43 protein-coding genes are annotated in these 49064 nt (G+C 74.6%); 17 read left to right on the top strand and 26 right to left on the bottom strand.

Annotated features, from left to right (window positions below; genetic code table 11):
• Positions 1-1581: N-acetylmuramoyl-L-alanine amidase (locus tag ACI79Y_RS16200; RefSeq protein WP_457159472.1), on the bottom strand; the 1581-nt coding region annotated here is incomplete at its 3' end.
• A 293-nt stretch (positions 1582-1874) separates the two neighbouring features.
• Here ACI79Y_RS16200 and ACI79Y_RS16195 point away from each other — a divergent pair.
• A complete protein-coding gene (locus ACI79Y_RS16195) occupies positions 1875-3392 on the top strand; it encodes an LCP family protein (protein WP_457159471.1) in 1518 nt (505 codons plus the stop codon).
• 70 nt (positions 3393-3462) lie between these two features.
• On the opposite strand, the gene ACI79Y_RS16190 is transcribed toward ACI79Y_RS16195, so the two are convergent.
• Genes ACI79Y_RS16190 through ACI79Y_RS16165 form a run of 6 tightly spaced genes read right to left on the bottom strand, consistent with a single transcriptional unit; the run spans position 3463 to position 10641 of the window.
• Positions 3463-4203: a glycosyltransferase family 2 protein gene (locus ACI79Y_RS16190; protein WP_457138922.1), complete on the bottom strand. Its 741-nt coding sequence runs from the start codon at positions 4201-4203 to the stop codon at positions 3463-3465.
• On the bottom strand, positions 4203-4970 hold the full coding sequence (locus ACI79Y_RS16185) for a glycosyltransferase family 2 protein (protein ID WP_457159470.1): 768 nt from the start codon (positions 4968-4970) through the stop codon (positions 4203-4205). Before ACI79Y_RS16185 ends, ACI79Y_RS16190 begins: the two co-directional genes overlap by 1 nt.
• Entirely contained in the window at positions 4958-7183 is a 2226-nt protein-coding gene (locus tag ACI79Y_RS16180) for a lysylphosphatidylglycerol synthase domain-containing protein (RefSeq protein WP_457159469.1), read from the bottom strand. Before ACI79Y_RS16180 ends, ACI79Y_RS16185 begins: the two co-directional genes overlap by 13 nt.
• Positions 7183-7761: an HAD family hydrolase gene (locus tag ACI79Y_RS16175; protein WP_457159468.1), complete on the bottom strand. Its 579-nt coding sequence runs from the start codon at positions 7759-7761 to the stop codon at positions 7183-7185. Before ACI79Y_RS16175 ends, ACI79Y_RS16180 begins: the two co-directional genes overlap by 1 nt.
• A 52-nt stretch (positions 7762-7813) precedes the next feature.
• Entirely contained in the window at positions 7814-8296 is a 483-nt protein-coding gene (locus ACI79Y_RS16170; RefSeq protein WP_457159467.1) for a GtrA family protein, read from the bottom strand.
• Positions 8293-10641: a hypothetical protein gene (locus tag ACI79Y_RS16165; protein WP_457159466.1), complete on the bottom strand. Its 2349-nt coding sequence runs from the start codon at positions 10639-10641 to the stop codon at positions 8293-8295. The genes ACI79Y_RS16170 and ACI79Y_RS16165 overlap by 4 nt, the downstream gene beginning before the upstream one ends.
• A 170-nt stretch (positions 10642-10811) precedes the next feature.
• Here ACI79Y_RS16165 and ACI79Y_RS16160 point away from each other — a divergent pair, with 170 nt between their 5' ends.
• The 5 genes from ACI79Y_RS16160 (at position 10812) to galE (ending at position 15033) form a co-directional block, all read left to right on the top strand.
• Complete coding sequence (locus ACI79Y_RS16160; protein ID WP_457159465.1) at positions 10812-11615, top strand: TIGR03089 family protein; 804 nt, start codon at positions 10812-10814, stop codon at positions 11613-11615.
• A gap of 42 nt (positions 11616-11657) precedes the next feature.
• On the top strand, positions 11658-12467 hold the full coding sequence (locus tag ACI79Y_RS16155) for a CoA transferase subunit A (RefSeq protein ID WP_457138929.1): 810 nt from the start codon (positions 11658-11660) through the stop codon (positions 12465-12467).
• A 2-nt stretch (positions 12468-12469) separates the two neighbouring features.
• Positions 12470-13138 (top strand): CoA transferase subunit B, encoded by a 669-nt coding sequence (locus ACI79Y_RS16150; protein WP_457159464.1) that lies wholly within the window; start codon positions 12470-12472, stop codon positions 13136-13138.
• A gap of 76 nt (positions 13139-13214) precedes the next feature.
• Positions 13215-14036, top strand: a complete 822-nt coding sequence (locus tag ACI79Y_RS16145) for a DUF1028 domain-containing protein (protein WP_457159463.1) — start codon at positions 13215-13217, stop codon at positions 14034-14036.
• Positions 14037-14076: 40 nt separating this feature from the next.
• Complete coding sequence (galE, locus tag ACI79Y_RS16140; RefSeq protein WP_457159462.1) at positions 14077-15033, top strand: UDP-glucose 4-epimerase GalE; 957 nt, start codon at positions 14077-14079, stop codon at positions 15031-15033.
• Here galE and ACI79Y_RS16135 read toward each other — a convergent pair.
• Together ACI79Y_RS16135 and ACI79Y_RS16130 are read right to left on the bottom strand one after the other, a co-directional pair.
• A complete protein-coding gene (locus ACI79Y_RS16135; RefSeq protein WP_457159461.1) occupies positions 14980-15423 on the bottom strand; it encodes a DUF2304 family protein in 444 nt (147 codons plus the stop codon). The two genes, galE and ACI79Y_RS16135, sit on opposite strands and share 54 nt — an antisense overlap.
• Positions 15424-15436: 13 nt before the next feature.
• On the bottom strand, positions 15437-16135 hold the full coding sequence (locus tag ACI79Y_RS16130) for a glycosyltransferase family 2 protein (protein WP_457159460.1): 699 nt from the start codon (positions 16133-16135) through the stop codon (positions 15437-15439).
• 46 nt (positions 16136-16181) lie between these two features.
• Here ACI79Y_RS16130 and ACI79Y_RS16125 point away from each other — a divergent pair, with 46 nt between their 5' ends.
• Complete coding sequence (locus ACI79Y_RS16125) at positions 16182-17255, top strand: hypothetical protein (protein WP_457159459.1); 1074 nt, start codon at positions 16182-16184, stop codon at positions 17253-17255.
• Between the two features lie 15 nt (positions 17256-17270).
• Here ACI79Y_RS16125 and ACI79Y_RS16120 read toward each other — a convergent pair whose 3' ends face one another.
• The 6 genes from ACI79Y_RS16120 to pseB all read right to left on the bottom strand — a co-directional run bounded on the left by ACI79Y_RS16120 (position 17271) and on the right by pseB (position 23611).
• A complete protein-coding gene (locus tag ACI79Y_RS16120; RefSeq protein ID WP_457159458.1) occupies positions 17271-18713 on the bottom strand; it encodes a lipopolysaccharide biosynthesis protein in 1443 nt (480 codons plus the stop codon).
• Between the two features lie 40 nt (positions 18714-18753).
• A complete protein-coding gene (locus tag ACI79Y_RS16115) occupies positions 18754-19515 on the bottom strand; it encodes a cytidylyltransferase domain-containing protein (protein WP_457159457.1) in 762 nt (253 codons plus the stop codon).
• Positions 19512-20534, bottom strand: a complete 1023-nt coding sequence (locus tag ACI79Y_RS16110; protein ID WP_457159456.1) for a glycosyltransferase — start codon at positions 20532-20534, stop codon at positions 19512-19514. Before ACI79Y_RS16110 ends, ACI79Y_RS16115 begins: the two co-directional genes overlap by 4 nt.
• A gap of 1 nt (position 20535) precedes the next feature.
• Complete coding sequence (locus tag ACI79Y_RS16105) at positions 20536-21600, bottom strand: N-acetylneuraminate synthase family protein (RefSeq protein WP_457159455.1); 1065 nt, start codon at positions 21598-21600, stop codon at positions 20536-20538.
• 1 nt (position 21601) lies between these two features.
• Complete coding sequence (locus tag ACI79Y_RS16100; RefSeq protein WP_457159454.1) at positions 21602-22552, bottom strand: SDR family oxidoreductase; 951 nt, start codon at positions 22550-22552, stop codon at positions 21602-21604.
• Positions 22553-22627: 75 nt separating this feature from the next.
• Positions 22628-23611, bottom strand: a complete 984-nt coding sequence (gene pseB, locus ACI79Y_RS16095; protein WP_457159453.1) for a UDP-N-acetylglucosamine 4,6-dehydratase (inverting) — start codon at positions 23609-23611, stop codon at positions 22628-22630.
• A gap of 547 nt (positions 23612-24158) precedes the next feature.
• Between pseB and ACI79Y_RS16090 the strand changes: the two genes are divergently transcribed.
• From ACI79Y_RS16090 to ACI79Y_RS16080, 3 genes are all read left to right on the top strand, one after another.
• Positions 24159-26186, top strand: coding sequence for a DUF6541 family protein (locus ACI79Y_RS16090; RefSeq protein WP_457159452.1), 2028 nt, complete (start codon positions 24159-24161; stop codon positions 26184-26186).
• A gap of 429 nt (positions 26187-26615) precedes the next feature.
• Positions 26616-28655, top strand: coding sequence for a DUF6541 family protein (locus ACI79Y_RS16085; protein WP_457159451.1), 2040 nt, complete (start codon positions 26616-26618; stop codon positions 28653-28655).
• Between the two features lie 61 nt (positions 28656-28716).
• Positions 28717-30300, top strand: coding sequence for a DUF6541 family protein (locus ACI79Y_RS16080; RefSeq protein WP_457159450.1), 1584 nt, complete (start codon positions 28717-28719; stop codon positions 30298-30300).
• Between the two features lie 41 nt (positions 30301-30341).
• Here the strand turns inward: ACI79Y_RS16080 and ACI79Y_RS16075 are convergent, their stop codons facing one another.
• The 4 genes from ACI79Y_RS16075 to ACI79Y_RS16060 are packed head-to-tail and all read right to left on the bottom strand — an operon-like array spanning position 30342 to position 34013.
• Positions 30342-31496, bottom strand: coding sequence for an acyl-CoA dehydrogenase family protein (locus ACI79Y_RS16075; protein WP_457159449.1), 1155 nt, complete (start codon positions 31494-31496; stop codon positions 30342-30344).
• Positions 31497-31537: 41 nt separating this feature from the next.
• The gene (gene purE / locus ACI79Y_RS16070) at positions 31538-32041 is read right to left on the bottom strand and encodes a 5-(carboxyamino)imidazole ribonucleotide mutase (protein ID WP_457159448.1); all 504 of its coding nucleotides are present in this window, start codon (positions 32039-32041) and stop codon (positions 31538-31540) included.
• Between the two features lie 23 nt (positions 32042-32064).
• Positions 32065-33270: a 5-(carboxyamino)imidazole ribonucleotide synthase gene (locus ACI79Y_RS16065; protein WP_457159447.1), complete on the bottom strand. Its 1206-nt coding sequence runs from the start codon at positions 33268-33270 to the stop codon at positions 32065-32067.
• 32 nt (positions 33271-33302) lie between these two features.
• The gene (locus ACI79Y_RS16060) at positions 33303-34013 is read right to left on the bottom strand and encodes an SGNH/GDSL hydrolase family protein (RefSeq protein ID WP_457159446.1); all 711 of its coding nucleotides are present in this window, start codon (positions 34011-34013) and stop codon (positions 33303-33305) included.
• A gap of 130 nt (positions 34014-34143) precedes the next feature.
• Here ACI79Y_RS16060 and ACI79Y_RS16055 point away from each other — a divergent pair, with 130 nt between their 5' ends.
• Genes ACI79Y_RS16055 through ACI79Y_RS16045 form a run of 3 tightly spaced genes read left to right on the top strand, consistent with a single transcriptional unit; the run spans position 34144 to position 35849 of the window.
• Positions 34144-34668, top strand: a complete 525-nt coding sequence (locus ACI79Y_RS16055; RefSeq protein ID WP_457159445.1) for a GtrA family protein — start codon at positions 34144-34146, stop codon at positions 34666-34668.
• A gap of 10 nt (positions 34669-34678) precedes the next feature.
• A complete protein-coding gene (locus tag ACI79Y_RS16050) occupies positions 34679-35341 on the top strand; it encodes a hypothetical protein (protein WP_457159444.1) in 663 nt (220 codons plus the stop codon).
• A 46-nt stretch (positions 35342-35387) separates the two neighbouring features.
• Positions 35388-35849 (top strand): hypothetical protein, encoded by a 462-nt coding sequence (locus tag ACI79Y_RS16045; protein ID WP_457159443.1) that lies wholly within the window; start codon positions 35388-35390, stop codon positions 35847-35849.
• 71 nt (positions 35850-35920) lie between these two features.
• Here ACI79Y_RS16045 and ACI79Y_RS16040 read toward each other — a convergent pair whose 3' ends face one another.
• The 6 genes from ACI79Y_RS16040 to ACI79Y_RS16015 form a co-directional block, all read right to left on the bottom strand.
• A complete protein-coding gene (locus tag ACI79Y_RS16040) occupies positions 35921-38881 on the bottom strand; it encodes an AAA family ATPase (protein ID WP_457159442.1) in 2961 nt (986 codons plus the stop codon).
• Positions 38878-40026 (bottom strand): exonuclease SbcCD subunit D, encoded by a 1149-nt coding sequence (locus tag ACI79Y_RS16035; protein ID WP_457159441.1) that lies wholly within the window; start codon positions 40024-40026, stop codon positions 38878-38880. The genes ACI79Y_RS16040 and ACI79Y_RS16035 overlap by 4 nt, the downstream gene beginning before the upstream one ends.
• A gap of 10 nt (positions 40027-40036) precedes the next feature.
• A complete protein-coding gene (locus ACI79Y_RS16030) occupies positions 40037-41503 on the bottom strand; it encodes an acyltransferase family protein (RefSeq protein WP_457159440.1) in 1467 nt (488 codons plus the stop codon).
• Between the two features lie 160 nt (positions 41504-41663).
• The gene (locus ACI79Y_RS16025) at positions 41664-42218 is read right to left on the bottom strand and encodes a PH domain-containing protein (protein WP_457159439.1); all 555 of its coding nucleotides are present in this window, start codon (positions 42216-42218) and stop codon (positions 41664-41666) included.
• A gap of 29 nt (positions 42219-42247) precedes the next feature.
• Positions 42248-43450: an acyltransferase family protein gene (locus ACI79Y_RS16020; protein ID WP_457159438.1), complete on the bottom strand. Its 1203-nt coding sequence runs from the start codon at positions 43448-43450 to the stop codon at positions 42248-42250.
• Between the two features lie 149 nt (positions 43451-43599).
• Entirely contained in the window at positions 43600-44439 is an 840-nt protein-coding gene (locus tag ACI79Y_RS16015; protein ID WP_457159437.1) for a biotin--[acetyl-CoA-carboxylase] ligase, read from the bottom strand.
• Between the two features lie 18 nt (positions 44440-44457).
• Here ACI79Y_RS16015 and ACI79Y_RS16010 point away from each other — a divergent pair, with 18 nt between their 5' ends.
• The 4 genes from ACI79Y_RS16010 to ACI79Y_RS15995 all read left to right on the top strand — a co-directional run bounded on the left by ACI79Y_RS16010 (position 44458) and on the right by ACI79Y_RS15995 (position 48828).
• A complete protein-coding gene (locus tag ACI79Y_RS16010; RefSeq protein WP_457159436.1) occupies positions 44458-46086 on the top strand; it encodes an acyl-CoA carboxylase subunit beta in 1629 nt (542 codons plus the stop codon).
• Between the two features lie 124 nt (positions 46087-46210).
• Complete coding sequence (locus ACI79Y_RS16005) at positions 46211-46426, top strand: acyl-CoA carboxylase subunit epsilon (RefSeq protein WP_457159435.1); 216 nt, start codon at positions 46211-46213, stop codon at positions 46424-46426.
• Entirely contained in the window at positions 46423-47025 is a 603-nt protein-coding gene (locus ACI79Y_RS16000; protein ID WP_457159434.1) for a Maf family protein, read from the top strand. The genes ACI79Y_RS16005 and ACI79Y_RS16000 overlap by 4 nt, the downstream gene beginning before the upstream one ends.
• 45 nt (positions 47026-47070) lie before the next feature.
• On the top strand, positions 47071-48828 hold the full coding sequence (locus tag ACI79Y_RS15995) for an acetyl/propionyl/methylcrotonyl-CoA carboxylase subunit alpha (protein ID WP_457159433.1): 1758 nt from the start codon (positions 47071-47073) through the stop codon (positions 48826-48828).
• A 24-nt stretch (positions 48829-48852) separates the two neighbouring features.
• On the opposite strand, the gene ACI79Y_RS15990 is transcribed toward ACI79Y_RS15995, so the two are convergent.
• The coding region (locus ACI79Y_RS15990) for an LGFP repeat-containing protein (RefSeq protein ID WP_457159432.1) at positions 48853-49064 on the bottom strand (212 nt) is incomplete at its 5' end.

Raw genomic sequence — 49064 nt, 5'->3', positions numbered from 1 at the left:
CTGGTCCACCACCGGATACCCCAACGAGCCGTACTCCCAGCCCGACACACCCCACCGATCCCGCACCGCACCCGACACCACGTGCGCACCCGAGGACTGCGACCAGTACACCGACCCCCGCTGGAAGTGCGCGAAGGCGCCGTCCCCGGCGGAGAGGGTCGTGACGTCGGTGACGGGGTAGCCGACCGCGGCCCGCTCCCAGCCGAGCGAGGCCCACTTGTCGCGCACCGGGCCGCGCAGGATCCGCGCGCCGGTGGTCGGCGAGGCGTAGATCGACCCGTTGACGTAGTGCGCGAAGGCGCCCGAGCCGTCCGGGGTCAGGGTCGGCGGGGTCGTCTGCGCGCCGAGCAGCGTGCGCGCCGCCGGATCGGAGTCGTACCGGTTCCGGACCAGCCAGATGGACGACGTCCCCAGGTCGGCCACCCGGTCCCGGATCTCGGCGAGCCGGGCGTAGCCGTACCTGCCCGGGCACGCTGTGGACCCGACGTCGCGGTGCCCGAAGATCGTCGGCAGCGTGACCGAGGCGCCGGCGGCGTACCGCGCGGTGCCGCCCCCGCTCGACCGGAGCGTCGTCGTCGCGCGGGCGTCGATGCCGAACAGCGAGAACTTCCAGCCGATGACCGCGACGACGGCGTCGACCGTGACCTGCGGCACCGGTACGACGTCGTAGTTGCCGAGCATGGAGACGCCGAACGTCGAGGTGTTGAAGCCGCCGGCGTGGGCGCCCATCACCGTGCTCGCCAGGCCCCCGAAGCGGCCCTCCCAGAGGCGCCCGAACTTGTCGACGATGACGTTGTAGCCGATGTCGCCCCAGCCGAGGCTCACCGTGTGGTAGCGGTAGATCGACCGCATGATCGCCGGGACGTCCGGCGCCGAGTAGCTGTTGGAGTCCGCCGTGTGGTGCAGCGTCGCCGCCTTGATCGTCGACGCGTACTGCGGGTCCCAGGTGCGGATCCGCTCGTCGGCGCCCCACTGCGCGCGCGAGTAGATCGCGGGCATGGTGGCGGCGGCGTGCGCGGTGTCGGTGATCTCCGGGTCGTCGAGCGCACCGTCCGCGGGGCTGCTCCCCGGGTCGATCAGGTCCAGCGCGACGTCGGTGGGCTGCGCACCGGAGCGGGTGACGAGCTCGACCTCGACACCGGTGCCGGGGCCGGTCCACAACGGGCTGGTGCCGCTCCGCAGCTCCGCCCCGGTGCCGACCGCCTGCTGGTCGGCCGTCTCCGGCGTGACCTCCGTCCAGGTCCCCCAGTCACCGTCGGCGTCCCGCACGCGGACCTGCACCACGGTGTCGGACACCTGCGGGTCGAAGGCCCACGTGACGCCGACCAGCGAGAACGGTGCGGTGTCGGTGCGGGTGAGCGAGAGCGTCGGCGCGGCGGCCGGCACCCCCTCGACCGGGACGGTGGTGCCCTCCTGGACCTCGACCTCCGGCGCCGGCTCCTCGACCGACCCCAGCGGCACCTCGTCGCTGGAGGTGACCACCGGCTGGGCCTCGGGTCCCTCCTCGGCGTAGACGGGGAGCACCAGGAAGGTGCCGGTGAGGAGGAGGAAGGCGATGAGTCCGGTCAGGATGCGGCGCACGGGCGGGTCCTCCGGTGAACGGTTGCTCGGTCGGCCTGGTGCTGCCGACCGCTTGCTCCAGAGACCATCGGCCCCTGCGCCGGGTACTTGAGCCGGACACGCCCACGGCGGTCCCGGCGGGGAGCCCACTGGGACCGGTGGGACGTCTGGGGTGGACACGTCGGGGGGGGCTCGTCCACAGCGGCCGGCGCACACAGCCGCGCGTCGTAGAGTCCGACGTGATCGCGCCGCTGGACGACTGCCCCCCCGGGGGGCAGTGCACCGACGTCGGCACCTCGACGTGAGGACACCGCATGAGCACAGACGACGGGCGCCGCCGGACTCCCCCGTCTCGCGCACTGCCGCCGCGCCTGGACCCCCGGGCGGGCCGGGCACCGGGCGGCCGGGTCACCACGGACGGTCCCGGTGACCGCCGGCTGGCCTGGACCGGGCGGGTCGTGGCGCTGGCCGTCTCCGTCGTCGTGCTGGCCACCAGCGGGTGGGGCTGGTACCTCGGCCGGGTCGCCGACGCGACCGTGAACCGCACCGACGCCATCCCCAGCGACGGCAACGACGAGACGGTGCGCACCGGCGAGGCGATGAACCTGCTGCTCGTCGGCAGCGACAGCCGGGCCAACCTCACCGAGCAGCAGCTGGTCGAGCTGCAGGCCGGCGAGGACTCCGGCCTCAACACCGACACGATGATCCTGGTGCACGTCCCGGCCGACGGGTCGAAGGCGTCGTTCGTCTCCTTCCCCCGCGACTCGTACGTGCAGATCCCCGGGTACGGCAAGGAGAGGCTCAACGCCGCCTACGCCTACGGCCGGATGAACGCCCCGGACGGCGCGTCCGAGGAGGCCAAGAACGCCCAGGGCGCGCAGCTGCTGGTGCAGACCATCAACGGGCTCACCGGGCTCCAGATCGACCACTACGCCGAGGTCGACCTGCTCGGCTTCTTCGAGCTCACCTCCGTGGTCGGCGGCGTCGAGGTGAACCTGTGCGAGCCGGTGGACGACTCACGGTGGTCCGGCGCGGTGTTCCCGGCGGGCGTGCAGACCATCAGCGGCGCCGACGCGCTCAAGTTCGTCCGGCAGCGGCACAACCTGCCGCGCGGCGACTTCGACCGGATCGTCCGCCAGCAGGTCTTCATCGGCGGGGTGCTGCGCAAGATGCTGTCCGAGGACGTCCTCCTCGACCTGGGCAAGCAGCGGGAGCTGGTGCGGGCCGCCGCGGACTCGCTGACGGTCGACCAGAACCTGAACCTGCTGCAGCTGGCCCAGCAGATGCAGTCGGTCACCGCCGGCGGCATCGAGTTCCAGACGGTGCCCAATCTCGGCACCGCCACCGAGGACGGGAAGTCGATCGTCCAGCTCGAGGACACCGACACCCTGCACGCCTTCTTCGCCGAGCTGAACGCCGAGCCCGAGCCGCCCGCCGACGCCACGGCCGAGGCACCGGCCCCGGTCGCCCCGGCCCAGGTCACCGTCGAGGTCTACAACGGCTCCGGCATCGGCGGCCTGGCCGCCAGCGCGGCCGGCGAGCTCGAGGGGGCCGGCTTCCCGGTGGCCGGGACCGCCAACGCCGACTCCTCCGACTACTCGGTGACCGAGATCCGCCACGCCGCGGGTGACGAGGGCCTGGCGGCCACCCTGGCCGCCGCGGTCCCCGGCGCGGTCACCAAGCAGGTCGCCGATGCCACCAGCGGCACCGTGCAGCTGGTCCTGGGCTCGGACTTCAACGGGATCGGCCAGCCGGTCACCGCCCAGCCGGTCACCCCGAGCACCCCGGACGAAGCACCGCGCACCGCCGCCGACACCACCTGCATCAACTGAGCCGTCGTCGGCGCCCGGGCAGGGCGCCGACGACGGCTCGGGTCGACGGCGGTGCACCGGCCGCGGCGGCTCAGACGGGTGCGCCGGTCTCCTCGAACGCCGCCAGCTCCTCCGGTGTGCCGAAGCAGTAGAAGTCCCCGCGGACCAGGCCCACCCGGCGACCGGAGCCGATCAGCTCGTTGAAGACCAGGGAGACGTAGTACTCCGGCATCGCCGCGTCGATCTGCCGGGCGACGAGCCGCTCGGCCGCATCGAGGAACACCCGGGCCGAGGTGAAGGAGTAGACGCCCATCAGCGCATCGGTCGAGATCGCCTGCTTCTCCGCGGTGCGCGTGACCAGACCGTCGGCGCCCACCTCGGCGAAGCTGTAACGCGGCAGGTCGGAGTGGAAGGAGAGCAGCAGCCCGTCGACGTCCTGGCGCTCGACCGCGGCCTGGAGCACCCGGAAGTACTCCGGGCTGTCGAAGGCGATGTCGCAGTCCATGATCACCAGCGGCTGGTCCGGGTCGAGCCGGTCCCGCGCCTCCAGGCAGGTCTCCACCGCCCCCCGGGTGTCGTGGTCGAGCAGCACGATCTCCGCCGACGGCTCCACACCCCGGACCCGGGCGGCCAGGTCGAACTCCCGGTCGTTGTCCTCCCGGACGACGACGGTGACGGACTTCTCCCCCTGCCAGGGGTCGAAGGAGCGCAGCGCCCGCTGGAACATCGGCACCCCGCCGACCTCGATCAGCGGCTTGGGCGTGGTGATCCCGACCTTGCGGAACCGGGTCCCCAGCCCGCCCATCGGCATCAGCACCTGCAGGGTGGCCATCACTGCACCTCGTCCCACTCGTAGTCGCGCCCCTCGACCGGCTGGGTCGTCCGGCGACCGAGCCGCCACAGCGCCAGGTTGCGCAGCGCGGTGCGGAAGACGTTCCAGTTCCGCGCGTTGGAGACCTGGTCCTCCTCCCGCCAGGTGATCGGCACGAAGGCGAACCTGACCTTCCGGGCGACCAGGTCCAGGATCAGCTCGTAGTTGAACGTCAGCTTGTCGGCGAACCGCAGGTAGGTGGCCGGGTCCAGGTCGCGCAGGGCGAACAGGTTGAGCCCCGAGCCGAGGTCCTCCAGCCGGCGCAGCGTGACCACGCTGTAGACCGCGTTGAGGACCCGGTTGCCCCAGACCCGCTTGGCGTCGTAGCCGTGCAGCCGCGACCGGCGGCTGAACCGGGAGCCGAGCACCGTCTGGGTCTCCGGGTGCGCCTCGGCGTGGTCGAGCAGCAGCCCGACCTCGGCGCTGCTGGCCTGGTTGTCGCCGTGCAGGATCACGACGTGGCTGTGCCCGGCCCGCCGGGCGTGCTCGAAGGCCACCTTGTGGGTGCCGCCCAGGCTGTTGTTCTGCCGGTTGCGGAAGACCCGCAGGTTGGGCAGGCGACCGCTCCGGCGGTACTCCAGCGCACGCTCGAGGGTGTCGTCGGTGCTGCGGTTGTCGATCACCCAGATCTCGCGGACCCGGCCGGCCACCTCGTCCGTGATCTCGTCGAGCACCCGGCCGATCTGCGGCGCGCAGTTGTACGCGGGGATCGCGATCACGGCGTCCACGGCTGGAGCACCTGCCCTTCTCTCGGCTCCGTGCCGAAGATGTCGTCCACCCGGTCGTCGCGCCGGGGCAGCTCGTACTGGTCGATGAAGCGGTTGAGCGCGAGCACGCAGACGCCGTAGTACTTCAGCGCCGTCCCCGGGTTGATCACCACGCGGTGGGTGAGCATCCGCCCGTAGAACAGCCCGACGTGGAAGTAGACCGCACGCTGCTCGGCCGGGCTCAGGTACCGCGGCATGATCGTCGTGCTCACGTGGTCGGCGAGCTCGGCGTACCGGGCCGACCGGCTGTCCCGGAAGACGATCTCCGGCAGCTCCCCGGCACGGCCGAGCAGCACCGGCGTCTCGTCCTCGTTGAGGAACTCGTAGCCGTACTCCAGCGACTGCAGGTGCCGGGCGAAGTCGATGATCGGCCCGCGCACCTGGTTGTCGTCGGAGGGGTCGATGACCAGCACCTCGCGGCTGCTCATGTCCACCAGGATGTTGTCCACGGTCAGGTCGCCGTGGATCGCCGTCGACTCCTGGTAGGTGGCGAGGTCGCGCCAGGCCGCCTCGCTCCCCCGGATCCGCTCGATCACCCGGTCGACGTTGTCGTACTCCCGGCCGTTGACCACGATCCGGTCCCCGCGCATCGCCTCGGCCAGCGCCTCGTGCGAGCCGGCGGCGGCGCGCAACCGGCCGACCAGCCGCTCGGCGACGTAGTCGTCGCGCAGGTCGGCGTGGTCGGCCAGCGGCGCCACGTCGTAGACCCGGTCGTACATGTAGGCCCACACGTCGCTGAGCTTGGCCGCGCACTCGGTGAAGGAGTTCTCGTGGACGTACTCGAACAGCGGCACGCTGGAGGGCCGGTACTCCAGGTCGATGCCGTAGAAGTCCGGCGCGTGCTCCTCGCGCAGCACGGTGACCAGCTGCTCGTGCGAGCTGCGCGCGGCCAGCCAGTCGTACTGGTTCTTCAGCCGGTGGGCGTGCTCCAGCGGCACCATCTTCTTGACGAACAGCTCGGTGCCGTCGGTGGCCAGCAGCGTGACCGCGTTGGAGCCGCCCTTGAAGAAGCGGACCAGGCTCACGTTGCCGTTGACCTCCAGCCGGTGCATGACCTGGCTGAGCTCCTGGCGCTGGAAGTAGGCGTCCAGGAAGTGGGTCATCGACCCGGAGATGTCCTCCTCCCGGCCGAGCTTGTTCACGTACCGATCGGCGGGAGCGGGCTGTACGCCGGCCAGCGGGTCGCTGGTGCGGCGGGCCCAGTTGACGAAGAGGGCGACGACGGCGACGACGAGCACCGGCACGTTGGTGAACGCCCAGGCTGCCGCTGCGAACACCGCGACCGACGGGCCGTCCAGGCCGCTGCTCCCGAGGAAGGACGTCGCGTCCGCCAGGTACCTCCCGGGGTCACCGTTGCCGAGGCTGGGGCTGACCACCGCGGACGGTGCGGCCGTGGCCAGCGCAAGGTCCCGGCCGGTCAGCGCCGGGAAGACGGTCAGCGCCACCAAGGCCGCGGCCGCGAGGTAGCAGGCCCAGGACGCCAGCGCGAGGACGCCGTAGCGGGCGAGCTGACGACGCTGCCGAAAGAACCGCTGGAAGCCGAAGATGACCGACCAGATCTTGAACCGGGCCCGGTTCTCCAGGTCGTTGTTCAGCCAGGCGGTCGCCTGCCAGGCCAGCCGCATGAGGACGGCGTTCTCCCGGACGAGGGCGGCGAATGAGGCGATCAGCGCGACCGCCACGACCAGCGCCACCGTGGCCAGCTGGGCCACCCCGCTGGTCGGCACGCCGACCAGCGAGATGAACAGCAGGAAGGCGACCGACACCAGCACCACGTCGATGAGGCGCTCCAGCACGACCGCCAGCAGCGTGTACAGGAAGCTGATCCGCACCGTCTTGGCGACCAGGTACGCCCGCACCACCTCCCCGACGCGGAGCGGGAAGACCACGTTGAACAGGTAGCCGATGGTCAGGTGCCGGAACTGGCCGGCGAGGCTCCCCCGGCGGACGTTGTCCAGGGGCACCTTGGTGCGCGCCGCACGCAGCATGTGACCGGCGAGCTGGACCACCGAGGCCACGCCGAGCACCGCCCAGTCACCGCCGGAGAGGCCGTCGGCCAGCCGGCTCCACACCTCGGTGAGCGAGGACCAGCAGACCGCGGTGAACACGGCGAGGGAGACCAGCGCGACGACGATGAGGACCAGTCGACCGCGGGAGTATCGGGGCTGCGACATCAGAAGTGGGGCACCTCGAGGACGGGGAGGCCGGCGGCGAGCGCGGCCGCGCGGCCGGTGGCGGAGTCCTCGAAGGCCAGCGCGTGCGCCGCCTCCACCCCGAGCAGCTCCAGCGCCCGCAGGTAGCCCTCCGGGTGCGGCTTGCTGCACGTGACCTCGTCGCCCCAGACGACGACGTCGAAGAGCGGGGTGAGTCCGTGGGTGTCGAGGATCTGCCGGCCGTTACCGGACTTCGCCGTGCTCACCAGCGCCGTCCGGTGGGTCGGCGCGACCAGCCGGAGGAAGGCGACCAGCGCGGTGTTGGCGCTGGTCCGGTCCAGCAGGTCGGCGTAGCGACGGCTCTTGGCCGCCCGGATCGTGTCGACCCCTGCCTGGTCGATGCCGGGCAGCAGGTCGGGGATGAAGTCGCGCGAGTCGCGCCCCCACGTCGTCTCGAACTGCGCGGCCGTCAGGTCGTACCCGGACGCGGCGAAGGCGTCCCGGTAGGCCAGGAAGTTCGCCTCGCGCGTGTCCACCAGCGTCCCGTCCAGGTCGAACAGGAGTGCCCGCACGGTGCCCGCCGTCCCACCCACGTCCACGAAACCCTCCTGTAGCCCTTCCTCCCCCTGGCCCGTTCGCCGCATCAGGTGGTCACCCCACCCGTCGGGGCCGCACGCCGTCCTCGCTGCCCTCGGTGGCCGGCCCGTCCGGCGCGGGTGCCGGCCCGGCGCCCGGGACGACGGCCGGCGGACGCTGCCGGAAGAGGACCTTGCTGACGCCGAAGTTGGCTGCGAACGAGAACGGCAGCGAGACCAACTTACAGGCGAAGGGCGCCCACCCCGTCGTGGCGTGCAGGAGCTCGATCAGGACGGAGAAGCCCAGGATCGAGGTCACGTACCAGGCGACGAACAACAGGAACGACGAGCGCGACCGCCCGCCCTGGAACGCGTACTTGGTGACGAAGAGGTAGACGACGACCACGGCGCAGCCGGCGCTGACGGTGTTGGCCAGCCAGGGTGCCGCGCCCAACCGGATGCCCAGCGCGAAGACCGACAGGTCGACGGCGAGGCCGAGGCACGAGCCGAGCAGGAACTGCAGCAGCTGGTGCAGCTGCGCCCGCAGACCCCCGCTCACGCGGCGACCGCCCGTTCCCCGGCGGCGGACGCGGCGACGGCGGGTCCGCCCCGGCGGCGTCGGTCGGCGAGCAGCGCGGTGAGGACCGCGCCCGCGGTCAGCACCCCACCGGCGACGAAGGCGGGCACGAGCACCTGCTCACCGACGGGCACGTAGGAGATCTCCAGCCGGGCGTCCTGCAGCCCGGCCGGGAGCTCGATGCTGAGCACCGCGTCGTCCAGGGAGCCGACCTCGACGGGCGCGCTGTCGACCGTGGCGCGCAGCCCCGGCCAGAAGGGGATGCGGGTGGTCACCGTCCCGGGGGACGAGCCCGTGCTGACGGTGTAGACGTCCATCGGCTCCTCACCGTAGGCCAGGCCGGAGTCCCCGGGCTGCTGGGTCACGACGACGTCCTGGGCGGCGGTCACCCGGCCGGGGAGGTCGTCGCGCCGTTCGAAGGCGTCGAACTCGCCGACGCGGCCGGCCGGGGTCCACGTGGCCTCGAAGTGCGCCCGCACCGCCTGCGGGACGGTGCCCAGCAGCACCCGGTCCGAGGAGAGGAGGTCGACCCACGCCCTGCCGGTGCCGGGCGCCGTCGCGAGCAGGTCCGCCGGTCGGCCGCAGGTCGAGCCGTCGTAGTCGCGGCACCAGTGCTCGTTCACCCCGCGGTGCCAGACCGCCAGCGAGCCGCCACCGGTGACGAACTCGGCCACCAGGTTGCCGTTGCCCCGGAGCACCCCACGGGTCCACCCCATCGCCGGACCGAAGTCGGAGGTGATCACGGTGGCGGCGCCGTCGGTGACCAGGGAGTTGGCCCGGTAGTCGGCCGCGGTGGTGCCCAGCTCGCGGCCGGATGGGAGCGAGCGGAACGGACCCTCCGTCTCGGAGGTCGCCCCCTCCAGCACGTCTGCCCGCTCCTGCACCGAGAGCATCATCCCGACCCCGAGGAAGAGCGACCCGGCGCTGAGCACCACCAGGGCACCGGCCGCGACCGTCGCCCAGGGCGGACGCCGGCGCAGGGCGACGACGAGGCACACCAGGGCGACCACGGCCAGCACCCCTGCCAGCACGTGCCAGCGCACGAAGAGCGGTGCCCGGAACCAGGCCAGCAGGGCCTGCGCCCCGACGATGAACAGCGCCAGGCGGAGCCGCTTCCGCTCCAGCGCCGGAGCCGCCGTCACCGCGATCAGCGCGAGCAGCGGGAGCAGCACCTGCACGATCACCAGGTACCGGAACGGGTAGCGGAACACCGACACGGTCGTCGGCAGCTGGGTGAGGACGACCGCCAGGACGTAGACGGTCAGCGCCGTCAGCACGCCGGGGTGGCGCAGCGCCGTCCGCCAGCGCACCAGGGCCAACGCCGGCAGCGCGACCACCAGCGTCGCCATCGCGGGCACCACCTGGACCGCGCCGGTCCAGGCGTTGGTCTGCCCCATGAGCGTGGCGCCGCCGAGGACGACGTCGGCCAGGTTGGGCACCCCGAACCCCGCGTTGCCGATGACCGGCTCCGCGCCCTGGCGCGACATGTACGGGGAGAGCTGGACGGTGCTGAGCAGCGTGGGCAGGGCCACCGCCAGCCCACCGAACAGCGCGAGCAGGCGAGCGGCATCCGCCAGGCCGAGCAGGGCCCGCACGGACCCGGCGGCGCGCACCCGCTCGGCGGCCTGGGCCACGATGATGGCCAGGGCGAAGAAGAGGACGTAGGGGTTGCCCGAGGTCAGCAGCGCCCAGGTGGCCAGCGCCAGCACGACGACGCCCCACCAGCGTCGCGTCGCCAGCCCCCACCAGAACCAGGGCAGCCAGGCGACGCTCCACATCAGCGGCCACCACGAGCTGCCGTACCAGAGGAAGAAGCCGCTGGAGGCGATCCCGATCGCGCCGGCGACCGCCAGCGGCCGCCGGACCCCGTGGTGCCGCAGCAGCACGAGCGCGCCGGAGCCCAGGCCGAGCACGCAACCGCCGCCGAAGAGCCAGGACATCAGCAGCAGGTCGTCGGTCTGTGCGGCCAGCGCCTGGAGCCCCCAGTGCAGCGGGTCGAGCGCGCCGTACTGCATGTCCGCGACGAGGTTGCCCGCCTGGCCCAGGTCCGGGTCCATCAGGGGTGGCCGCCCGTCCTGCTGGTTCCGGCCCATCCACCAGGTCATCGGCCCGAACTGGGACTGGGAGTCGTCGAGCCAGAAGAAGCGCGGGGCCAGCTGGTGCAGCACGAGGAGCTGCACCACCTGCAGGACCAGGTAACCGCCGTAGGTGGCCAGCCCGAGCAGCCACCCCGCGGTGCGGCCCCGTCCGGGGCCGTCGGGGGCCCGTCTACCGGCGCGCTGGGCGACTGCGGAGGCGCCGCCGGGCGCAGCGGTCTCTGTGGTCATCTCCTCGGCCTCCCGGTCGGGCGCGGACCACCGGCCCGCACGACGAGCCCCGGCCACGGACGGCGACGGCTTCGCTCTGCCCGGGGCGACGCCGCCCCTCGGCGCTCGACTGTAGCTCCGGCCGGCAACCGATGGCGGGAGCCGGGGTGGGCGGGTGCCACGCTGTTCGCGTGACCCACACCCCTCCCAGCGGCCCCGCCGACCTGCTCACCGCCCGCGTCCGGCGCGACCCAGCGGCGCCGCTGATCACCTGGTACGACGACGCCTCCGGCGACCGGGTCGAGCTGTCGGCGACCACGCTGGCCAACTGGGTGGCGAAGGCGGCGAACCTGCTGCAGGAGGAGTTCGACACCGCCCCCGGCAGCACCGTGGCGGTGGCGCTGCCGGTGCACTGGCAGACGGCCGCGGTCCTGCTCGGCGTCTGGAGCTGCGGGGCCGCGGTGCTCGACACCGCCGTCGAGGACGACGGCCGGCTCACCGACGCCGACGTCGTGCTCGCCGCCCAGGACCGGCTGCCGCCGCTGGAGGAGCAGGGGCTGCCCGAGCTGCTGGGCCTCTCGCTGCACCCGCTGGGCATGGGGATGACCGGCTACGCCGGGCCGGCCCGCGACTTCGCGCTGGAGGTGCGGGGGCAGGGCGACGTCTTCACCCCCTGGCAGCCGGTCGACGCGACGCGGCCGGGCCTGATCGCCGGCGGGGTGGAGCTCACCCTCGGCCAGCTCACCCGGACCGCCGAGGAGCTGGCCGCGCGGCTGGGCCTGGCCGCCGGCGACCGGGTCCTGGTCGACGAGCGGACCGCGACCGAGGCCGGCCCGGTGGCCTGGCTGCTGGCGCCCCTGGCGGCCGGGGCCTCCCTGGTGCTGGTCCACGACGCGGCTTCCGCCCAGTTGCAGAGCCGGGCCGAGGCCGAGCGGGTCACCGCTACGCTCGGCACGAAGCTCGACGGGATCCGCGAGCTGGGCCACCCCGTCTGACTCCTCCGCCGGCCCAGCCGACGAAGGACGGTGGTCAGCCGCATGGACAAGGTCGTCCCCAGCGCACGTGAGGCCGTTGCCGACATCCCCTCCGGCGCCACCCTGGCGGTGGGCGGGTTCGGCCTCTGCGGAGTGCCGTTCGCGCTGATCGGCGCCCTGCTCGAGCAGGGCGCCGACCGGTTGACGACGATCAGCAACAACTGCGGCGTCGACGACCAGGCGCTGGGCGTGCTGCTCTACGCCGGCCGGATCGCCAAGACGATCAGCTCCTTCGTCGGCGGCAACAAGGAGCTGGCCCGGCTCTACCTCTCCGGGCAGCTGGAGGTCGAGCTGACCCCGCAGGGCTCGCTCGCCGAGCGGCTGCGCGCCGGCGGCACCGGCATCCCGGCCTTCTACACGCCCACCGGGGTGGGCACGCTGGTCGCCGACGGCGGCATCCCGGTGCGCTACGACGCCGACGGCAACGTCGTCGCGACGAGCCCGCCGAAGGAGACCCGCCGGTTCGGGGACACCGACTACGTGCTGGAGACGGCGCTGACCGCCGACTTCGCCCTGGTCCGCGCCGCGGTGGGCGATCGGCACGGGAACCTGGTGTTCCGCGAGTCGGCGCGCAACTTCAACCCGCTGGCCGGGATGGCCGGCCGGGTGACGATCGCCGAGGTCGAGCGGCTCGTCGAGCCCGGGCAGATCCCGCCGGAGGCGGTCCACCTGCCGGGCGTCTTCGTCCAGCGGGTGGTCGCCGTCGACCCGGCCGACCCGGCCGCGGCCAAGAAGATCGAGAAGCGCACCACCCGCCCCCGTCCGAGCGCGGCGACCCCCGCGGCTGCCGGCACCGAGACCACGGAGGCCTGACCATGGCGCTCACCCGCGACCAGCTCGCCGCCCGCGTCGCCGCCGACCTGCGCGACGGGCAGTACGTCAACCTGGGCATCGGCATGCCCACCCTGGTGCCCAACCACGTGCCCGACGGCGTGCACGTGGTGCTGCAGAGCGAGAACGGGGTCCTCGGCGTGGGCCCCTACCCCTTCCCGGGCGAGGAGGACGCCGACCTGATCAACGCCGGCAAGGAGACGGTCACCGTCCTGCCCGGCGCCAGCTACTTCGACTCCGCGCTGTCCTTCGGCATGATCCGCGGCCACCACGTCGACGTCGCCGTCCTGGGTGCCATGCAGGTCAGCGCCGCCGGCGACCTGGCCAACTGGCTCATCCCCGGCAAGATGGTCAACGGCATGGGCGGCGCGATGGACCTGGTCCACGGAGCACGTGAGGTGATCGTGATGATGGAGCACACCGCCCGCGACGGGTCGGCGAAGATCGTCGCCGAGTGCTCGCTGCCGCTCACCGGCAAGGCGTGCGTCGACCGCATCGTCACCGACCTCGCTGTCATCGACGTCACCCCCACCGGGCTGGTGCTCCGCGAGACCGCCCCCGGGGTCACCGCCGCCGACGTCGTGGCCACCACCGGCGCACCGCTGGAGGTCCCCGCCGACGTGCCGGTGATGTCGCTGCCGGCGGGCGTGTGAGAAAGGCCCCCCACGCGTCGCACGCTCGGCGCCGACCCCTGCAGCGAGGCCGCGACCGGGGCAGGGACGAGCGCCGGTGACCTTCTCCGTCATCGCCCGGGACCCGGGCACCGGGGACCTGGGCATCGCGGTCTCCTCCTGCATCCTCGCCGTCGGCCGCGCCGTCCCGACCGTGCGGCCCGGGGTCGGGGTGGTGGCCGTGCAGGCCCGCAGCCGGCGCGGGCTGGGCACCTCGCTGATGGCCGGCCTGGCGGCGGGCACCTCCCCCCAGGACCTGGTGCGGCACGCCTCGCACGCCGCCGAGGACGTCGACCGGCAGATCGCGGTGCTCGACGCCGGCGGCCAGGTCGCCGCCGACACCGGGCGCGGGTCGCTGCCGGCCAGCGGGCACCTGCTCGGCGACGGCTTCAGCGTGCAGGGCAACATGCTCACCTCGCCCGACGTGCTGCCGGCGATGTCGGCCGCCTTCGGCTCCGCCGGCGGCCCGCTCGCCGACCGGCTGCTGGCCGCGCTGACCGCGGGTCAGGACGCCGGCGGCGACCTGCGCGGCCGGCAGTCCGCCGCCCTGCTGGTGGTCGGCGGCGAGCCGGCCACCGAGGACGACGACGGCGTCCGGATCGACCTGCGGGTCGACGACTCCGGCGACCCGGTGGCCCAGCTGCGGATGCTCCGCAACCTGCAGCGCGCCTACGACGAGCGGGACTACGAGACCCTGGCCGTCTTCGCGCCGGAGGGCGCCCGCGACCTGTACGCCGCGCTGGCCGCCTCCCGCCGGGGCGACCGGGCCGCCGCACGCAGCGCCCTGGAGGCCGTGCGCACCCGACCGGGCTGGGCGACCTGGCTGGCCTCGATGGCCGGCGACGCGCGGCTGTCGGCGGTCTCCCGGCTCCTGGACTGAGATCCCGCCCGGCGCACCACCCGTCGCCTAAGCTCACCCGGTGAGCTGGCTGGTCACTGGTGGCGCGGGGTACATCGGACTGCACGTCGTGCGTGCACTGACCGCCCGCGGGCACGAGGTCGTGGTGCTCGACGACCTGTCGACCGGGCGGGACCACCTGGTCGACGTGCCCCTGGTCCGCGGCAGCGTGCACGACCGCGACCTGCTGGAGCGGGTCCTGCTGGAGCACCGGGTCCGCGGCGTCGTGCACATGGCCGCCAAGAAGCAGGTCGCCGAGAGCGTGGCGCTGCCCCTGCACTACTACCAGGAGAACGTCACCGGGCTGCTCACGCTGCTGGAGGCGATGCGCGCCCGCGAGGTCGACCTGCTCGTCTTCTCCTCCTCCGCGGCCGTGTACGGCATGCCCGACGTCGACCAGGTGACCGAGGAGACGCCCACCGTGCCGTTGTCCCCCTACGGGGAGACGAAGCTGATCGGCGAGTGGATGACCCGGGCGGCGGCGAACGCCCACGGCCTGCGGTACGCGCTCCTGCGGTACTTCAACGTGGCGGGCGCGGCCGAACCCGCGCTGACCGACGTGGCGGTCACCAACCTGATCCCGATGGTGTTCGAGCGGCTCTCGTCCGGGCGCGCCCCGCTGCTGTTCGGCGGCGACCACCCCACCCCGGACGGCAGCTGCATCCGTGACTTCATCCACGTCGCCGACCTCGCGCAGGCGCACGTCGCCGCGTTGGAGCACCTGGACGCCGGCGGTCCCGACCTGCTGCTCAACGTCGGCACGGGAACCGGTGCGAGCGTGCGGGAGGTGCTGGACGTGATCGGGTCGGTGACCGGTCTGCCGACCGAGCCGGAGGTGCTGCCGCGGCGGGCCGGTGACGCCCCCCGGGTGGTGGCGTCGGACGCCACCATCCGCGCCGCCCTCGGGTGGCGCGCGGAACGGGACCTACGCGAGATGGTCTCCAGCGCCTGGCTCGGCTGGCGCGGACGCCCGGCGTGACGCGGAGGGGCGGTACCCGCCCTCGGCCTCGCCCGGGGCACCGGGCAGCAGCGCGGCCAGCTCACCCGGCGCGGGCACCTCGTCGAGGGCGATCCGCCGCGACAGCTTGGTGAAGCGGTGCTCCAGGTCCCGGAAGCGCATGTAGGACGTCGTGATGAAACCCAGGAGCACCATGATCGTGCCGTAGAGCAGCAGATCGGTGCCGCGGCCGACCCCGACGACGTCGGCCAGCTCGTTCCAGATGTCGGGCACCACGACCGAGGTGACGGCGAAGGCGCCGAAGCCGAGCAGCGCCAGCCGGCGGATCGCCTGGTGGCGTGCGCCGGAGCGGCGGAGGAGGGCCGCGGCGAGCACGACGATCCCGGCGAGCAGGACGATCTGGATCAGCACCGGCCGGCACCCCTCACTTGAAGAACATCTCGGTGACGATGTTGACCGAGTTCAGCATCGACTGGCCCTTGGAGCGGGAGTACTCGGTGTAGAGGATGTGCACGGGGTGCTCCACGTAGCGGAACCCGCCGCTGCCGATCTGCTCGACGATCTCGGACGCGTGGGCCATCCGGTTCTGCTTGATCTCCAGCCGCTCCGCCACCCGCCTGCTCAGGGCGCGCAGCCCATTGTGCGCGTCGGTCAGCCGGACCCGGGTGGTGGAGTTGGTGTAGACGACTGCCGCCCGCAGGAGGGCGCGCTTGGCCCAGCTCGGCTGGGTGCGGTCGTCGAGGAACCGGGAGCCGAAGACGACGTCCGCCTCCCCGGCAACCAGCCGGTCGACCATGGCGACGGCATCGGCCACCCGGTGCTGCCCGTCCGCGTCGAACGTGACCACGTGGCGCATCCCGGGGTCGCGCAGCGCGTACTCGATCCCGGTCTGCAGCGAGGCCCCCTGCCCGAGGTTCACCGGGTGCTGGACCACCACCGCACCGGCCGAGCGGGCCACCTCTGCCGAGCCGTCGCTGGACCCGTCGTCGACGCAGACGACCCAGGAGAACTCGGTGCGCAGCTCACGGACCACCTCGCCGATGACCGTCGCCTCGTTGAACAACGGGATGACGACCCACGTGTCCGGCCGGGCAGCACGCAACGGCGTCGTCGAGTCACTCACAGCCTGCCGAGGGTAACCCGACACAGGTCGTAGAGTCCGTATCGACATGGAGTCACAGAATCACTACTACGGGCACAGCTCCGCTCTGGCGGCGTACTGCGGCCTGCCACGTCCCCGCCACATCGCCGGCCTGGTCCAGCACGGCTGGGCCTCGGTCAGCCCGGTCGGGACCCACTTCCGGGACTTCCCGTCCCTGTCGACCGCCGGGGGCCGCGGCTGGCCGACCGGCCGACGGCGGCTGTTCGTCTGGAGCCACCAGTCGCGTGCCTGGTCGCCGGACGGGCAGGTCGAGACCGTGCCGATCGGCGCACCGTGGCTGTACCTGACCGCGGTCGCCGACGCCGGCGAGCGCCCACCGCAACGGCGCCCCGAGGACCGCACCGTGATCATGCCGGTGCACGGCATCGAGACGCAGCGGATCCGGGGCGACCACGCCGAGGTGGCCCGGCACTGGGCCGAGGTCGAGGGCCCGGCCACCGTCTGCCTGTACGCCGCGGACGCCCGTGACCCGGAGATCCTCACCGCCTACCGCGGCGCGGGCCACCGCTGCGTCGTCCTCGGGTCGCGGATGGACCCGGCGTTCCTCGGCCGCTTGTGGACCATGCTGGCCCGCGCCGACCGGGTGGTCTCCAACCGGCTGTCCACACCCGTCCTGTACGCGGCCCAGCTGGGGCGGGACGTCGCGGTCTACGGCGACCCGCTGCACCTGGACGGGGAGGACACCTCCGCCTACGACCGGGTCCGCAAGCTGTGGCCGGAGCTGCACGGGCAGCACCTGGAGGCCGGCGTCGTCCGGCCGCTGGCTGCCGACGAGCTGGGCGCGGCGCACCTGCGGTCACCCCAGGAGCTGCGCGCCGTGCTCGGCTGGACGGGGCCGGGAGGACCGGGCCCGTTCCTGGACTACTGGGCACTGGCCCCGCTGAACCGGACCGTCCTGAACGTGACCCGCCGGCGCAGCGCGACCGCCGCCGCCACGGCCGCGCCCGCCCCCGCGCAGCAGGGGCTCTCCACCCGCGAGTGGTTCGTGGGGGCGCTCAGCTACCTGCCCCGGCGTCTGCCGCGAACGGTGCCCGTCCCCCACCAGGAGCCGATGCCGGTCGACGAGGTCGTCCGCGGCTAGGGACCTCGGCTGCCCCTAGCCGCGGGCAGCCCGCAGGAAGACCAGGACCGTGCCCACGCCCACTCCGGTGCAGGCGGCGGCGCGGACCCAGAGCCAGGGCCCGTCGGTCGGGAGCAGCCCCCCGGCGAGCGTGGCACCGAGGGCGAGGGTCCAGGCGGGCAGCAGCACGGGAGGCCGCCACGGGGTCGCGGAGACCCGCCGCTGCAGCAGCGTCGTGAACAGGGCCAGGCACAGGTAGCTGACCGGGTAGCCGAGCGCCACCCCGACCAGGCCGGCCCGGTCCGCTGCCGTCGCGGCCACCACCAGCCCGGCCACCACGCTCAGCGGCGTGGTGACGACCAGCCCGAGCGTCCGCCCCGACGCGAAGACCAGGTGCGCACTGGCCAGGTAGAGGACGGACGGGACGGCGGCGGCGGTCACCAGGGCCAGCGGGAGGACGAGGCTGGTGCGCTCGTAGCCGGCCGGGGCCACCACCGCCAGCAGCCACGGCCCGGCCAGCGCGATGGCGCCGGAGACGCCGGCCGCCAGCAGCGCGATGCGCCGGCTGCTGTGGTCCAGCAGCGCGGGCCGGTCAGCGGGAGCAGCCCGGTAGACCGCCGGGGCCCAGGCGTTGTTCAGCGCGGCGATGAGCACCGTCGCACCCACGCCGAGGGTGAGGACGACGCTGGTCCGGCCGCTGTCCACCCGGCCCAACTGGTGCTGCGCGACGAGCACCAGGCCGCCCACCGCCACGTACAGCGCGATCTGGTGCGGCAGGGTCGGCAGACCGATCCCGAGAGCCCGCCGGACGGCGCGGAGGCCCAGGTCGGGGCGGCCGGACCGGACCACCAGGACGAGCGCGGCCACCGCCGCGGCCAGCTGTCCGGCGGCCAGGCCGATCGCGTAGTCCGCGGGCGTCGGGACGGTGACCACCAGCAGCACCAGCCCGGTCACCGGCCCTGCCAGGTTGGCGACCAGGGCGAGCAGGACGAAGGCCCGGACCCGGTCGGCGCCGCGCAGCAGCGACTGGCCGAGGATCACGACGCTGCCAGCCGCCGCCGCCACGCAGGCCCACGGCACGGCCGGGCTCCAGGGGACACCGAGGACCGGGCCCGACCAGAGCCGACTCGTGCCGGCGGCCACCGCACCGAGGGCGACCGCCAGCCACGTCCCGTGCAGGACGGCTCCCTGGGCGCGTGCCGGTCCGGCCGCGTCCAGGATGTAGCTGCGGGTGATGGCGGCCCCGAGCCCGAGCCCGAGCACGATCAGGCCGACCTGGACGACGACGAGACACACCGCCACGACGGCGTACTCACGGGCCGGCAGCAGCCGGGTCACGAAGGGCAGCACGACCGTTCCCGCGACAGCCGGGGCGGCCGTGGCGAGCGTGTACCAGGAACCCCGCCCCAGGAGCTGACGGGTGGCGTCCGCGGCCTGGCGCTCCCCCGGCCCGCCCGCCGGGGCCGCGGTCCCCGTCACCGGGCCGGTCCCCGCCGCGGCCGCGGGGCCGGTCCGCGGCCTAGGCCCGCTCGTCGACGTCTCCGGCGGTGCGCTGACCGATCCCGGCGTTGAGCCGGGCCAGCTCCGGGTGCTGCTGCCACGTCGCCAGCAGCTCACGCCACCCCGTGCCCAGGTCCGCACCGGCGACCTCGACCAGCGCACGGACGGCCGCGAGGTCCTCCGGGGTGTCGACCGTCCACCGGACCGATCCCGCCGGCACCTCGGCGTCCACGACCCGGACGTCGAAGCGGCCGGGTTCCTCGTAGAGGTAGGGCATCACATGCTCACGGTGGTGCCGCTCCCGGCCCGTCTCCCACGCCGACCGCAGCGCCTCGATGGTCGCGACCTCCACGTCCAGACCCAGTGGCCAGGTGCGTGGGTGCGGTGGAGGGAGCCGGTTCGCGGTGAAGTCACGCCCCTCCTCGAGGTGGACGGCGACCACGCGGTCGACCACCTCGGGGTCGACCAGCGGGCAGTCACCGGTCACCCGGACCACGTGGTCGGCCCGGTGGGCCTCCGCCGCCGCGAGGAAGCGGTCCAGCACGTCGTCGAGCGACCCCCGGCTGACGGGGTGCCCCTGCTCCCGGCAGTGCGCGGCGAGGACGTCGTCGGTCGGCCGGTCGGAGGTGGCGACGACGACCTCGGAGACGCTCCCCGCCCGCCCGGTCCGCCGCACCGCCCAGTCGATCACCCGGAGCTCCCCCAGCGGCTCCAGCACCTTGCCCGGCAGCCGCTGGGAGCTCATCCGCGCCTGCACCACGGCCACCACCCGACCGGTCACGCCGCGCCCGCCATCGCCCGGTCGACCGCCGCGCTGAACACGGCCCTGTTGCGTCGCCAGTCACCCTGGTCCAGGACCACCGCTCGCCGTCGTGCCACCGCGTCGGCCGCGGAGGGGCCCGCGGCCACGGCGACCAGCGCCGCCGCCAGCGCCTCGGGGTCCCCGTCGCGGAAGACCCTGCCCCGCACCTCGTCGGTCACCCACTCCCGGTTGCTCGGCAGGTCGGTCACGACCGCCGGGACCCCGCACGCCAGCGCCTCCAGCAGGGACAGGGAGGAGCCGTCGCTGTGCGCGGCGCTCGCGTAGACGTCGCTGCTCCGCAGCCAGTCGCGCAGCGCCACCGGGGGCAGCACCCCGAGCTCGACGACGGCGCCCCCCAGGTCGAGAGCGGCGACCTGGCCGCGCAGGGCCGGGGCGAGTGAACCGCTCCCGCCCCAGGCCAGCACCAGCCGGGGATCCCGGGACCGCGCGCGGGCGAACCCCTCGAGCAGGACGTCGACACCGTAGGGCGGCTCCCACGCGCGCGTCGACAGCACGACGACGTCCTCCGCGTTGAAGCCGGCCCGCTCGCGGAGTCCGGGCACCGCCGGCCCCGGGGAGAACAGCTCCACGTCGATGCCCCACGGCGCCACCGAGATGCCCGCAGGGTCGGCGCCGAGCGCGGCCGTCCGGCGGGCCATGTCCGCACAGTCGACGTGCACGCCCGCGGCGCGTGGGAGTGCACGCCGGACGGCTGCCCCGACGTCGGGGTCGTCGGTCTCCAGCAACACGTCGAACCCCCAGCACATCGCCAGGGTCGGCGCCACGTCCGCCTCGATCGCCACCGGCAGCGCGTCGCTGAGCGGGCCGGCGACCACGAGGTCGGGGGCCGCACCGGCGGCGCGCCTCCGGAGCAGCTCCGCGGTGACGCCGTCGGCGAGGTGCCAGGCGGTGACCGTGTGACCGGCCTCGCTCAGCACCGAGGTCCACCGCTGGTCGTGCCGACCGGTCGCCCGGGAGAGGTACCAGACCCGTGCCATGTCAGTCGACGTCGGACCAGGTGATCTCCTGGCCGGCCACCAGCGCACGGCGCACGGGCCGGCCGGTGATCGCCGCGAGGTCCTCGGGGAGGAGCGCACCGGGCGTGGCCGGTCGCAGGACGTCCACGGTCTCCGCGTCGAGGACGTCGCCCACGGCCAGGTCACGGGCTGCCCGCAGGCAGCGGCGCTGCAGCACGACCGTCTCGGTCTCGTTCGCCGCCACCCGCTTGTCCCCGCTGCCCAGCGCCCGCTCCAGCTCCCGGGAGGCGTCGACCATGTGCCGCCACGTGGTCGGGTCCATCGAGAAGCCGTGGTCGGGGCCGGTGCGGGACCGGTCGTCGGTGAAGTGCTTCTCCACGACCCGGGCACCGAGGGCGATCGCCCCGAGCACCGACGCGTGCCCGTCGGTGTGGTCGGACAGACCCAGCACGACCTGCGGGAACATGGCCCGGTAGGTCTGCAGCACCCGCAGGTGCAGGTGGTCGTAGTTCTCCGCGCTCCCGGTGTAGTTGGTGTTGCACTGCATCAGGCACAGCGCGGGGTTGATCGCCAGGGCGGCGTGGACGGCGTCCTGGACCTCACCGATGTCGGAGGCTCCCGTGGCCAGCAGCACCGGCTTGCCCTTAGCGGCGATGCGCCGGATCGACTCGAGCCAGGTGATGTCGCCCGAGCCGACCTTGAAGGCGGGCACGTGCGGGTCGAGCAGGTCGATCGCCTCGAAGTCGTACGGGGTCGACATGTAGTCGACCCCCACCGCGGCGCACGTCGCCCGCAGCTCGTCGGTCCAGGCATCGGGGATGGAGGCGCTCTGGTAGACCTCGACCACGGACTTGTCCCAGCTGGCCTGGTGAGACGCCTTGCCACCCAGGTTCCGGAACCCGTGGTCGGAGACGATCTTCTCCGCGCTGAAGTTCTGGAACTTGGCCGCGTCGGCGCCGGCCTCGGCGCACAGCTCGATCAGCCGCTTGGCCCGGTCCAGGTCACCGTCGTGGTTCGCGGCGATGTCGGCGATGAAGTAGGTCGGGTGGTCGTCGCCGATCACCCGATCGCCAATGCGGAAGTCCATGTCAGTGCCCCTCGTCGACGATCTGCGGTTGCTGCGGGACGGTCTGCGCACGCAGCAGGTCGGGATACCCGGTGGCGAGGTCGGTGCGCATGCGCGCCAGGCCCTCCTCCACCGAGGGAACGGCGCGCCCCAGTTCGGCCGCGAGCCGCCCGCTGTCCAGCGACAGCCGGGGGCTCCGCACCGTGCGGGCGGGGTCGTCGTCCGAGCGGCTCGCCAGGACCAGGTCGGGGTCGAACCCGAAGACGCGGGCGACCTGCCGCCCGAACTCGTACTTGGTCACCGGTTCCCGGGCCCCCACGTGGCGGACCCCCGACACGCCTGCCGCGGCGGCGGCGACCAGGAGGTCACCCAGGTCACGGCTGTAGAGCGGGGTGAACTCGCTGTCGGTGAAGCCGCGGACGGTGCGCCCAGCGCTCAGCGCCCCGTGGAAGAACTCGGCGAGACTGCGCGTGCCCGACGCGCTCCAGCCGTAGAAGTTGACCCGGGCCACGAGGGCTCCCGGCAGCCGCTCCAGGCACGCTCCCTCACCCGCCAGCTTGCTGCGCGCGTACACGTTCCGCGGCCCCGGGCGGTCGTCCTCGGTGTAGTGCCCGCGGACGCCGTCGAAGACCGCGTCCGTCGACACGTGCACCAGGCGGCTCCCGTGGTCGGCGCAGAGACCCGCGACCAGCCCGGGTGCCACGGCGTTCTCCGCCCACGCCCGGTCCGGGTCGCGCTCGCACTCGTCCACCGAGGCCAGCGCCGCGGTGTGCACGACGAGGTCGGGGCGGGCGGTGCGCCAGATCGCGGCCAGCGCCGCCTCGTCCCGGATGTCGGCCCGGACGCTGGTGATCCGCGGGTCGTGGAGCTGCCGGGTACGGGTCAGCGCCGTGACCTGGTGCTGGTCCGCCAGGTCCGAGCAGAGCACCTGGCCCAGCAGGCCGGTGGCGCCGGTGATCAGGATGCGGCTCACGTCGTCGGCTCCGAGTCGGCAGGTCGTGGGCGGGCACGGTGGCGGCAGGCGGGGACGCCCCCCGCCACCGGCGCCTCAGGCGAAGCGGTCAGCCAGGTCACGCAGCTGCTCGACGTCCAGCCACAGGTCGTTGATGTCCGACCGGTAGGTGAAACCGTCCTCGACCGGGACGCCGTCGGACGGCGGCTCGTATCCCCAGCCCGCGACGTAGGGCATGATCACGTACCGGTCGCCGACCAGGACGGTCCGCCGCGAGTCGTCCGGCGCGATCATCTCCTCGTGCAGCTTCTCCCCCGGCCGGATGCCGATCTCGTGGGTCGCTGCCCCCGGCGCGACGGCCTCGGCCAGGTCCGTCACCCGCATGCTCGGGATGCGGGGCACGTAGATCTCCCCGCCCTGCATCGTGTCGAAGGAGTCGACCACGAACTGCACCGCCTGGGGCAGGGTGATCCAGAACCGGGTCATCCGCTGGTCGGTGATGGGCAGGGACTGCCCCCGGGCGGCCAGGTCACGGAACACCGGGATCACGCTGCCGCGACTGCCCATCACGTTGCCGTAGCGGACCACCGCGAAGCGGGTGCGGTGGTGGGCGGCGTAGTGGTTGCCGCTGACGAACATCCGGTCCGCGCACAGCTTGGTGGCGCCGTACAGGTTGATCGGGCTGGAGGCCTTGTCCGTGGAGAGGGCCACGACCTTGTCGACCCCCGCGTCGATGGCCGCCTCGATCACGTTCTGCGAGCCGTTGACGTTGGTCTGCACGAACTCGAACGGGTTGTACTCCGCGGTGTCGACCTGCTTCAGCGCAGCGGCGTGGACCACGTGGTCGACCCCGTGCATGGCCCGGGTGAGCCGGGCCCGGTCGCGGATGTCACCGATGAAGAACCGCAGCCGCGGGTCGTCGTCGAAGAGGCGGCGGACCTCGTGCTGCTTGAGCTCGTCCCGGCTGAAGACCACCACCCGGCGGGGGTCCTCGTGGTCCAGGACGTAGCGCAGGAAGGCCTTGCCGAAGGACCCGGTGCCCCCGGTCACCAGGATCGAGGAACCCTCGAGGACGGACATCAACCACTCCTATTCGAGCCGGGCACACCATGGGACGGCGGTCCGCCGTCCCATGACGCAGCATCCTGACACGGGGCCACCGGCCCCCAGGTCGGGCTCCGGCGCCGCCGGGGGGAAGCCGCACACGAGGGCTCCTGCCCGCCGCGTCGCCGACCACTCTGCCATCCGTGGCGCTCCGTGCGCCCGAGACCACCTGGATCGCGGCAACGGGTGGGACCGCTGGGCCGGGAGGTGCTGTCGAGCCCCCCGGGGCGGTCGGCGGGTGGGCCGCGGTCGCGACCTCGTCGGAGCGCCGGGCCGGCGCCTCGGTGTGCGAGGCTTGGCCCGGCGCTGACGCGCCCGCCTCCGCGTCTGCCGGTCGCCCGGGAGACGTGCCGGCGCCGGCCGACCGCACGGTCGGCCGGCAGTGGGCACCACGGGGGCGCGGGACCACGGACACCAGGAGACCGCAGCGCGTGCGCACGTGCCGAAGGGGGTCCGCCGCGAGCCTCGGCGACCACCAGCCCTGCCCTGCCCCCGCTGACCCCGGCACCCACCCGGTCGCCGCATGAGCACGTGGGGTCCCGCCGTCCCGTACTGGCTGATGGCGCTACTGCTGGTGTTCGGGCCCGGCGGCGCCGTGCTGGCCGCCTCGGGGGCACCCTGGCGGCGGGCGGTGCTCTTCGCCCCCGGCCCCTCGGTCGGTCTGGTGGCGACCACCGCGGTCCTGGCCGACCTCGTGGGCGTCCGGTTCGGGATCCCGGTGGTCCTGGCGGCCACCGCCGGGGCGGCACTGGTCGGCGCCGTCCTCGCCCGCGCCGTCGGCCGGATCCGGGGAGCGGGCGTCGTGCCCCCGCTGGCCCCCACCGCGACCTCCCTCCCACCGCACCAGCGGTCCAGGTCCCCCCGTGACTACGCGCTGCCGCTGGCCTGGCTGCTCGCCGCGGTGCTGCTGACCCGCCGGATCGCCGGCGCGGTGGGCGCACCGGAGCGCATCTCGCAGACCCTCGACGCGGTCCACCACCTGAACACCACCCGGCACGTCCTCGCGACCGGCCAGGGATCCTCGCTCCAGCTGGCGGGCTGGGACACCGGCAGCGGCGGTTTCCAGCCCTCCGCCTGGCACGACCTCGCCGCGCTGGTGGCGGTCGGCGGGGACGTGCCGGTCGCCACCCAGGCGCTGGCGCTCGTCGTGGGTGCGGTCGTCTGGCCGCTGTCGGTGCTGCTGGTGGTGCGCCAGCTGGTCGGCCCGAGCTGGGCCGCCCTGCTCGGCGTGGGGGCGCTCCTGCCGGCGGTCGGGCTCTTCCCGGCCTGGGTGCTGGAGCACGGGGTCTCCTACGACCTCCTGCTCGGCCTCGCCCTGGTGCCCTCCCTGGTCGCGATCGTCGGCATGGTCGTCCGGCCCGCCCTGCCACGCCCGGCCGCGCACCTGGTCCACCTGCTGATCGCCGCGACCGCCGCGGTCCTGGCCCTGCTGTTCGCCCACCCCGGCGCCCTCCTGTCCGGCGCGCTGATCGTGGCCCCGCTGCTGCTGGCCGCGGCCGGGTCGTCGACGCGCCGCCGCTGGGCGGTCGGTCGGCGGGTCTCCGCGGTGGGGATCGCGCTGGCCGTGGTCCTGCTCGCCTGCCTGGTGGCGGTCTGGGTCGACCGCGCCCCGGGGGGCGAACCGATGCCGCTGGTCGACCTGCCCCCCACCGGTACGCCGGCCGAGGCCGTCGGCGCGTGGCTGACGATGTCGCCGTCCAGCCGGCTGGCACCGTGGGCGGTCGCCCTGCTGGCCCTGGTCGGGATCGCCGTGGCGGCCGGCCACCGCGGGTTGCGCTGGCTGGTCGCCGCCCACGTCCTCAGCGCGCTCCCCTACGTGCTCGCCGCCGGGGTCGACGCGGAGCTGGCGCAGCGGCTCACCGGGCTCTGGGGCAACGACCCGGCCTGGCTCGCCGCCGTCCTGCCCGTCACCGGTTTGCCGTTGGCCGGGGTCGCGCTCGCCTGGCTGGCGCGCTTCCCCCGCCGCGCCCTGCTGGCCACCGCCGATCGCATCCCACGGCGGGCCGCTCCCTGGGTCGTGCCGGTCGGCGGCAGCCTGTTGGTGACCGCCCTGCTCCTCGCATCCGCCGGTGGTGACACCGGAGAGCGGTACGACGCGCTGGCGGCGACGTACCGGGTGCCTGCCCAGCCGGTGGACGGCACGCTCCTGACCGCCGACGAGCGCGAGCTGCTGGAACAGCTGCCGCAGCTGCTGCCCGCGGGCGCCCGCGTCGCGGCGAACCCGTGGGACGGCTCCGGGTTCGCCTACGCGGTGGCCGGCGTGCCGGTGCTGGTCGCCCGGCTGGACGCCCACCCCAGCGGGGACGCCGCGGTGGTCGCCCAGCGCCTCGACCGGGTCGACTCCGACCCCGAGGTCTGCGCCGCCCTCGACGAGCTCGGCATCCGGTACGCCCTGGAGTTCGGGCCGCCGACGGAGACCGACCCACGGGCGCTGGCCTACCCGGGACTGACCGGGCTGTCGTCCGCCCCCGGGGTCGAGCTCGTCGACGATGTCGGCCGTGCCCGGCTGTACGAGGTCACCGCCTGCGGCGACCTGCCCCCGCGCGGCTGAGCCCGTCGATCCCGCACCCGGCCGCGGCGGATCCGGCTCGTCGTGCACGCCCCCCGGCGCACTGCGCTCGCGGCCGACCTCGTGGTGGCCGAGGTGCTCGAGGTGACCGTGGGGTGACCACGCCCCCGGCGGTCGGCGTGGCAGCGCTTCGCCCCGGGTGGCCCAGGTGCCGTGTGAGACGCTGACGGCGGTGCCACGGCACCCACTCCGGCCGAGCACCTGGGCGTTCCAGCAGCGCCCTGCGCGCACGAGCTCCGCCCACCCGGCCCCCGACGGGGCAGTCCAGCACGAATCCCATCCGGCCCCCGGGCCGGCGGAATCCGGGAGACCGAAGCACGTGTGCACGACCGAGCCGGGAACGGCGGTTCCCAGCGTCACCAGCCCCCCGTCGCGGTGCCGACCGTCGGGAACCACTGATCGGCGCGCCGCGTGAGCGCCTGGGCTCCCGCCGTCCCGCACATGGTGATGGCCCTGGTGCTCCTGTTCGCGCCGGGCACCGTCGTGCTCGTCGCCGGAGGGGCAGCCCCCGGACGCGCTCTGCTGTTCGCACCGGGGCCGTCGGTCGGCATCGTCGCGACGACGGCCGTCGCGGCGGGGCTGCTCGGCCGCGACTTCGGCCTGCCGGCGGTGGTCGTGAGCACGGCGGCGGTGGCCGCACTGACCGCGCTGACCGCGTGGGGGGTGCGCTGGTCGACCCGGCGTCGAGCCGACCGGCCGGCGTCCGCCCCGTCCGGACCCAGGACCACCTCCCGTCCGGCACCGTCGCCGCGGGCCCTCCTGCTGCCGGGGGCCGTGCTCCTCGCGAGCCTCTGGCTCGCCTACCGGCTCGCCTCGGCCCTGGGCGGGCCCGACCGGGTGTCCCAGACGTTCGATGCCGTGTTCCACCTCAACACGACCCGGTACGTCCTCGACAGCGGCGAGGGCTCCTCGCTCCGGCTGGCCGGGTGGGGGACGGGGGACGGGGGCTTCTACCCCGCTGCCTGGCACGACCTGGCGGCGCTGGTGGCCTTCGACGGGGACGTCGTCTCCGCCACCCAGGCCCTCGGGCTCGTGGTCGCCGCCGCCGTGTGGCCGGTCTCGATGCTCACGCTCGTGCGGCAGCTGGTCGGCCCGCGGCCGAGTGCCGTGCTGGGCGTCGCGGTGATCATCCCCAGCATCGGGTTGTTCCCGGCGCGCATGCTCGACTTCGGCGTCCTCTACCCGTTCCTGCTGGGCATCTCCTTCATGCCGGCCGTCGTCGCGCTGGTCCACATGGGCCTCATCCCGGCGGGCGACGGCGCGGGAGGGCGACCGGCGTACGCGCTCCGGGGACCCGCGCTGGCCGCCGCCGCGGGCCTGGGCGCCGTCGGGCTGGTCCTGGCCCACCCCGGGGTGCTGCTGTCCTGCCTGCTGATCGTCCTGCCCCTCCTCCTCGCCCGCGCCGGCCGGACCGTCCGGGACGGCTGGTCGGCGGGGCGGCGCACACTCACCGCACTCGCGGTCGTCGTCGCCGTGGCCGTCGTGACGGTGGCCGTCCTCGCCGTGGACCGGTCGTCCGTGCTGGCCGCCATGCGGATGAGCGACTGGCCCGCCCGCGTCACCCCCAGCCAGGCGGTGGGCTCGTGGCTCACGATGTCCCCCCTCGGTCGGTCGATCCCGTGGGTGGCGGCCGGCCTGGCGATCCTGGGCATCGGCGTGGCCGCACGGCGGCGGGGCCTGCGCTGGCTCGTCGTCGCACACGCTCTCAGCGCGGTGCCGTTCGTCTTCGCGACCTCGGTCGACTCCGAGCTCAGCCAACGGCTGACCGGCTTCTGGTACAACGACTCGGCCCGACTGGCCGTGCTGATCCCGGTGACCGCGCTCCCGCTGGCGGCGATCGCCCTGTCCTGGCTCGCCGACCGCGTGCGCCCGGCGGCCACGGCCGCCCTCGCTGCCCGTCCCGGGTGGCCGGGTCACCAGGGGCGCCTCGTCGCCGTCGGACTGCTGCTGCTCGGCTGCCTGGGCGTCTCCGCCGCCGACAGCAGTTCGGCCGATCTGTACGCGGGGCTCGCCAAGAAGTACGACTACCCCACCGACCCGCTGCGCGGGACCCTCCTGACCGCCGACGAGATGGCGCTGCTCGAGCGGCTGCCCTCGACCGTGCCGGAGGGCACCCGCGTCGCCTCGAACCCCTGGGACGGCTCGGGGCTGGCCTATGCCGTCGCCGGCGTGCCGGTCCTCGTCCCGCAGCTCGGCGCCCGTCCGGCCGGCCAGCAGGCGGTCGTCGCGGAGGGGTTGAGGAACGCGAGCACCGACCCGGACGTGTGCCGGGCCCTCGCCGACCTGGACATCGGCTACGCCCTCGACTTCGGCGCCCCGCTCTGGCGGGACGGACGCTTCCTCTCCTACCCGGGGCTGACCGGGCTGACCCACTCCGACGCCGTCCGGCTCGTGGACCACGAGGGTCGTGCCCGGCTGTACGAGGTGACGGCATGCCGGGACCGGCCCTGACGGGCGCCCCGCGGCATCTCCGCTCCCGCACGCTGCGCACCTGCAACCCGGAGGACCCCTCGTGAGCTGGCTGACCGTCGTCCTGGCCCTGGTGTCGGTCGCCCTGACGACGTTCGGCCCGGGGGCCGCTGCGCTGTACGTCCTGGGTGTGCGGGGGCTGCCCCTGGCCGCGCTGGCGCCCGCGGTCAGCACGGCGGTGCTGGTCCTGGGCGCCGTCGGCGCGGGTCTGGTCAGACTCTCCTGGTCGTGGCCCGCGGCGCTGATGAGCACCGTCGCGGCCATCGCGGTGGCGGCCCTGCTCCGTCGCCTGCTCGGGGCGCCCGAGCACCTCCGGACCCCCCGGGGCACCGGGCGGGACCACGTCGTCGCCTGGGGGACCACGGCGCTCGCCCTCCTGCTCACCGCGATCCCCATGCGGGCGGGAACGGGTGGTCTGACCCGCGGCCCGATCACCCCGGACGCGTTCACGCACCACGAGCTGCTGCGCCACATCGCCGCCACCGGCGAGGCCTCCGCGCTCGTCCTCAGCCGCGGTCCGGGGGTCGATGCCGGGCGCCTGCCGCCCAACCCCGCCGGCTGGCACGACGTCGTCTCCGTCGGCATGCAGCTCAGCGGCGCGGACGCGCTCCTCGCCGCGAACGCCAGCTCCCTGGTGCTGGCCGGCCTGGTGGTGCCGCTGGGCACGGCCTACTGCTGCGCCGTGCTGCTCCCCCGGTGGCGGTGGGCCGCGCCGTCCGGGCTGCTGGCCGGCACCGCCTTCGTGAGCCTGCCGACCCTGGTGGTCACGTTCGGCACCCTGTGGCCCTTCGCCTGGGCGACGAGCATGCTGCCTGCCCTGCTCGGCGCGCTGCTCCGGCTGCTGCGCGGGCGCACTCTCCGGCTCAGCGACAGCGCCGTGGCCCTCGTCGCCGTGGCCGGCGCCGCCGTGGGCCACCCGACCGCACTGGCCTCCCTGGTCCTGCTGGGGACCCCTCTCGCGCTGGGTGCCGCCACGGTCCGCTGGCGCCGGCGGTGGCGGAACGGCGAGACCCGCCGGACCGCGGCCGAGGTGGCCGGCACGGCAGCGCTGGGGACGGCCGCCGCGATCGCACTGGTGTACGTGACGGCCGGCCGGCCTCCTGGGGCGCCCCCGGCGATGCCGGCTGCCCAGGCGGTCGGTGAGGCGATCTTCGACACCCCGCTCAGCGAGGCCGCGTTCGGAGTGCGGTCACCGTCCTGGTTGCTGGGCGCCCTGGTGGTCCTCGGTGCCTTCGCCGCCGCGCGGAGGGCAGGGCTGCGGCCGTGGTTGCTGTCCTGGCTGGTGGCCGTGTTCGCCTACGTCGTCGCGGCCAGCGCGCTGTCGGAGGACCCGTGGCGCCGTGCGATCACCTCGTGGTGGTACGACGACCCCCTGCGGGTCTCCGCCCTGGTCGCGGTGGCCGGCGCCCCCCTGACCGTCATCGCCGTGCACTCCGCGGTGGAGCTGGTCGCTGCCCGGACCAGCGGCACCCGCAGCCCGGCCTCCCGCGACCTCTGGCTGGGCGGGGCCGCGGTCGTCGTCCTGGCGCTCGTCTCCCTGAGCACGGCGTCCATCCGCGAGCAGCGGGTCGCCCACGACTACGCCCCCTGGCTCGCCGAGGAGGAGGAGTCGGGTACGACCGCGTGACCGGGCCGGTCGTACCCGGCCTGCGGCGAGCCGGCGGCGGCCTACCGCAGCAGGCTCCGTGCGATCACCATGCGCTGGACCTGGTTGGTGCCCTCGTAGATCTGGGTGATCTTGGCGTCGCGCATCATCCGCTCGACCGGGAAGTCCTGGGTGTAGCCCGCGCCGCCGAAGAGCTGGACGGCGTCGGTGGTCACCTGCATCGCGACGTCGGAGGCGAACGCCTTGGCCGCGGCGGACACCCGGGTGACGTCGGGACGGCCGGCGTCCCCGGCGGCCGCGGCGACGTAGACCAGGTGCCGGGCGGCCTGCACCTTCATGTCCATGTCGGCGAGCATGAACTGCACGCCCTGGAAGTCCGCGACCGCCGAGCCGAACTGGCGGCGCTCCTTGGTGTAGGCGACCGCGGCGTCCAGCGCGCCCTGCGCGACGCCGACGGCCTGGGCGCCGATGGTCGGCCGGGTGACGTCCAGGGTGCGCAGCGCGGTCTTGAAGCCGGTGCCGGGCTCCCCGACGACGCGGTCGGCCGGGATGGCGCAGTCGGTGAAGTACAGCTCGCAGGTGGGCGACCCCTTGATGCCCATCTTCTTCTCCTTGGGCCCCACGGCGAAGCCCGGGTCGTCGCGGTGCACGACGAACGCGGAGATGCCGTTGGCCCCCTTCTCCGGGTCGGTCACCGCCATGACGGTGAACCACTCGGAGACGCTGGCGTTGGTGATCCACGCCTTGGTGCCGTTGAGCACCCAGCTGTCGCCCTCGCGCCGGGCGCGGGTGCGCATCGCGGCGGCGTCGGAGCCGGCCTCCCGCTCGGACAGGCCGTAGCTGATCATCGCGTCACCGGCGGCGATCGACGGCAGCACCTGCCGCTTGAGCTCATCGGACGCGGACAGGAGGACCGGCACCGAGCCGAGCTTGTTGACCGCGGGGATCAGCGAGGCGCTGACGTCGACCCGGGCCACCTCCTCGATGACGATGCAGGTGGCGATCGCGTCGGCGCCCTCGCCCCCGTACTCCTCCGGGAGGTGCGTGGCGTGGAAGCCGGCCGCGGTGAGCGCCTTCTGCGCCTCCACCGGGTAGCGGGACTCGGCGTCCACCTCGGCGGCGAACGGCGCGATCTCGCGCTCGGCGATCTCCCGGACGGCTTCCCGGATGGCCTCGTGCTCGTCGGTGAGCGCGTACGGCCCAGCGTTGTTACCCACGAGTAGAGAGTAGGGCCGGCGGGCGTCGTCCAGAAGAGGACTCACCCGCGCGGGAGACGCTCCTGGAGCTGTTCGTCCCGGGCGACGACGGACGCCGCCAGGCCGGCCTGGAACCGCTCCACCCGCGCCCGCAGCGCGCCGTCGCCGGCAGCCAGCACGCGGACGGCGAGCAGGCCGGCGTTGCGCCCCCCGCCGATCGACACCGTCGCCACCGGGACGCCGGCCGGCATCTGCACGATCGACAGCAGGCTGTCCAGCCCGTCGAGGCGGTCCAGCGGCCGGGGGACGCCGATCACCGGCAGCGGGGTGGCCGCCGCGATCATCCCGGGCAGGTGGGCCGCTCCCCCGGCCCCGGCGATCACCACGCGCAGCCCGCGACCGGCTGCGGTCTCGGCGTAGTCGAGCATCCGGCGCGGGGTGCGGTGCGCGGAGACGACGTGCGCCTCCCACGGCACGTCGAACTCGGCCAGCGCCTGCGCGGCGGGCTCCATCATCGGCCAGTCGGAGTCGCTGCCCATGACGATGCCGACGATCGGGTCACTCACGGGGCGGCTCCCTGCTCCTCGGGTCAGTGCTCGGTCTCGAAGGCGAAGGCCGGGTCGACCACGCCGTCGGCCAGGTACCGGGCGGCGGCGACCGCGCGGGCCCGCACCTCGGCCAGGTCGTCCCCCAGCGCGGTGACGTGGCCGAGCTTGCGGCCGCGGCGCTGACCCTTGCCGTACCAGTGCAGCTTCACGTCCGGCCAGTGCGCCATCAGGTGGTGCACCCGCTCGTCCAGCCCCGGCCCGGCCCAGTCGTCGGCCGAGGCGTCGCCGCCGAGCACGTTGGCCATCACCACCACCGGCGCGGTCATCGCCGTCGAGCCCAGGGGGTAGTCCAGGACGGCGCGCAGGTGCTGCTCGAACTGGCTGGTGCGGGCGCCCTCGATGGTCCAGTGCCCCGAGTTGTGCGGCCGCATCGCCAGCTCGTTGACCAGCACGCCGCCGGCGGTCTCGAACAGCTCGACGGCGAGCATGCCGACGACGCCGAGCGAGTCGGCGATCCGGACCGCCAGCTCCTGGGCCGCGGTCGCCTTCTCCTCGCTCAGGCCCGGAGCCGGGGCGTACACCTCGTTGCACACGCCGTCGCGCTGCACCGTCTCCACCACCGGCCAGACCGCCACCTGGCCGAACGGGGAGCGGGCCACCTGGGCGGAGAGCTCCCGGGTCATCGCCACCCGCTCCTCGGCGAGGAGGGTGCCGTGCCGCTCGAGCAGGTCCGCGACCTGGTCGGGGCCGGAGACCACGAACACGCCCTTGCCGTCGTAGCCGCCGCGCGGGGTCTTCAGCACCACCGGCCAGCCGACCTGCTCGGCGAACGCGGCGGCGTCGTGCACCGTGCGCACCTCGGCCCAGGCCGGCTGCGGCTCCCCCGCGGCGGCCAGCGCCCGGCGGAGCACCAGCTTGTCCTGGGCGTGCACCAGCGCGGCGGGCCGGGGGGCGACCCGGTGACCGGCGTCCTCCAGTGCGCGGAGGTGCTCGGTGGGCACGTGCTCGTGGTCGAAGGTGACCACGGTGGCGCCCTCGGCGAGCCGGCGAAGGTCGGCCAGCTCCCGGTGGTCGCCGAGCTGCACGTCGGCCGCGACCAGCGCGGCCGACTCGTCGGGGTCGGCCGCCAGCACGCGCAGCGACTGGCCGAGCGCGACCGCGGCCTGGTGGGTCATCCGGGACAGCTGCCCGCCACCGACCATCGCCACCACGGGCAGGCCGGTACGCGGGTCCAGGGGCGTGGCCATCGGGCGCAACGCTAGCGGCCCGCCGATGGCGGTCAGCCGGCCGCTCCGCTCAGCAGCGCGTCACGCACCGCGCGGCCGACCGCGAAGGCGACCATCGGGGTCGGGTGCACGCCGTCGGGGCTGGCGCCGGGGCGGTAGGAACCCTCGCTGCTGAACTCGCTCCACGGGTCGATGAACGTCCAGCCCTGCGCGTCGGCGAGATCGGCCAGCCGTCCGTTGAACGCCACGGCGTCGGCCGGCCGGGAGTCCAACGGGGGCACGGCCGCGAGCACGACGGGCTCGACGTCCGCCTCGTCCACCAGCCGCACCAGGTTCTCCCGGGTGTCGCTCCACGGGACGTCCCGCTGGAGGTCGTTGGTACCGGCCATCACGACCAGCACGTCGGCGTCGAAGGCGGTCACCCCGTCCCGCATCTGGGCGGTGGTCGTGCCGGGCACGGCCCAGCCGGTCCCGACGTCGAGCGGGGGCGCATCCGCGCCGAGCAGCCATGACTCCTCCCCCGGGTCGGCCTCGCTGTCCTCGGGATCGACACCCGCGGTGATCGAGTCGCCGACGACGGCCACGGTGACCGAGTCGGGTGTGGCCGGGGCGGCTGCGGAGGCCGACGAGCTGGCCGCCGGCCCGGGTTCTGCGGACCCTCCGCCACCAGCCGGGCCGCAGCCGGTCAGCAGGACCGCGAGCACCGCGATCACGCCCACGCCTCGGGCGGCCGACGGCCGGGCGGGGTGAGCGGTGGGGGTCATGCCCTCCATCATCACCGACGCAGCGGCCGGCACGGTCGACCCACCGCTCCGGAGCGTCCTCCGGACACCTCTCCCGGCCGGCCGCCGGCCGGATCGCGCTCGGGCCGGCCGGCGTCCGTACAGTCGGAGCGTGCCACTCCTCGAGGTCGTCCGTGGTCGCCTGGGGCCGACCTGGCGCCTCCTGCTGAAGGAGCTGTCCGCCTTCGGCGTCGTGGGCGCGGCGTGCTTCGTGCTCGACGTGGGCCTGTTCCAGGTGCTGTACGTGCAGACCGGACTGGACGCGGTCGCGGCGAAGGCGGTCTCGACCGTGGTCGCCATGACCGTGGCCTACGTGGCACACCGGCACTGGTCCTTCGCCCACCGGGCGCGGACCGGGGCACGACGCGAGTACCTGCTCTTCGCCGCGGTCAACGGCGTCACCCTGCTGCTGAGTCTCGCGGTGGTGGCGTTCGTGCGCCACGGTCTCGGACAGGAGGACCCCTTGGTCCTCCAGCTGGCGAACGTCGGTTCGATCGCGCTGGGCACCGCCCTCCGCTTCCTCGGGTACCGCCGGTGGGTCTTCCCCGCGGCGACCCCCGGGCCTCATCCGCCGCACCCACCTCAGGCGCCTCAGGCCCCTCGTCCCCAGGTACCGGCCGACACCGGGTCTGGGTAACGTCGCTCTGGTGTCCCAGGTGTCCGCGACCCGACGGGCGCAGGTCCGCGACCTGGCCGTCGCCTACGCCCGTGACCCCCGGGTCCGGAGCGTGGCCGTCGTCGGCAACAAGCCGCTGGAGCCCTCGATCGAGCGGGCCCGGGCGATCGACGGCTGCGACCTCGTTCTGCGGGTCAACGGCTTCCGGCTGGACGACCCGGGCGAGCGGCCGACGCAGGGCCGGCGCGCGGACGTCGTCTTCTTCAACCGCGGCCTGCGCGCGACGCCGTGGTTCTTCGCCGGCTACCGCGACCGCCTGTACCTGATGGTCGAACCGGGGCGCTTGCACTGGGAGCCGGCGCTGGTGCCCTCGTGGTGGCCGGCAGACCTGGGCCAGGTGCACGTCGACAACGACGACCTCACCATCCCGTTGAGCGAGGACCTGGGGCTCGACTCGCGCACCGAGGGACTCTGGGCGACGACAGGGACGATGGCGGCCTGGTGGGCCCGGACGGCGTTCCCCGACGCCGAGCTGCTGCTGGCCGGGTACTCGTTCGTCGACCAGCCGGACCAGACCCGCTGGCGGCACGCCTCCGGCGACGACTGCATCGTGGGCCCGGAACACCGCATCGCCCTCGAGGGCCGGCTGTTCCGCAGCTGGGTCGACGGCGGCCGTACCACCATCGTGGCGTGACGGCTCCGCCGCCGGAAGGCGCCGGAGACCGACAGGGAGGAACACAGTGAAGCTGCCCGCGAAGTTGAGCGCGCGGATCGACGAGGCCGTCGCCTGGCGCGTGGCCCGCCGGTTCGACGAGGTGCACGAGCACCTGGGTCGCCTGGGGGACCAGTTGCACGAGCTGCACCGGCGCGTCGACGACCTGGCCGGTCGTGACGGGGAGCTGGACAAGCGCCTCGGCGAGCTGGAACGGCGACTGGACGCCGTCGAGCGGGAGTCCTCCTGGTCGGCCAACGAGCTGGCCAGGCTGGCGCCGCAGGCTGCCGCCTTCGAGGAGCGTCTGGAGCGGCAGCAGAACCCGGTCGTGCTGACCGGCGATCTCCGCGACCTGCCCGAGGCCCGCCTGCTGGTCGAGGTGGTCCGCGAGGAGCACGCTCGTGTGCGGTCCCGGCTCGCTCTCGTCTCGGCGTACGAGGAGCGACTGCGCCGGCTGGAGCAGCGCACCGGCGGAGGCGCGACCTCCTGAGCCTGTCGACCGGCACCTCCTACGGCGCGTCGCCCGGCGTACCGTAGGAGCTCGCCGGGCTGCTGGGGACGTCAGCCGGCCAGCCGGGACCCCTCCCGGCCGGCAACGACCTCCAGGCGGCTGGGGATCCGCGTGCGCAGCTCCTCCACGTGGCTGATCACCCCGACCGTGCGCCCCCCGCGGCGCAGCTCGTCGAGGACGGTCATCACCGCGTCGAGCGCCCGCGGGTCGAGTGTGCCGAACCCCTCGTCGACGAAGAGGGTGTCGATCTGCACCCCGCCGCTCTCCGCGGTGACCACGTCGGCCAGGCCGAGGGCGAGGGCGAGGGAGGCCATGAAGCTCTCCCCGCCGGACAGCGTCTTGGTCGGGCGCCGCACACCGGTGTACTCGTCGAGCACGTCCAGCCCCAGCCCGCCCCGGGCGCCGTGCCGGCCCAGGGCGTCGCTGTGCAGGAAGCGATAGCGGCCGCCGGACATGTCGGCCAGGCGGCGGCTGGCGACCTCGGCGACCTGCTCCAGCCGCGCGGCGAGCACGAAGGACTGCAGCCGCATCCGCAACGTGTTGGCCCCCCGCCCGTTCACCAGGTCGGCCAGCCCGGTGACCTGGTCGGCCACCGCACGGCGCTCGTCCAGCTCCACCTCCACCGCGGTCAGCTCCGCGGCCAGCTCGGTGAGGGACGCCAGGCAGCCGCGGGCCGCGGCGAGGTCGGCGACGGCGTTCTCCCGGACGCTGGTGGCCGACCGGCACGCGCCGGTCAGCGCGGCGAGGTCCGGCCGCGGGGGCAGGTCGGCCAGCTCGGGTTCGGCCAGCGCGGCGGTCGCCACGGACCACTGCTGGTCGTGCTCGGCGATGCGCCGTTCGATGGCCGCGGCCCGGCCCCGGTCGAGCAGGGCCCCGGCCGCCGCGAGCAGGTCGGGGAAGCCGGCCTCGGCCACCCGCTCGGCGGCCAGCCGGCGGGTCCCCTCGGCCGCGGTCCGGGCCCGCAGCGCGGCCGCCTCGGCGTCCACGACCGCCTCGCAGCGCTCGGCCTCCGTGGTGAGCCGGCGGATGCGACCGGTCAGGTCCCGGTCGTCGCCGCGGGCGGCGGCCAGCCGCTCGCGCACCTGCGCCAGCGCGTGCTCGGCGGCGGCGCGCTGCGCCTGCCGGGCGACCAGCTGCTCCCGCTGCTCGGCCAGTGCGGCCGCCGCGGCGTCCCGCTCCGTCGACCGCTGGACCAGCTCCCGCCGGGCGGCGTCGAGCCCCTGTGCCCGCTCCCGCAGCTCCCGCTCGGTGGCGGTGGCGACGGCGACCGCCTGCTCGTGCGCGGCCAGCGACAGCTCACCGGCGCGGGCTTGGAGCACGGCGAGCCGCCGCTCGCCCTCCTGCAGCGACCGCTGCAGGTCGAGGTGGTGCGCCTCGCGCCCCTCGGTGCGGGCCCGCGCGGCGTCCTCGTCGGCCCGCGTGACCGGCGGCCCGTCGGTGACCGCCGGCGCCGGGTGCTCGGTGCCCCCGCACACCGGGCAGGGCGCACCGTCGGCGAGCTGCGCCGCCAGCTCCGCGGCCATGCCGTCCAGCCGCCGGGCCCGCAGGTCGTTCCACCGCTCCCGGGCGTCGAGCCACTCTTCGCGGGCGCGCTGGGCGTCCGCCTGCTGGGCGGCCAGGTGCCCGGTCAGCTCCGCGACCTCCCGGGCGGCGACGAGACCGGCGTGCGCCTGCTCGGCGGCGGCGGTCGCCCCGGGCAGCGCGGCGGCCGCCTCCGCCGCCGCTGCGACGGCTGCCTCCAGGGCGGCCAGGCGCGCCGGCCACTCGGCGGCCGCATGGGCACCGTGCTCGCACCGGGCGGTCAGCCCGTCGACCTCCTGGCCGGCGAGGGCGACCTCGCGCTCGAGCTCGGCGGCGCGGTCGACCTCGGGGAGGAGGGTCCGCAGCTCGGCGGCCTCGTCCCGGAGGGCCCGGGAGAGCAGGGTGTCGGCCGGGCGACCGGCGGCCACCACCGCCCAGGACCGCTGGGCCGAGGCCAGGGCGGCCTCGGCGGCCTCCGCCTCCTGGGCGGCCCGCCCGGCCGCTTCCAGCACGTCGCGCACCGGCTCGGCCCGGGTGCCGGCGTCGAGGGCGGCCCGCAGGGGCTGGAGCTCGGCGGCCTCGGCCTGCAGGCGGGCGAGGTCGGCCCGGGCGCGGTCGCGCCGGGCGTGCCGCGCCTCCTCCTCCCGGGCCCGGGCCAGCTCGGTGTCGGCGCGGGCGACCGCGGCGGCTGCCAGAGCCGCCGCCTCCTCGTGCCGGGCCAGCCGCTCGGCGGCCTCGGCATGCACCTGGCGGACCCAGGAGGCGGCATGGGCCGGGGCCGCCGCGCCGACCAGTTCCGGAGCCAGCTCCTCGGGCACCTCGACGTCGGCGACCTGCGCGACCCGGGCGAGCACGGTGCTGGCCCGCACCCGCATCTCGTCGAGCTCGGCCCGCGCCGCCCGGCGCTGCTCGTCGAGCCAGGTCTCCACGCGGGCGAAGCGACCGACGTCGAACAGCGTGCGCAGCAGCCGCCCCCGGTCCTCCGGCTCCGCGCGCAGGAACCGGGCGAAGTCGCCCTGCGGCAACAGCACGACCTGGCAGAACTGCTCGGCCGAGAGCCCCAGCCGGGTGCGCAGGTGCTCCGACCCCTCGTCGATGCGGGTGCTCACCGGCTCCCAGCCGCCGTCCGTCAGCCGCTGGACGGTCAGCCGGGCCTGCTCGGTGGTCCAGCCGGTGCCACGGCGCTTGGGGCGCCGCTGCTCCGGCCGGCGGGTGACCAGCAGCCGCTCCCCGCCGAGGGTGACCTCGCACTCGACCTCGGTGCGCACGGCCTCGCCCGCGTGGTCGCTGCGCAGCCGCTTCTCCTCACCGCGCGCTCCCGGGACGGTGCCGTACAGCGCGAAGACGACCGCGTCGAGCAGCGTCGTCTTGCCCGCCCCGGTGGGCCCCCAGAGCAGGAAGAGCCCGTCGCGGCCGACGTCGTCGAAGTCGACCTCCACCCGGTCGGCGAACGGCCCGAAGGCGTTCACGGTCAGCCGGTGGACCCTCACTGCGCGGCCTCCTCGCGCGCCACGGCGGCCAGCGCCCGGGCCAGCAGGTCCCGTTCGGCGCGCGCGGGGGCCACCTGCCGCACGTGGCCCACGAACTCCTCGGCGACCTCGAGGTCGCTGCGACCGGAGAGCCGCTCGGTGTAGCTGCGCCCGTCGGGGACCACCCCGGAGCCGACCCACTCCAGGTGCACGCAGTGCGGGAAACGGCCCTGCAGCTGCCGCATCGGGTCGGCCGGGCGCACCGCGTCGGTCAGCTGGGCGGAGACGAAGTGCTCCTCGGCCCCGGCCAGCTCCGGATCGGCGAGCAGGTCGGCCAGCCCACCGCGCAGCAGGGTCAGCCGGCGGGGCGCCGGCAGCGGTACCGGCCGGACCTCGGTGAGCCCGCCGGCGTCCAGGTCGACCAGCCAGGCCTGCTTGTCCTGCCCCGCCTCGCCGAAGGAGTACGCGAGCGGGGAGCCGCTGTAGCGGATCCGCGGGGTGAGCGTCTGCGGCCGGTGCAGGTGACCGAGGGCGACGTAGTCGACGCCGTCGAACACCGACGCCGGCACCAGGTCGACCCCGCCGACGCAGATGTCGCGTTCGCTGTCGCTGGCCACCCCGCCGCCGACGAAGGCGTGCGCCAGCACGACGGACCGGGCACCGGGGCGCAGGAACAGGTCGGCGCGGACCCGGTCCATCGCCGCGGCGAGGACCGCCTCGTGGCTGCGCGCCTCCGGCAGGCCGAGTTCGTGCCGGGCGACCTCGGGTTCCAGGTAGGGGAGCCCGTACACGGCGACCTCGCCGTGCGCATCGGCCAGCAGGACCGGCTCGTCGAGCTGGGGGGTGGCCGCCCGGACGTGCACGCCCGAGGCGGCCAGCAGCCCGGCGGCGAAGCCCAGCCGCCGGGCGGAGTCGTGGTTGCCGGGGGTCAGCACCACCTGGGCGCCGGCGGTGCGCAGCCGGGTCAGCGCCCGGTCCAGCACCGCGGTCGCGTCGGCCGAGGGCACCGCCCGGTCGTAGACGTCGCCGGCGACGACGACGGCGTCCACCTGCTCCTCCGTGACGACGTCGGCCAGCCGGCGCAGCACCGCCTCCTGCTCGGCGAGCAGGTCGGTGCCGTGCAGGGACCGGCCGATGTGCCAGTCGGAGGTGTGCAGCAGCCGCATGGCCCCGAGGCTAGGAGACCGGTCCGACAGTCCCGCGGGCGTGGCGCCCCGTCCCGGCTGCGTCCCGCGGCGGGTCGCCCGTGGGGACGGCGCCCCGCGCACGACCCGCGAACTCGGCCGGACGTCGCGACGGCACAGGAGAAGGCGTCCGGACAGCCGTGCCCAACCGGGCCGTGACGGGGCCGCGGGCGACCGGCACGGCGGCCGCCACGCCGGCCGGGTCGAGCCGCTCGGCGCGGACGGGCGAGGCCTCGGGGACGGACCCGTGGGTGACCCGTTCCCGGGTCCGGTCCCGGCCGCCGGTCATCCGGCGGTAGGCCTGGAGCATCAGCCGGCGGGCGGGTTCCTCGACCCCGTGGTGCAGCACGGCGCTGAGCGCCATCGACCCGAACACGATGAGCGGGATGCCCAGCGCAAGGGCCGGCGGGACATCGCCACGCCGCGTCTCGTCCTGCCAGTAGGTGGTGAGGACGACGTCCATGACCACGAAGTGCACCAGGTACAGGCAGTAGGACAGCCGTCCGCCGTACACGAGCGGCTCGGCCGCCAGGACCCGGGCCGGCCCCCGGCGGGTGAGGGCCAGGCCGACGATGAGGACGGGGTAGACGATCGTGACGATGCCGGCCCAGTCGCCCGGCCCGAGGGTCACCCGCCACTGCGCCCAGAGGCAGATGAGCAGCACGCCGATCACCGAGGTGACGGACAGGACCAACCCCCACTGGTCGGACCGCGGGTGCTGCTCCAGCCGGCGGGCGCTCAGGCAGGCGAGGATCCCGGCGACGAAGCAGCAGCCGATCCGCAGCACCCAGCTCGTGTCGACGTCCTGGGTGCCGTGCAGGTAGGAGTTGAAGAACAACGGGAGCATCGCGCCGCAGCTGAGCGCCAGCAGGACGACGGGGTGCAGTCGCCGTAGCGGGCGCAGGAGCAGGGCCAGGACCGGGAAGGCCAGGTAGGCGAGCCACTCGGCGCTGATCGACCACCCCGGGGGGTTGAAGCTCTGCCCGACCAGGGTGCTCTCGCCCCACATCTGGGTCATCGTCAACTGACGTCCCAGCTCGGCGAGGGTCGCCTCCGGGTGGGGCGCCACGAGGTTGACCGCCCAGCCCAGCTGGCCGGCCACGAACAGCCAGAGGAACGCGACCAGGGTCACCACCGCGTAGGCCGGCCACACCCGGGCCAGGCGGTTGTACAGGAACCGGAGGGCCTCCCCGGTGCGCCAGCGGCCCCCCATCTCCTCGAGGTAGCTGCGGGCGATCACGAAGCCGCTGAGCACGAAGAAGAGCTCGACCCCGGTCCAGCCCGCCGCGAGGACCGGCCGGAGGAAGCTCACCTGGTCCAGGTAGGCCGAGGACAGCCACGCCACGTGGTAGAGGACGACCCACGTGGCGGCCACGGCGCGGAGGCCGGTGAGCGCCTTGATCTCACCGCGCGGGCTGACCGCGGTGCGGCCGCTGGCCGTACGAACACCTGTGGACACTGCGCTCCCCCGGGACTCTGACGTGAAGGACCAGTCCGGTGGTCCCAGGACAGGAACTTACGGCGACGGCGGCGCCACCTTGAGTCATGACAACCCAGAATCGTGGACGCGGATCGTCAGGTCCTGACAGTTCGTCACACCCGCCACAGGGGCCCCGGGCTCAGGCCTCCGGGTCCGGCTCCCGGTACGGGTCCGCGTACCAGCCGGTGTCGTCCCGGGCCCGCCGGTCGGCGTCCTCCTCGACCAGCTGGTTGAGCAGCTGCTGCACCCCCTCGCTGTCGGGGACGGCGGAGAAGACCGTCGGGCCGCCCTCCCCCGCGGTCTCGATCGAGACGGTGCCCGAGCGGACGATCCGGTCCCACAGGCTCTGCCGGTAGGACACGTCGGTGATCCGGGAGAGGCCGATGTCCCGGCCGGACCGGGCGAGGACCCCGGTGCGGTGCAGCAGCCGGTGCGTGGTGATCACGTAGTGCGTCGTCCGCCAGCGCAGCAGCGGAACGGCCACCAGGACCAGCGCCAGAACGGCCGCCGCGCCGACCACCACCAGCCGCCAGAGGGCCTGCTGGTCCCCGGCCGGGACGAGCGCCGCCCCGAACGAGGCCAGACCCACCAGCACGAGGAAGAGCACGATCGGGCGGAAGACGGTCGTCCAGTGGGGGTGCAGGTGGGCGACGACCTCCTCGTCCTCGCCGAGCACCTTCTCCGGGTACGCCACCGGGACAGGATGACCGACCGGCGGCGGGATCAGTGCGTCACGGTCACCGGCGCGTCCACCCGGGGGCCGACCACCTCACCGGGGCCGGCCGCACGGGGCGCGGGGAGGGGGACCTGCCGCGCCCGGCCCCCGGGCCGGTGGCCGAGCAGCTGCCGGCGGGCCGGTTCCTCCACCCACCGCCACAGCGCCCAGGCGACCGGCACGGGCAGCACGGGGACCACCACGTGCAGCGGCCCGAGGCCGGGCAGCAGCTCCAGGACCGTCCAGGCGGTCTCGAACACCGCCATGTGGACCAGGTACAGCGCGAAGGAGACCCGGCCGCCCAGCACCGCAGGCCGCCCCGCCAGCAGGCGCACCACCGCACCGCGGTCGGCGAGGGCCAGCGCCGCCACCAGCACCGGGAAGCACAGGACGCCCAGGCCCGCCTGGCCGGCGTCCGGTGCCCAGCCGACCACCACCAGCCCGACCGCGACCGCCCCTCCGGCGACCAGGGCCGCCGCCCGCCCGACCCCGGGCCGCTGGCGCAGCTGCGCCACGACCAGCGCCACCAGGGCGCCGGCGAGGAAGGAGCCGGTCAACCGCACCAGCCAGCTCCAGGCCCAGTCGTGCCCGTCCATGACCAGGCACAGGGCCGCGAACGGGCCCACTGCGGCGAGGGCGAGCCCGGCCAGCACGGCCGCCGGCCACCGCCGGAGCCGGTAGAGGCCCAGCGCCAGCAGCGGGAACACCAGGTACGCCGCCCATTCGGCGCTCAGCGACCAGCCGGGGCCGACCGGGCCGGTCGCGGAATGGTCGGCCCGGTCCCAGACCTGCACGAGCAGGACCTGCCGGAGCATCGACGCCGCGTCCAGGGAGGCACCGCCGGGGGACTCCCCGACCAGCCGGCGCTGGACCAGCAGCCCGACGGTGACCCCGGCCAGCACCACCAGCCAGGTCGGCCAGATGCGGGCGAGTCGGGCCCGGTAGAAGTGCAGCGTCGCGCGCACGCCGGGCCGCCGGCCCAGGGTCGCGACGTGGCTGTGCGCCAGCACGAAGCCGCTGAGCACGAAGAAGAGGTCGACACCCAGCCAGCCCGCGTCCAGCAGCGGCGCCAGCGGCGCGATCAGCGGGCGCCAGGTGTCCCCCGGCGCGAAGAGCCAGAGGTGGTGGGCGACCACCCACAGGGCCGCGAGCAGCCGCAGCCCGGTGAGCGCGCGGATCTCCGGCCGGCGGTGCGGGTGCAGCTGCGCCACGTCCCCACCCCCGCGTCCGGCCACTGTCCTGGTCGGAGCCGGACGCTAACCACGGGTGCCGCAGGGTGGCGGGACGTCCGCGGCACGACGCGCACGGGCCGCCCCACCCGTCCCAGCGGGCCCACCGGCACCCCTCGGGCGGACCCGGGTCAGCCGCGGGGCCGGACGTGCCGGACGTCGCCGGAGGCCAGCTCGACGGTGCCGGCCGGGGTCCGCACGACCAGCCGGCCGTCCCAGTCGACGGCCTCGGCGACGCCGTCCAGCGCGGAGCCGTCGGGCATGGTCACGGTGACCTCGCTGCCCACGGTGCTGCACCAGGCCAGGTAGTCGGCGGCCAGCCCCGAGGAGACCGGGTCACCGAGCACCTCCACCCAGCGGCGGTACCGCCGCTCCAGGGACCGGAGGAGGCCGAGCAGGACGGCCGACCGGTCGACCGGTGCCCCGCGGACCAGCGCCAGCGACGTCCCGGTGCCGGGCAGTTCCCCGGCCGTGGTGGAGACGTTGAGCCCGACCCCCACGACGACGGCGGTGCCCGCGCTCTCGGCGAGGATGCCGGCGAGCTTGGCACCGCCGGGGGCGAGCAGGTCGTTGGGCCACTTCAGCGAGGCCCGGACGCCGGCCACCTCGCCCACCGCCTCGGCGAGCGCCACCCCGGTGAGCAGCGACAGCCAGGCCCGGCGCGCGGCGGGGACGTCGGGGCGCAGCAGCACCGACACGGTGAGCCCGGCGCGCGGGGGCGACGTCCAGGTGCGGTCCAGCCGCCCGCGTCCGGCCGCCTGGTGCTCGGCCACCAGCACCAGCCCCTCTGCGACCTGGCCCTCCGCCTCGTCCGCCGCGACCCGGGCGACGAGGTCGGCGTTGGTCGAGCCGACCTCCTCGACCACCTCCACCGCCCGCCACAGCCCACCGGCCAGGGCGGCGGTCAGGGCCGCGGCGTCGAGGGCGGGGCGATCGGGGTGGGGTGCTGCCGGAGGCTCGCCGTCGGTCACGTCACTACGCTACGGCCCGTGAGTGCCGCCGAACCCGGGAGCGCGGGGGAACACGTCCCCGCCGACGTCGACCTGCACACCACCGCCGGCAAGCTCGCGGACTTCGAGCGGCGGGTGCAGGAGGCCACGCACGCCGGGTCCGAGCGCGCGGTGGCCAAGCAGCACGACGCCGGGAAGATGACCGCCCGCGAGCGGATCGACGCGCTGCTGGACCCGGGCTCGTTCACCGAGCTCGACGAGTTCGCCCGGCACCGCTCCACCAACTTCGGCCTGGACGCCCGCCGTCCCATGGGCGACGGCGTGGTCACCGGTCACGGCACCGTCGACGGACGCCCGGTCTGCGTCTTCTCCCAGGACGTCACCGTCTTCGGCGGCAGCCTCGGCGAGGTGTACGGCGAGAAGATCACCAAGGTGCTGGACCTCGCCGTGCGCACCGGCTGCCCGGTGATCGGGATCAACGAGGGCGGTGGCGCGCGCATCCAGGAGGGCGTGGTCTCCCTCGGCCTGTACGCGGAGATCTTCCGGCGCAACGTGCACGCCTCCGGCGTCGTCCCGCAGATCTCGCTGGTGATGGGCCCGGCGGCCGGCGGGCACGTCTACTCCCCCGCGCTCACCGACTTCATCGTGATGGTCGACGGGACCAGCCAGATGTTCATCACCGGTCCCGACGTGGTGAAGACCGTCACCGGCGAGGACGTGACGCTGGAGGAGCTGGGCGGGGCGCGCACGCACAACACCCGGTCCGGCGTCGCCCACCACCTGGCCGAGGACGACGCCGACGCGATCGACTACGTCAAGGCGCTGCTGTCCTACCTGCCCAGCAACAACCTCGACCCGCTGCCCGCCGTCGAGGTGCCCCCGGTCGACGTCGCCCTGCCCGGCGCGCTGACCGACGCCGACCGGGAGCTCGACGAACTCGTCCCGGACTCGGCGAACACCCCCTACGACATGCACACCGTGATCGAGCACGTGCTCGACGACGGGGAGTTCCTCGAGGTGCAGGCGCTTTTCGCCCCGAACATCCTGGTCGGCTTCGGCCGGGTCGAGGGCCGCCCGGTGGGGGTCGTCGCCAACCAGCCCACCCAGCTCGCCGGCACGCTGGACATCGACGCCAGCGAGAAGGCGGCGCGGTTCGTCCGCACCTGCGACGCCTTCAACATCCCGGTGCTCACCTTCGTCGACGTCCCCGGGTTCCTGCCCGGCACGTCGCAGGAGTGGAACGGGATCATCCGCCGCGGCGCCAAGCTGCTCTACGCCTACGCCGAGGCGACGGTGCCGTTGATCACCGTGATCACCCGCAAGGCCTACGGCGGCGCCTACGACGTGATGAGCTCCAAGCACCTCGGCGCCGACGTCAACCTGGCCTGGCCCACGGCCCAGATCGCGGTGATGGGCGCCCAGGGCGCCGTCGGCATCCTCTACCGCAAGGAGCTCGCCGCCGCCGAGGACCCGGAGGCGCGCCGCGCGGAGCTGATCACCGAGTACGAGGACGCGCTGCTGAACCCCTACACCGCCGCCGACCGCGGGTACGTCGACGCGGTCATCCCGCCCTCGCACACCCGCGTCCACGTCGTCCGGGCGCTGCGGCTGCTGGCCAACAAGCGACAGACCCTCCCTCCGAAGAAGCACGGGAACATCCCGCTGTGACGATGACATGGCGATCCTCCGGATCGCACCGCGACCACGTGCCGTCCCCGGCCCGCGAGGAGCCGCTCCGTCGCTCGCTCGCGGAGACCCTCCGGGCCCTCCACTCCTCACGACAGGACATCCCGTGACTGAGCCCACCGCACCCCTGTTGCGGGTGCTCTCCGGCAATCCCTCGGACGACGAGCTGGCCGCGCTCACCGTCGTCCTCACCGCGCTGTCCACCCGCCGTCCCCGCCGCCGGCCGACCCCGGTCGGCGCCTGGGGCGCACCGGCGGCCCTGCACCGCCGGCCGCTGCAGCCCGGCCCCGGTGGCTGGCTCTCCGCGGGGCGGTCCGCATGAGCCGCCGCCTGGTGCTGGCCTCCCAGTCCCCCGCCCGGCTGCAGCTGATGCGGCAGGCCGGGCTGAACCCGGAGGTGGTGGTCAGCGGGTTCGACGAGGACTCGCTGACCGCACCCCGGGTCGGTGAGCTGGTCGCGCTGCTGGCCGCGGCGAAGGCCACCGCGGTGGCCCGGCAGGAGACCGACGCCCTCGTCGTCGCCGCCGACTCGCTGCTGGAGTTCCGCGGCAAGCCGCTGGGCAAGCCGGTGGACGCCGCCGACGCCCGGCTGCGCTGGCAGCGGATGAGCGGCCGCAGCGGCGTCCTGCACACCGGCCAGGCGGTCTTCGACGTCCGCGAGGGCCGGGTGACCCAGCGCGACGTCGGGGTCTCCTCCACCGTCGTCCACTTCGCCGAGCCCACCGACGCCGAGGTGGACGCCTACCTGGCCACCGGTGAGCCGCTGGCCGTCGCCGGCGCCTTCACCCTGGACGGGCTGGGCGCGGCGTTCGTCCGCCGCGTCGAGGGTGACCCGTCGGCGGTGATCGGCCTGTCGCTGCCGCTGCTGCGCACGCAGCTGGCGACGCTCGGGGTGCCGATCACCACCCTCTGGCAGCGCTGACCCACCCGCTCCACCCCGCCACCCGCCTCTCGAGGGAGAACGAACGTGCAGAAGGTCCTGATCGCCAACCGCGGCGAGATCGCGGTGCGGGTGGCGCGCGCCTGCCGGGACGCCGGGCTCACCAGCGTGGCCGTCTACGCCGAGCCCGATCGGGACGCCCTGCACGTGCGTGCCGCCGACGAGGCGTTCGCCCTGGGCGGGACGACACCCGGCGACTCCTACCTGGTGGTCGACAAGGTCATCGACGCCGCCCGCCGGTCCGGCGCCGACGCCGTCCACCCCGGCTACGGCTTCCTCTCCGAGAACGCCGACTTCGCGCAGGCCGTCATCGAGGCAGGCCTGACCTGGATCGGCCCCTCGCCGCAGGCGATCGTCGACCTCGGTGACAAGGTCGCCGCGCGGCACATCGCCACCCGGGCCGGGGCGCCGCTGGTCCCCGGCACCAAGGACCCGGTCGCGGACGCCGACGAGGTGGTCGCCTTCGCCCGCGAGCACGGGCTGCCGGTGGCGATCAAGGCCGCCTTCGGTGGCGGTGGGCGCGGCCTGAAGGTGGCCCGGACGATCGAGGAGATCCCCGAGCTGTTCGACTCCGCCGTCCGGGAGGCGGTCTCCGCGTTCGGGCGCGGCGAGTGCTTCGTCGAGCGGTTCCTGGACCAGCCGCGGCACGTCGAGGCGCAGGTGCTGGCCGACACCCACGGCAACGTCGTCGTCGTGGGCACCCGGGACTGCTCGCTGCAGCGGCGCAACCAGAAGCTGGTGGAGGAGGCCCCCGCGCCGTTCCTCACCGAGGAGCAGCGCGAGCGCATCCACTCCTCGGCCAAGGCGATCTGCCGCGAGGCGGGCTACTCCGGGGCCGGCACCGTCGAGTACCTCGTCGGCGCCGACGGCTCGATCTCCTTCCTGGAGGTGAACACCCGCCTGCAGGTCGAGCACCCGGTCACCGAGGAGACCTCCGGCATCGACCTGGTGCGCCAGCAGTTCCGGATCGCCGAGGGCCTGCCGCTGGAGATCACCGAGGACCCGGCCCCGCGCGGGCACAGCATCGAGTTCCGGATCAACGCCGAGGACGCCGGGCGGAACTTCATGCCCGCCCCCGGCCCGGTCACCCGGTTGCAGGTGCCGCAGGGCCCGGGCGTGCGCTGGGACTCCGGGGTCGAGGCCGGCGGCGAGGTGGCCGGGGCCTTCGACTCGATGCTGGCCAAGCTGATCGTCACCGGCGCCACCCGCACCGAGGCGCTCCAGCGGGCCCGCCGGGCGCTGGACGAGCTGGTCGTCGAGGGCATGCCGACCGTGCTCCCGTTCCACCGCGCCGTCGTCCGGGACGAGGCGTTCACCAGCGAACCGTTCCGCGTGCACACCCGCTGGATCGAGACCGGGTGGGACAACCAGGTGCCGCCCTGGTCCGCCGCGCCGGCCGAGGGCGCCGAGGAGGAGCCGCGGCAGACCGTCGTGGTGGAGGTCGGTGGACGGCGCCTCGAGGTGTCCCTGCCGGCCGGGCTCGCCGCCGGCGGCGGTGCCGCAGCGGCCGGCGGCGCCAAGCCCCGCCGGCGCAGCGGCGGTCACGGTGCCCAGGCGGCCTCCGGCGACTCCCTCACCGCACCGATGCAGGGCACGATCGTGAAGGTGGCGGTGGCGGACGGCGCGACGGTCGCCGCCGGTGACCTGATCGTGGTGCTCGAGGCGATGAAGATGGAGCAGCCGATCACCGCGCACAAGGCGGGCACCGTGTCCGGCCTGTCCGCCGAGGTCGGCGCATCGGTGACCAGCGGCGCGGTGATCTGCACGATCACCGACGCCGGCTGACCACGGCGGCAGGGCGCGGGCCGGTCAGCCGATGCGGACGACCACCGCGCCGCCCTGGGGTGCGCTGATCGAACCGAACTGGAACCGCTGGGAACACTCCGAGGACGTGCACACCGTGTCGCTGACCGGATAGCCCAGCGCCCCGTTCTCCCAGCCCGTCCGCGCCCACGCGTCCCGGACCGGGCCACTGAGCACCGCCCGCACCCCCGTCGCCGCCGTCCAGTACAACGCCCCAC

It is taken from the genome of Modestobacter sp. SYSU DS0875 (assembly GCF_054050915.1).
Note: the sequence above shows the minus strand (reverse complement) of the source record. Positions and strands in the feature narration are given on the sequence as shown.

What these genes read in the sequence shown, in the direction of transcription:
- ACI79Y_RS16195 (WP_457159471.1), top strand. Translation starts at nt 1,875, where the DNA reads ATGAGCACAGACGACGGGCGCCGCCGGACTCCCCCGTCTCGCGCACTG.
- ACI79Y_RS16190 (WP_457138922.1), bottom strand. Translation starts at nt 4,203, where the DNA reads ATGGCCACCCTGCAGGTGCTGATGCCGATGGGCGGGCTGGGGACCCGG.
- ACI79Y_RS16180 (WP_457159469.1), bottom strand. Translation starts at nt 7,183, where the DNA reads ATGTCGCAGCCCCGATACTCCCGCGGTCGACTGGTCCTCATCGTCGTC.
- ACI79Y_RS16165 (WP_457159466.1), bottom strand. Translation starts at nt 10,641, where the DNA reads ATGACCACAGAGACCGCTGCGCCCGGCGGCGCCTCCGCAGTCGCCCAG.
- ACI79Y_RS16155 (WP_457138929.1), top strand. Translation starts at nt 11,658, where the DNA reads ATGGACAAGGTCGTCCCCAGCGCACGTGAGGCCGTTGCCGACATCCCC.
- ACI79Y_RS16150 (WP_457159464.1), top strand. Translation starts at nt 12,470, where the DNA reads ATGGCGCTCACCCGCGACCAGCTCGCCGCCCGCGTCGCCGCCGACCTG.
- ACI79Y_RS16125 (WP_457159459.1), top strand. Translation starts at nt 16,182, where the DNA reads ATGGAGTCACAGAATCACTACTACGGGCACAGCTCCGCTCTGGCGGCG.
- ACI79Y_RS16110 (WP_457159456.1), bottom strand. Translation starts at nt 20,534, where the DNA reads ATGGCACGGGTCTGGTACCTCTCCCGGGCGACCGGTCGGCACGACCAG.
- ACI79Y_RS16105 (WP_457159455.1), bottom strand. Translation starts at nt 21,600, where the DNA reads ATGGACTTCCGCATTGGCGATCGGGTGATCGGCGACGACCACCCGACC.
- pseB (WP_457159453.1), bottom strand. Translation starts at nt 23,611, where the DNA reads ATGTCCGTCCTCGAGGGTTCCTCGATCCTGGTGACCGGGGGCACCGGG.
- ACI79Y_RS16090 (WP_457159452.1), top strand. Translation starts at nt 24,159, where the DNA reads ATGAGCACGTGGGGTCCCGCCGTCCCGTACTGGCTGATGGCGCTACTG.
- ACI79Y_RS16065 (WP_457159447.1), bottom strand. Translation starts at nt 33,270, where the DNA reads ATGGCCACGCCCCTGGACCCGCGTACCGGCCTGCCCGTGGTGGCGATG.
- ACI79Y_RS16060 (WP_457159446.1), bottom strand. Translation starts at nt 34,013, where the DNA reads ATGACCCCCACCGCTCACCCCGCCCGGCCGTCGGCCGCCCGAGGCGTG.
- ACI79Y_RS16035 (WP_457159441.1), bottom strand. Translation starts at nt 40,026, where the DNA reads ATGCGGCTGCTGCACACCTCCGACTGGCACATCGGCCGGTCCCTGCAC.
- ACI79Y_RS16000 (WP_457159434.1), top strand. Translation starts at nt 46,423, where the DNA reads ATGAGCCGCCGCCTGGTGCTGGCCTCCCAGTCCCCCGCCCGGCTGCAG.